53 protein-coding genes (1 of these 53 only partly in view) are annotated in these 57671 nt (G+C 59.6%); 21 read left to right on the forward strand and 32 right to left on the reverse strand.

Annotated features, from left to right (window positions below; all coding sequences use genetic code 11):
* Positions 1-67: 67 nt before the first annotated feature.
* The 3 genes from CKW18_RS10820 to CKW18_RS10830 form a co-directional block, all read right to left on the reverse strand.
* Positions 68-442, reverse strand: a complete 375-nt coding sequence (locus CKW18_RS10820; protein WP_095188788.1) for a DUF6124 family protein — start codon at positions 440-442, stop codon at positions 68-70.
* A gap of 725 nt (positions 443-1167) precedes the next feature.
* Positions 1168-1542: a DUF6124 family protein gene (locus tag CKW18_RS10825; protein ID WP_095188788.1), complete on the reverse strand. Its 375-nt coding sequence runs from the start codon at positions 1540-1542 to the stop codon at positions 1168-1170.
* A 412-nt stretch (positions 1543-1954) separates the two neighbouring features.
* Entirely contained in the window at positions 1955-2923 is a 969-nt protein-coding gene (locus CKW18_RS10830; RefSeq protein WP_095188789.1) for a LysR family transcriptional regulator, read from the reverse strand.
* 220 nt (positions 2924-3143) lie between these two features.
* Here CKW18_RS10830 and CKW18_RS10835 point away from each other — a divergent pair, with 220 nt between their 5' ends.
* The 4 genes from CKW18_RS10835 to CKW18_RS10855 all read left to right on the forward strand — a co-directional run bounded on the left by CKW18_RS10835 (position 3144) and on the right by CKW18_RS10855 (position 8048).
* The gene (locus tag CKW18_RS10835; protein WP_095188790.1) at positions 3144-4643 is read left to right on the forward strand and encodes an efflux transporter outer membrane subunit; all 1500 of its coding nucleotides are present in this window, start codon (positions 3144-3146) and stop codon (positions 4641-4643) included.
* A 140-nt stretch (positions 4644-4783) separates the two neighbouring features.
* Positions 4784-6976 carry an FUSC family protein gene (locus CKW18_RS10845; protein WP_095188792.1) on the forward strand — a complete coding sequence of 731 codons (2193 nt, stop codon included), beginning with the start codon at positions 4784-4786 and terminating at the stop codon, positions 6974-6976.
* A complete protein-coding gene (locus tag CKW18_RS10850) occupies positions 6966-7166 on the forward strand; it encodes a DUF1656 domain-containing protein (protein ID WP_095188793.1) in 201 nt (66 codons plus the stop codon). The genes CKW18_RS10845 and CKW18_RS10850 overlap by 11 nt, the downstream gene beginning before the upstream one ends.
* Positions 7167-7181: 15 nt before the next feature.
* Positions 7182-8048: an HlyD family secretion protein gene (locus CKW18_RS10855; protein ID WP_095188794.1), complete on the forward strand. Its 867-nt coding sequence runs from the start codon at positions 7182-7184 to the stop codon at positions 8046-8048.
* Positions 8049-8157: 109 nt separating this feature from the next.
* Here the strand turns inward: CKW18_RS10855 and CKW18_RS10860 are convergent, their stop codons facing one another.
* From CKW18_RS10860 to yaaA, 15 genes are all read right to left on the reverse strand, one after another.
* Complete coding sequence (locus tag CKW18_RS10860) at positions 8158-8982, reverse strand: SDR family oxidoreductase (protein WP_095188795.1); 825 nt, start codon at positions 8980-8982, stop codon at positions 8158-8160.
* 36 nt (positions 8983-9018) lie between these two features.
* Positions 9019-9483 (reverse strand): multidrug transporter, encoded by a 465-nt coding sequence (locus CKW18_RS10865; protein ID WP_095188796.1) that lies wholly within the window; start codon positions 9481-9483, stop codon positions 9019-9021.
* Positions 9484-9759: 276 nt separating this feature from the next.
* Positions 9760-11211 (reverse strand): mannose-1-phosphate guanylyltransferase/mannose-6-phosphate isomerase, encoded by a 1452-nt coding sequence (locus CKW18_RS10870; RefSeq protein ID WP_095188797.1) that lies wholly within the window; start codon positions 11209-11211, stop codon positions 9760-9762.
* 217 nt (positions 11212-11428) lie between these two features.
* Positions 11429-12085 carry an alginate O-acetyltransferase AlgF gene (locus CKW18_RS10875; protein ID WP_095188798.1) on the reverse strand — a complete coding sequence of 219 codons (657 nt, stop codon included), beginning with the start codon at positions 12083-12085 and terminating at the stop codon, positions 11429-11431.
* Positions 12086-12099: 14 nt separating this feature from the next.
* Complete coding sequence (locus CKW18_RS10880) at positions 12100-13275, reverse strand: alginate O-acetyltransferase (protein WP_095188799.1); 1176 nt, start codon at positions 13273-13275, stop codon at positions 12100-12102.
* 10 nt (positions 13276-13285) lie between these two features.
* Entirely contained in the window at positions 13286-14851 is a 1566-nt protein-coding gene (locus CKW18_RS10885; RefSeq protein WP_053117293.1) for an MBOAT family protein, read from the reverse strand.
* Between the two features lie 194 nt (positions 14852-15045).
* Positions 15046-16170 carry a mannuronate-specific alginate lyase gene (locus CKW18_RS10890; protein WP_095188800.1) on the reverse strand — a complete coding sequence of 375 codons (1125 nt, stop codon included), beginning with the start codon at positions 16168-16170 and terminating at the stop codon, positions 15046-15048.
* 8 nt (positions 16171-16178) lie between these two features.
* Complete coding sequence (locus tag CKW18_RS10895; protein ID WP_095188801.1) at positions 16179-17639, reverse strand: alginate O-acetyltransferase; 1461 nt, start codon at positions 17637-17639, stop codon at positions 16179-16181.
* 10 nt (positions 17640-17649) lie between these two features.
* The gene (gene algG, locus CKW18_RS10900; protein WP_095188856.1) at positions 17650-19221 is read right to left on the reverse strand and encodes a mannuronan 5-epimerase AlgG; all 1572 of its coding nucleotides are present in this window, start codon (positions 19219-19221) and stop codon (positions 17650-17652) included.
* Positions 19222-19247: 26 nt separating this feature from the next.
* Positions 19248-20735 carry an alginate export family protein gene (locus tag CKW18_RS10905; RefSeq protein ID WP_095188802.1) on the reverse strand — a complete coding sequence of 496 codons (1488 nt, stop codon included), beginning with the start codon at positions 20733-20735 and terminating at the stop codon, positions 19248-19250.
* Entirely contained in the window at positions 20732-22249 is a 1518-nt protein-coding gene (gene algK / locus CKW18_RS10910) for an alginate biosynthesis TPR repeat lipoprotein AlgK (RefSeq protein ID WP_371857623.1), read from the reverse strand. The genes CKW18_RS10905 and algK overlap by 4 nt, the downstream gene beginning before the upstream one ends.
* A 15-nt stretch (positions 22250-22264) precedes the next feature.
* Entirely contained in the window at positions 22265-23434 is a 1170-nt protein-coding gene (locus CKW18_RS10915) for an alginate biosynthesis protein Alg44 (RefSeq protein ID WP_095188804.1), read from the reverse strand.
* 36 nt (positions 23435-23470) lie between these two features.
* Complete coding sequence (gene alg8, locus CKW18_RS10920) at positions 23471-24952, reverse strand: mannuronan synthase (RefSeq protein ID WP_371857624.1); 1482 nt, start codon at positions 24950-24952, stop codon at positions 23471-23473.
* Positions 24953-25130: 178 nt separating this feature from the next.
* Entirely contained in the window at positions 25131-26447 is a 1317-nt protein-coding gene (locus CKW18_RS10925; protein ID WP_095188806.1) for a nucleotide sugar dehydrogenase, read from the reverse strand.
* Between the two features lie 811 nt (positions 26448-27258).
* Positions 27259-28038, reverse strand: coding sequence for a peroxide stress protein YaaA (yaaA, locus tag CKW18_RS10930; RefSeq protein ID WP_095188807.1), 780 nt, complete (start codon positions 28036-28038; stop codon positions 27259-27261).
* Between the two features lie 266 nt (positions 28039-28304).
* On the opposite strand from yaaA, the gene CKW18_RS10935 reads away from it, so the two are divergent.
* From CKW18_RS10935 to CKW18_RS10960, 6 genes are all read left to right on the forward strand, one after another.
* Entirely contained in the window at positions 28305-29429 is a 1125-nt protein-coding gene (locus CKW18_RS10935; RefSeq protein WP_095188808.1) for a polysaccharide deacetylase family protein, read from the forward strand.
* Positions 29430-29766: 337 nt separating this feature from the next.
* On the forward strand, positions 29767-31161 hold the full coding sequence (locus CKW18_RS10940; RefSeq protein WP_095188809.1) for a PhoH family protein: 1395 nt from the start codon (positions 29767-29769) through the stop codon (positions 31159-31161).
* A 238-nt stretch (positions 31162-31399) separates the two neighbouring features.
* The gene (moaC, locus tag CKW18_RS10945; RefSeq protein ID WP_064118405.1) at positions 31400-31873 is read left to right on the forward strand and encodes a cyclic pyranopterin monophosphate synthase MoaC; all 474 of its coding nucleotides are present in this window, start codon (positions 31400-31402) and stop codon (positions 31871-31873) included.
* On the forward strand, positions 31870-32112 hold the full coding sequence (gene moaD / locus CKW18_RS10950; RefSeq protein WP_095188810.1) for a molybdopterin converting factor subunit 1: 243 nt from the start codon (positions 31870-31872) through the stop codon (positions 32110-32112). The genes moaC and moaD overlap by 4 nt, the downstream gene beginning before the upstream one ends.
* A 3-nt stretch (positions 32113-32115) precedes the next feature.
* The gene (gene moaE, locus CKW18_RS10955) at positions 32116-32568 is read left to right on the forward strand and encodes a molybdopterin synthase catalytic subunit MoaE (RefSeq protein ID WP_016771590.1); all 453 of its coding nucleotides are present in this window, start codon (positions 32116-32118) and stop codon (positions 32566-32568) included.
* A 250-nt stretch (positions 32569-32818) separates the two neighbouring features.
* A complete protein-coding gene (locus tag CKW18_RS10960; protein ID WP_095188811.1) occupies positions 32819-33595 on the forward strand; it encodes an ABC transporter substrate-binding protein in 777 nt (258 codons plus the stop codon).
* A 124-nt stretch (positions 33596-33719) separates the two neighbouring features.
* On the opposite strand, the gene CKW18_RS10965 is transcribed toward CKW18_RS10960, so the two are convergent.
* The 5 genes from CKW18_RS10965 to CKW18_RS10985 form a co-directional block, all read right to left on the reverse strand.
* Positions 33720-34346 (reverse strand): transcriptional regulator, encoded by a 627-nt coding sequence (locus CKW18_RS10965; protein WP_095188812.1) that lies wholly within the window; start codon positions 34344-34346, stop codon positions 33720-33722.
* A 93-nt stretch (positions 34347-34439) separates the two neighbouring features.
* On the reverse strand, positions 34440-35567 hold the full coding sequence (locus CKW18_RS10970; RefSeq protein ID WP_095188813.1) for an FAD-binding oxidoreductase: 1128 nt from the start codon (positions 35565-35567) through the stop codon (positions 34440-34442).
* Between the two features lie 151 nt (positions 35568-35718).
* A complete protein-coding gene (locus CKW18_RS10975; RefSeq protein WP_095188814.1) occupies positions 35719-36663 on the reverse strand; it encodes an ornithine cyclodeaminase family protein in 945 nt (314 codons plus the stop codon).
* 136 nt (positions 36664-36799) lie between these two features.
* Positions 36800-38290, reverse strand: a complete 1491-nt coding sequence (gene rhlB / locus CKW18_RS10980) for an ATP-dependent RNA helicase RhlB (protein WP_095188815.1) — start codon at positions 38288-38290, stop codon at positions 36800-36802.
* Positions 38291-38387: 97 nt separating this feature from the next.
* Positions 38388-39044 carry an alpha/beta hydrolase gene (locus CKW18_RS10985; protein WP_095188816.1) on the reverse strand — a complete coding sequence of 219 codons (657 nt, stop codon included), beginning with the start codon at positions 39042-39044 and terminating at the stop codon, positions 38388-38390.
* Positions 39045-39511: 467 nt separating this feature from the next.
* Here CKW18_RS10985 and CKW18_RS10990 point away from each other — a divergent pair, with 467 nt between their 5' ends.
* From CKW18_RS10990 to CKW18_RS11005, 4 genes are all read left to right on the forward strand, one after another.
* The gene (locus CKW18_RS10990; RefSeq protein WP_042557768.1) at positions 39512-40543 is read left to right on the forward strand and encodes an amino acid ABC transporter substrate-binding protein; all 1032 of its coding nucleotides are present in this window, start codon (positions 39512-39514) and stop codon (positions 40541-40543) included.
* A gap of 66 nt (positions 40544-40609) precedes the next feature.
* On the forward strand, positions 40610-41791 hold the full coding sequence (locus CKW18_RS10995; RefSeq protein ID WP_095188817.1) for an amino acid ABC transporter permease: 1182 nt from the start codon (positions 40610-40612) through the stop codon (positions 41789-41791).
* 10 nt (positions 41792-41801) lie between these two features.
* Entirely contained in the window at positions 41802-42899 is a 1098-nt protein-coding gene (locus CKW18_RS11000; protein ID WP_047299835.1) for an amino acid ABC transporter permease, read from the forward strand.
* A gap of 13 nt (positions 42900-42912) precedes the next feature.
* Entirely contained in the window at positions 42913-43677 is a 765-nt protein-coding gene (locus CKW18_RS11005) for an amino acid ABC transporter ATP-binding protein (protein WP_008080191.1), read from the forward strand.
* Positions 43678-43729: 52 nt separating this feature from the next.
* On the opposite strand, the gene CKW18_RS11010 is transcribed toward CKW18_RS11005, so the two are convergent.
* Both CKW18_RS11010 and CKW18_RS11015 read right to left on the reverse strand, forming a co-directional pair.
* On the reverse strand, positions 43730-44218 hold the full coding sequence (locus CKW18_RS11010; RefSeq protein WP_095188818.1) for a type II TA system antitoxin MqsA family protein: 489 nt from the start codon (positions 44216-44218) through the stop codon (positions 43730-43732).
* Positions 44215-44526, reverse strand: a complete 312-nt coding sequence (locus tag CKW18_RS11015) for a type II toxin-antitoxin system MqsR family toxin (protein ID WP_095188819.1) — start codon at positions 44524-44526, stop codon at positions 44215-44217. Before CKW18_RS11015 ends, CKW18_RS11010 begins: the two co-directional genes overlap by 4 nt.
* 166 nt (positions 44527-44692) lie before the next feature.
* Between CKW18_RS11015 and CKW18_RS11020 the strand changes: the two genes are divergently transcribed.
* The 5 genes from CKW18_RS11020 (at position 44693) to CKW18_RS11040 (ending at position 48689) form a co-directional block, all read left to right on the forward strand.
* On the forward strand, positions 44693-45352 hold the full coding sequence (locus tag CKW18_RS11020; RefSeq protein WP_095188820.1) for a FadR/GntR family transcriptional regulator: 660 nt from the start codon (positions 44693-44695) through the stop codon (positions 45350-45352).
* A complete protein-coding gene (locus CKW18_RS11025) occupies positions 45342-46646 on the forward strand; it encodes a CynX/NimT family MFS transporter (protein ID WP_095188821.1) in 1305 nt (434 codons plus the stop codon). The genes CKW18_RS11020 and CKW18_RS11025 overlap by 11 nt, the downstream gene beginning before the upstream one ends.
* A gap of 210 nt (positions 46647-46856) precedes the next feature.
* Positions 46857-47327, forward strand: a complete 471-nt coding sequence (locus CKW18_RS11030; protein ID WP_095188822.1) for a nuclear transport factor 2 family protein — start codon at positions 46857-46859, stop codon at positions 47325-47327.
* A 39-nt stretch (positions 47328-47366) separates the two neighbouring features.
* Entirely contained in the window at positions 47367-47669 is a 303-nt protein-coding gene (locus CKW18_RS11035; RefSeq protein WP_095188823.1) for a GIY-YIG nuclease family protein, read from the forward strand.
* Between the two features lie 84 nt (positions 47670-47753).
* On the forward strand, positions 47754-48689 hold the full coding sequence (locus CKW18_RS11040; RefSeq protein ID WP_095188824.1) for a glutathione S-transferase family protein: 936 nt from the start codon (positions 47754-47756) through the stop codon (positions 48687-48689).
* 102 nt (positions 48690-48791) lie between these two features.
* Here CKW18_RS11040 and CKW18_RS11045 read toward each other — a convergent pair whose 3' ends face one another.
* Positions 48792-49142: a glutaredoxin family protein gene (locus CKW18_RS11045; protein WP_095188825.1), complete on the reverse strand. Its 351-nt coding sequence runs from the start codon at positions 49140-49142 to the stop codon at positions 48792-48794.
* Positions 49142-50146: a nucleoid-associated protein YejK gene (gene yejK, locus CKW18_RS11050; protein WP_095188826.1), complete on the reverse strand. Its 1005-nt coding sequence runs from the start codon at positions 50144-50146 to the stop codon at positions 49142-49144. Before yejK ends, CKW18_RS11045 begins: the two co-directional genes overlap by 1 nt.
* Before the next feature lie 395 nt (positions 50147-50541).
* Between yejK and CKW18_RS11055 the strand changes: the two genes are divergently transcribed.
* On the forward strand, positions 50542-50823 hold the full coding sequence (locus tag CKW18_RS11055; protein WP_003221909.1) for an HU family DNA-binding protein: 282 nt from the start codon (positions 50542-50544) through the stop codon (positions 50821-50823).
* 203 nt (positions 50824-51026) lie between these two features.
* Here the strand turns inward: CKW18_RS11055 and rlmF are convergent, their stop codons facing one another.
* Positions 51027-52046: a 23S rRNA (adenine(1618)-N(6))-methyltransferase RlmF gene (gene rlmF / locus CKW18_RS11060; RefSeq protein ID WP_095188827.1), complete on the reverse strand. Its 1020-nt coding sequence runs from the start codon at positions 52044-52046 to the stop codon at positions 51027-51029.
* A 217-nt stretch (positions 52047-52263) separates the two neighbouring features.
* On the opposite strand from rlmF, the gene CKW18_RS11065 reads away from it, so the two are divergent.
* Entirely contained in the window at positions 52264-52671 is a 408-nt protein-coding gene (locus CKW18_RS11065) for a hypothetical protein (RefSeq protein ID WP_095188828.1), read from the forward strand.
* Between the two features lie 59 nt (positions 52672-52730).
* Here CKW18_RS11065 and CKW18_RS11070 read toward each other — a convergent pair whose 3' ends face one another.
* The 4 genes from CKW18_RS11070 to CKW18_RS11085 form a co-directional block, all read right to left on the reverse strand.
* Complete coding sequence (locus CKW18_RS11070; RefSeq protein ID WP_095188829.1) at positions 52731-55577, reverse strand: valine--tRNA ligase; 2847 nt, start codon at positions 55575-55577, stop codon at positions 52731-52733.
* 202 nt (positions 55578-55779) lie between these two features.
* Positions 55780-56175, reverse strand: a complete 396-nt coding sequence (locus CKW18_RS11075) for a DNA polymerase III subunit chi (protein ID WP_095188830.1) — start codon at positions 56173-56175, stop codon at positions 55780-55782.
* A gap of 8 nt (positions 56176-56183) precedes the next feature.
* Positions 56184-56612 carry a DNA polymerase III subunit chi gene (locus CKW18_RS11080; RefSeq protein ID WP_095188831.1) on the reverse strand — a complete coding sequence of 143 codons (429 nt, stop codon included), beginning with the start codon at positions 56610-56612 and terminating at the stop codon, positions 56184-56186.
* Positions 56613-56672: 60 nt separating this feature from the next.
* On the reverse strand, positions 56673-57671 hold the 3' portion of the coding sequence (locus tag CKW18_RS11085; protein ID WP_095188832.1) for a leucyl aminopeptidase. It continues 492 nt past the right edge of the window; 999 of the gene's 1491 nt are visible here — the last part of the coding sequence; its start codon lies beyond the right edge, outside the window; its stop codon occupies positions 56673-56675.

A 57671-nucleotide genomic window follows, 5' to 3' on the forward strand; every position in this document is an offset into this window, starting at 1 on the left:
GTATATCGGGCACCAAAAATGTTGAATGGGCTGACGCCTTCGCGAGCACGCTCGCTGCCACAGGGGGTTAGTTGTGTGGCGCAGATTGGGGGATTTCGTGGTTATCCAGGACGCGGTTCACGGCCAGTTCCGCGAGCATGATGATCTGCTGGATCGCCAGAATCGTGCGCCGCTGCGGAAGGTCGACGTAGGCGGCGATGTCGCTGCTCATGATGTTGGCTTGTGCCAGTGATTCGCAGGCGTGGACGAGGAGGCTTTCGTTGTCTTGCCCCGGGGCGACCTGGAACATGGTGCTGGGTTTGTGGAACCTCAGGGTGGTGGCGTTGGGTTTGAGGTAGTGGTCGAGGGCGCGCTCGGCGGCTTCGTGGAATTTCTTCGAGCCGGCGGCTTCGTAAGGCGTGGTGTTATCCGCTTCGGGCGGATTGGGTGTTGGCTTTTTCATGATGAAACTCCATTCGGGATGTGGAGTTCGCCAGACGCTGCGACCAAGCAGAAGGGTGGCGAACTGTACGCGGGTTGGTCGACCAGGGAATGGAAACCCGGCAGGGCCGAAGCCCTCCCACGCACAGCTCGCCATTAAGCAAGCTTGAAAAGTGCGCCATTCTAAACCCGGACGACCAAGTCCGGTCGCTGATTCGTCAGCGACACCCAAAGCCTATCCACCGCACTTCCGACGGACAACCTTCAAAAGCTGTCGGAAACTTCCGCGAAAACCCCGAAATGTAGGAGCTGCCGTAGGCTGCGATCTTTTGATTTTTAAACATCAAGGTCAACAGATCGCAGCCTTCGGCAGCTCCTGCAGGTTTCGCAGTGTGTTGAAAATAAGTTGGCAGTGCGTGCGCGTGCGATGAAGGGATCTGTGGATCAAGCTTAAGAGCTGCAGCCGAGCTAACGCTCATCATGTTGAGCGGGGCGGCATTCGCCGCGTGCGGGTTGGACTTGTTACTTCTGTAGGAGCTGCCGAAGGCTGCGATCTTTTGATCTTGCTGTTGTTTTGCTGTGGAGGTTGGTCCGTCGCGATGGCGGCCCGTCAGCCGACCAATATCTTGCAGACTGCATACGATCCAATTGTGGGAGCGAGCCTGCTCGCGAAAGCGGTATTATATCGGGCACCAAAAATGTTGAATGGGCTGACGCCTTCGCGAGCACGCTCGCTGCCACAGGGGGTTAGTTGTGTGGCGCAGATTGGGGGATTTCGTGGTTATCCAGGACGCGGTTCACGGCCAGTTCCGCGAGCATGATGATCTGCTGGATCGCCAGAATCGTGCGCCGCTGCGGAAGGTCGACGTAGGCGGCGATGTCGCTGCTCATGATGTTGGCTTGTGCCAGTGATTCGCAGGCGTGGACGAGGAGGCTTTCGTTGTCTTGCCCCGGGGCGACCTGGAACATGGTGCTGGGTTTGTGGAACCTCAGGGTGGTGGCGTTGGGTTTGAGGTAGTGGTCGAGGGCGCGCTCGGCGGCTTCGTGGAATTTCTTCGAGCCGGCGGCTTCGTAAGGCGTGGTGTTATCCGCTTCGGGCGGATTGGGTGTTGGCTTTTTCATGGGGAACATACTCATGGCAAGTTGAGTTGAAGCTGCCACTTTTCGTTTTCCAGGCGATAGGGTGGCAGCTGTACGCGGACTGGAAAAACCGGCCCAACTCACCAAATCCGGCAGGCCCAAGGGCCTCCCGCGCACAGCTGCCATAACATTGCGAGCAGAAAAAGCGCCGCAGTATGCCATGAGCTTTGGTGGTTGAAATCGGGTTTTCCAGACCCGGTCGCTGATTCGTCAGCGACACCCAAAGCCTATCCACGGCACTTCCGACGGACAACCTTCAAAAGCTGTCGGAAACTTCCGCGAAAACCCCGAAATGTAGGAGCTGCCGTAGGCTGCGATCTTTTGATTTTTAAACATCAACATCAAAAGATCGCAGCCTTCGGCAGCTCCTACAGGTCCTGTGGGTTGTTTAAGGTCAGTTGGCGACGCGGGCGCCGGCGAGGCTGCCGCTGAGTTCGTAGGCGGTCAGTTCTGCTTGATGTGCGGCGAGGATTTCCGGCAGTGAGCCGCGCAGGTACTCGACCCAGGTTTTGATCTTTGCATCCAGGTATTGCCGCGACGGGTAGATCGCGTAGAGGTTCAGTTCCTGCGAGCGGTAGTTGGGCATCACCCGCACCAGTGTGCCGTTGCGCAAACCTTCGATGGCCGCGTACACCGGCAGGACGCCGACGCCCATGCCGCTGGTGATTGCGGTTTTCATCGCGTCGGCGGAGTTCACCAGAAACGGTGAGCTGTTGATGGTGACCATTTCCTGGCCTTCCGGGCCATCGAACGCCCATTTTTCCAGCGGGATCACCGGGCTCACCAGGCGCAGGCAGGCGTGGTTGAGCAGGTCGCTGGGCTTTTGCGCGCAGCCGTTGGCTTTCACGTAGGCCGGCGAGGCGCAGACGATGCTGTAGGTGATGCCCAGCCGTTGCGAGACGAAGCCCGAGTCTGGCAGTTCGCGAGCCAGCACGATAGACACGTCGTAGCCTTCGTCGAGCAGGTCCGGCACGCGGTTGGCCATGGTCAGGTCGAAGGTCACGTCCGGGTGGGTCTTGCGGTAGCGGGCGATGGCGTCGATCACGAAGTGCTGGCCGATGCCGGTCATGGTGTGGACTTTCAGCTGGCCGGCGGGGCGGGCGTGGGCTTCGCTGGCCTCGGCTTCGGCTTCTTCGACGTAGGCGAGGATCTGCTCGCAGCGCAGCAAATAGCGCTTGCCGGCTTCGGTCAGGGCGATGCGTCGAGTCGTGCGGTTAAGCAGTCGGGTTTGCAGGTGGGCTTCCAGGTTGGAGACCGCGCGCGAGACGTTGGCGGTGGTGGTGTCGAGCTGCACGGCGGCGGCGGTGAAGCTGCCGGCTTCGGCCACGCAACTGAAGGCGCGCATGTTTTGCAAAGTGTCCATGGGGTGCTCTCAAGGGAGATGGCAAATTGTGACACGAAGTTTCGGGGCCTGAGACCCCAGACTTAAGGATTATCTCGTTAACGGTAACAAAGATTCACAGGATTCCCAGCTTATCGCCGCTCAGGTCGCCCCCTAGAATTGCGCCGTTCCCTGTAGGAGCTGCCGCAGGCTCCTACATAAAACATGTCCCGCCTTATCCTCTTCTCAGGAATTCGCAGCTGTGCCGCGTCGCATCAACAGAGCGCTTTTGCCGCTCAGTGTTCTGGCTTTCACCCTGGGTCTCAGCGGCTGCATCTCAACTGATGGAATTGCCCCCCAGGGCAAGGCATTGCAGGCCAATGCGCTGGCCACCGACGACGCCATCGCCCACGCCGCCCGTGACGCCAATTGGCCCACCGCGCAATGGTGGCAAGCCTACGGCGACCTGCAATTGAACCGCTGGATTGACCTCGCCGTACAAGGCAGCCCAAGCATGGCCATGGCCGCCGCGCGGGTGCGTCAGGCCAAGGCCATGGCCGGTGTCGCTGAAGCGGCCGAGTCGTTGCAGATCAATGGCGAGTCGACCCTCAAACGCCACAACTGGCCGACCGATCAGTTCTACGGCCCGGGCGAACTGGCCAACACCACCACGTGGGACAACAACGCCGCGCTGGGTTTCAGCTACGCCCTTGACCTCTGGGGCCGCGAAAGCAATGCCAGTGAACGCGCGGTGGATCTGGCGCACATGAGTGCTGCCGAAGCACGGCTGGCGCAGTTGGAGTTGCAGAACAATATCGTGCGGGCCTACATCGAGCTGTCGCTGCATTACGCCCAGCGCGACATCGTTGCCGCGACGCTCAAACAGCAACAGCAGATTCTCGAGCTGGCGCAGAAGCGTCTGGACGGCGGGATCGGCACGCACTTTGAGGTCAGTCAGGCGCAAACGCCGTTGCCGGAAACCCATCGGCAACTGGATGCGCTGGACGAAGAGATCGCCCTGAGCCGCAATCAACTCGCCGCACTGGCGGGCAAAGGCCCGGGTGAGGGCGCGCAGTTGCAGCGCCCGACGCTCTCCCTCGGCGCCGCGTTGAAACTGCCTTCAGCGTTGCCCGCCGAACTGCTCGGCCAACGCCCGGACGTGGTCGCCAGTCGCTGGCAAGTGGCGGCGCAGGCGCGTGGGATCGATGTCGCGCATGCCGGTTTTTATCCCAACGTCGATCTGGTCGGCAGCCTCGGCTACATGGCCACCGGCGGCGGTGCGCTGGAGTTTTTGACCGGCAAGAAACTCACCTACAACGTGGGCCCGGCAATCTCGTTGCCGATCTTCGACGGCGGGCGATTGCGTGCCGAGTTGGGCGAAGCGTCGGCCGGTTTTGACATCGCCGTGGCGCATTACAACCAGACGCTGGTCAATGCGCTGAAGAACATTTCCGACCAGTTGATCCGCCGCGAGTCGATGGACAAGCAGCAGGGCTTCGCTGCCGAGTCCGTGGCCACCGCGCAGAAGACTTACGACATCGCGATGATCGCTTATCAGCGCGGCCTCACCGATTACCTCAACGTGCTTAACGCGCAAACACTGCTGTTCAAACAGCAGCAAGTGCAACAGCAGGTGCAGGCGGCGCGGTTGACTGCGCATGCCGAGTTGGTGACGGCGCTGGGTGGTGGCCTCGGTGCCGGTAACGACGTGCCGAGCTCTGAACAGACAGCGGCCCCGAAAACCCCGGTATTCCTACGTTGAACACAAAACCCGATGTGGGAGCGGGCTTGCTCGCGAACGCGGCGTATCAGTCGACATCGATGTTGAGTCTGAAGACGCCTTCGCGAGCAAGCCCGCTCCCACAGGATCCCGGCCCGCCCCGACTTTTCTGAGCACAATTGATGACTCCCTTGCCCGCACCTCTACGCTGGCTTTACTCCCTGGAATGGCGCCGGGGTTTCTTTGACTGGGCGCGCAGTGACGGCGTGACCTGGGTCTACATCTTCAAGGTGCTGCTCGCCGCGTTCCTCACCCTGTGGCTGGCCATGCGCCTGGAATTGCCGCAACCGCGCACGGCGATGATCACCGTGTTCATCGTCATGCAGCCGCAAAGTGGTCAGGTGTTCGCCAAGAGTTTCTATCGCTTTCTCGGCACGCTGGCCGGGTCGGCGATGATGGTCACGCTGATCGCGCTGTTCGCGCAAAATACCGAACTGTTCCTCGGCTCGCTGGCGATCTGGGTCGGCATTTGCTCGGCTGGTGCCGCGCGTTGCCGTAACTTCCGCGCTTACGGTTTTGTCTTGGCCGGGTACACCGCAGCGATGGTCGGTTTGCCGGCGCTGGCGCACCCGGACGGCGCGTTCATGGCGGCGGTGTGGCGGGTGCTGGAGATCTCGCTGGGGATTCTCTGCGCCACCGTGGTCAGCGCCGCGATCCTGCCACAGACCGCCAGCGCGGCGATGCGCAATGCCTTGTATCAGCGCTTCGGCGTATTCGCGCTGTTCGTCACCGATGGCTTGCGCGGGCGCAGCAAAACCGAATCTTTCGAGGCCAGCAACGTGCGTTTCATCGCCGAAGCCGTGGGCCTGGAAGGGCTGCGCAGCGTCACCGTGTTTGAAGACCCGCACATGCGTCGGCGCAACGGTCGCCTGAGCCGTTTGAACAGCGAGTTCATGGGTATCACCACGCGCTTCAACGCTCTGCATCAGTTGCTTGAGCGCTTGCGTGGCAATGGCGAAGAGCACGTTGTCGCGGCCATCAGGCCAGGCTTGCATGACTTGGCCGAAGTGCTCGACGGCTTCAGTGGTCGGGCGCTGACCAGCCCCGATGCCGCGCGACTGGCGACGGCGCTGGCGAGCTACAAGGAAGGTTTGCCGGCACGAGTGCGCAGCCTGCGCGCCATCTTTCAGGAGAGCGAGCCGAGCGACGCCGAGCAACTGGATTTCCACACCGCGTATGAATTGCTCTATCGCTTCGTCGATGATCTGCACGGTTACGCGCAAACCCACGCGTCCCTGGCCGATCACCGCCACGAACGTGAGCGCTGGGACGAGCCGTTCACCCCGCAAACCAACTGGTGGGCGGCAGCGGCCTCGGGGATTCGCGCCTCGTTCATTCTGATCGTGCTGGGCAGTTATTGGGTCGCCACCGCGTGGCCGAGCGGCGCGACCATGACCCTGATTGCTGCCGCGACCGTGGGCCTCTCCGCTGCCACGCCGAACCCGAAACGCATGGCATTTCAGATGGCTTGCGGCACTTTCCTTGGTGCGCTGATCGGCTTCGTCGAGATGTTTTTCATCTTCCCGTGGATCGACGGTTTTCCACTGTTGTGCGTGATGCTCGCGCCAGTGATCGTGCTCGGCTCATTCCTTACGTCGCGGCCGCAATACGCCGGTGTCGGCCTCGGTCTGCTGATCTTTTTCAGCACCGGTTCGGTGCCGGACAACCTGACGATCTACAACCCCTACACCTTTATCAACGACTACATCGCCATGGTCATGGGCATGCTGGTGTGTGCGGCGGCGGGGGCGATTATTTTGCCGCCGAACAGCCGCTGGTTGTGGCGACGGCTGGAGCAGGATCTGCGTGGGCAAGTGGTCTACGCGATCAGTGGCAAGCTCAAAGGCCTGGCGTCGAGTTTCGAGAGCCGCACCCGCGATTTGCTGCATCAGGCTTATGGTTTGGCGGCCGGTGAGCCGAAGGTGCAGAAGAATCTGCTGCGCTGGATGTTCGTGGTGCTGGAAGTCGGCCACGCGATCATCGAGTTGCGCAAGGAACAGGCGATTCTGCCGGTGCACCCGGCCTATGCCGAATCGCAACCGTGGCGGCAGGCGATCCGTGTGATGGGCCGGGCGCTGGTGCGGCTGTTCTTGCAACCGAACTCAAGCAATCTCGAACGGGCGCTGGTGGCGGTCGATCATGCGATCAGTCGCGTGGCGGCCACCGATGAGCCGTTCGCGCCGCACTTCGATACCTCAGCGTTGCGCCGGGTGAAGAGCTATCTGCACTTCATCCGCACCTCGTTGCTTGACCCGCAATCACCGCTGGCCGCTTTTGCTCCCGCCAAGCCCGAAGGATTTGCCCATGCCTCGTGAAATCGCCTTCCACGGCGTGTACATGCCGACCATGACCCTGATGTTTTTCATCGCTGCGGCGCTGGCCTGGGCGGTGGATCGGTTCTTGTCGGGGTTCGATCTGTACCGCTTCTTCTGGCACCCGGCGCTGCTGCGCCTGAGCCTGTTTTCCTGTCTGTTTGGCGCGATGGCGCTGACTGTTTACCGTTGAGTTGAGAACATCCAGATGAAAAAGTTTTTCAGCCTGCTCGCGACCCTGCTGGTGCTGGCCCTGGCGCTTTGGATCGGCCGGACCTTGTGGGTGCATTACATGAACACGCCGTGGACCCGCGATGGCCGCGTTCGCGCAGACATCATCAACGTCGCCGCCGACGTGACCGGTGAAGTCATCGATGTGCCGGTGCGCGACAACCAATTGGTGAAGAAGGGCGATTTGCTCATGCAGATCGACCCGGAGCACTACCGCATCGCGGTGAAACAGGCGCAGTCGCTGGTCGCCTCGCGCAAGTCGACGTGGGAGATGCGCAAGGTCAACGCCCACCGCCGCGCCGATCTGGACAACCTGGTGATCTCCAAGGAAAACCGCGACGACGCCAGCAACATCGCCGACGCCGCACTGGCCGATTATCAACATGCGCAGGCCCAACTGGAAGCCGCCGAACTCAACCTCAAACGCACCGAAGTACGCGCGGCGGTCGACGGTTACGTGACCAACCTCAACGTGCATCGCGGTGATTACGCGCGCATCGGCGAGGCAAAAATGGCCGTGGTCGACATGAATTCGTTCTGGGTTTACGGCTTCTTCGAAGAGACCAAATTGCCCCGCGTGAAAGTCGGTGATAAGGCCGACATGCAGTTGATGAGCGGCGAAGTGCTCAAGGGCCATGTGGAAAGCATTTCTCGCGGCATCTACGACCGCGACAACCCGGAAAGCCGCGAGCTGATCGCCGATGTGAACCCGACGTTCAACTGGGTGCGCTTGGCACAGCGAGTGCCGGTGCGCATTCACATTGATGAAGTGCCGGAGGGTGTTTTGTTGGCGGCGGGGATTACTTGTACGGTGGTGGTGAAGCAGGACACTGTGGATAACTGACAGACCGAGGTACTGCCATTCGCGAGCAGGCTCGCTCCCACACTGGATTCGCGTTGCACTGAAGATCCCTGTGGGAGCGAGCCTGCTCGCGAAGAACGGTAACGCGGTGTCAGAGCTGGCCGCGCAACCCGAAGCGCTTCATCAACGTCGATTCCAGCAAGCCCTTGGGCAGCAAAGCAGCCAACAACGGCAGCGCCCGACTGCCATTGCCAATCCTGATCAGCCGTGGCGGCTTGCTCTGCTGCACAGCCTTCAGCAGCACAGCAGCAAACTCAAGGGCCGGCGTTGGTTTGTCCTGCGACGCCTTGGCCCGCGCGCGGATCCCTTCTCGCAATGGAAACCACGGCGATTGTTCGTTGATCAACTGCTCGGCCTCATGCCCGGCGTTCTTGGCGAAGCTCGATTGAATCGCCCCTGGCTGGACCTCCATCACGCGAATGCCGAACGGCGCCAGCTCCATGCGCAAGGCATCGCTCAACGCATGCACTGCCGCTTTCGAGGCGCAATAGGCACCGGCGAACGGTGTGACCAATACGCCGGAAACACTGCCAATGTTCACCACCAATCCCTTGGCCCGGCGCAACACCGGGAACAGCGCGCGGGTGACGCCGACAATCGAGAACACGTTGGTTTCGAACTGGCGCTGCATGGCTGACACGCCACCGTCGAGCAGCGGGCCCATGGCGCCGTAACCGGCGTTGTTGATCAGCACGTCGAGGCTGCCGTGTTGCTGGTTGATGCGTTCGCCGAGTTGCTCCAGCGCTGCGCCGTCGTTGACATCCAGCTGGATCGCGGTGAACCCGGCAGCGGCCAGTGCGGCGACGTCTTCAGCCTTGCGCGCAGTGGCCCAGACTTCGAAACCGGCGGTTTTGAACGCATCGGCGAGGGCGCGGCCGATGCCGCTGGAGCAACCGGTAATCAACGCAACGGGCATGGCGCATTCCTTGTGCAAAAAGGGTGGGGAAGGGAATCAGTCGGAGAAACTACCCTGCAATCGCTCGGCGCGAAACTCCAGGGTTTGTGGGCGATAGCCGGGACGCAGTGGCGGCATCGGCAAGCAATCTTCCCAACTGCCGCCGGCCTGCAATTCACCGGGGCCGCGATAACGCGGGGCAGTGTATTGATTGTCGGCCAGATTGACCGTGTCGCCCGGCGCATAGGCTGCAATACGCCAGCGCAGTTCGGTCAGTGGCACACTGTTGCCGTTGTTCATCTTCAGTTGCAACGGCCGATCCGCCGGGCATTGTTCGGGCGCATAGCTGATGCGCAGTTCAAGCCGTGCCAGCTGTTTGATCTCGCGGTTGTCCAGCCACACCACCCACATGGCGACCAGACCGAGGCCAATCGCCGCCGCCACCGAAACCGGCAGGGCCTTGGCCGGATAGCGCAGCAACAGAATCAGCCAGGTGATGACCAGCAAAATGCCGATGAACATGTCGGACAACCTCGAAGGGATAGAGAGGCATCCTACCTAAGCGTAGGTGAGGTTGGCGATGGGCATCGGGACTTGCGGTGTCTGACCGGGCCTCTTCGCGAGCAGGCTCGCTCCCACAGGGGAATGCATTTCAAGTGTGGGAGCGAGCGCGCTCGCGAAGAGGCCATTGCCGGCGACACAGAATCCGGACAAAAAAAGCCCCCGTCCAACCCGCTGCGGATAGGGGACGCAGTGGGCTGGGCGAGGGCTTCTTGGTTTACTGAGCGTTGTCGATCGTTACTGCGCGATGGTTTTCACCGACACGCCGCGCTCGATCGGGGTGGAGCGGCCGTAGATATCTTCGAAACGCTCGATATCGTCCTCACCCAGATACGAACCCGATTGCACTTCGATGATTTCCAGCGGGATCTTGCCCGGGTTGCGCAGGCGATGCACCGAGGCAATCGGGATGTAGGTCGACTGGTTTTCGCAGAGCAGGAACACGTTGTCGTCACAGGTCACTTCAGCAGTGCCGCTGACCACGATCCAGTGTTCGGCGCGGTGGTGGTGCATCTGCAGCGACAGGCACGCGCCCGGCTTGACCGAGATGTGCTTGACCTGGAAACGCCCGCCCATGTCCACCGAATCGTAGGAGCCCCACGGACGGTAGACCTCGCAGTGGTTCTGGGTTTCGCTGCGACCCTGTTCGTTGAGGGTGTTGACCATCTGCTTGACGCCTTGGACCTTGTCCTTGTGGGCGATCATCATGGCGTCCTTGGTTTCGACCACCACAATGTTTTCCAGACCGATCACCGACACCAGTTTGCCGTTGCCGTGGATCATGCAGTTCTTGCTGTCCTGGATGACCACATCGCCTTTGGTGACGTTGCCGTTGGCGTCTTTCTCATTGACTTCCCACAGCGACGACCAGCAACCGACATCGCTCCAGCCGGCAGTCAGCGGCACGACGCAGGCGCGTTGGGTTTTTTCCATTACGGAATAGTCGATGGAGTTGTCCGGGCAGCAGGCGAAGGTGGCTTCGTCCAGCGTGACGGTATCGGCGTCTTGCTGGCTGCGCTCGAGGGTCAGCAGGCAGGTGTCGTAGATGTCCGGGTCGTGCTTTTTCAGCTCTTCGAGGAAGCGGCTGGCGCGGAACAGGAACATGCCGCTGTTCCAGTAGTAACCGCCCGACTCGACGTATTCGGTGGCGCGTTTCACGTCCGGTTTTTCGACAAAGTGCGAGACGCGGCTGACGCCTTCGGGCAGCAGCGAATCGGCGGTGGATTTGATGTAGCCGTAACCGGTTTCCGGTTTGGTCGCCGGCACGCCGAACAGCACCATTTCGCCGTTTTCGGCGGCAACGGTTGCAAGGGCGAGGGCGCGTTGCAGGGCTTTCTGGTCTTCGAGCACGTGGTCGGCCGGCAGCACCAGCATCAGTTCGTCACGACCTTCATTGACCAGCATCATCGCGGTCAGGGCCACGGCCGGCGCAGTGTTGCGGCCGAACGGTTCCATCAGGATGCGCTGGCATTCCAGCTTGCGGTTGGCCAACTGCTCGTTGACGATAAAACGGTGATCCTTGTTGCAGACCACGATCGGCGTGTCCATGCCTTCGAACACCAGGCGTTCCAGGGTTTGCTGGAACAAGGTGTGTTCGCCGGTCAGGGCGAGGAATTGCTTAGGAAACTGCTTACGCGAAAGCGGCCAAAGACGTGAGCCGCTACCACCTGACAAGATCACCGGAATCATATTGTTTACTCCATAAAATCGATTGGGTTAGAGGCACGAACGTTGTGTCGTTTCACTCTTGTTTTTGTTTCGTACCCGAACTGACAACCCGGTCAAAGGGTGGGAGGGGGCTTGCTCCCGAAGGCGGTGTATCAGTCGACATATCGGTTGAATGTCAGCCCGCTTTCGGGAGCAAGCCCCCTCCCACAGTGGGGAGGGGGTCAGTCAGGAAAATTGATTAGCGCGTCGACACCGGGCGTTTCACCCAGACTGGCGACAGGCTGCTGCCGGAACCGGTGACGTACAGCACCGCCGCTTCACCGCGCTCCAGAGCGACCGGCTTCACGTCGCCGACTTTCTTGTCGCCTTCGTACAGCGCCAGGCTGACTTTCACCGGGTTGATTTCGCGTTCGCCACGGCCCTTGGCCGCCACATTCGGTACCACGTCGGTCTTGCCGTCGGCAGTCTTCAGAGTCAGCGGTTTGTCGCTGAGGTTCTGCACGCGCACCAGGGATTTCTGCTTGTTCTTGAACGGCGGTTCTTCGATCAGTTGCGGCGCGCCGGAAGCGTTGTTGACCAGGGTGTAGTAGTGGTCACCGGCGAGTTTTACCGGCAGGGTCTGGCTGCCGACCTTGGCGCTGTAGTCGCCGCCCGGCATGAAACTGAAGTCGCTGCTGGCCAGTGGCGCAACGTCGCTCAAGTTGGTGCTGCCGACAGTGGCGCTGACTTCAGCGTTGCTGGCGTTGTAGATACGCACAAAGGTCGAGCCTTTCGGTGCGGTCGGGCCGTAGAGGGCAGCGTCGCCACCGGCGAAGGCGGGTACGGAAAGCACGCTGAGGCCAGCAACCAATGCGAAGCGTTTAGCGAGACGGCGAGGAGTAGTAGTGAAAGTCATGGTGTACCTCTCTTTCAGTTTTGCGCCCGGTCGGGCGTCTCGGATTTAGTGTTGATGGCTACGTTTTGTTGGCGAGCGCCGGCTTGTTTAAGCTCTGCGACCCACTGCGGGTCGGCGTCGCCGATTTCGTTGTTCACAGGCAGATATCGTTCAGGAAACTCCCAGATCAGCACCTGTGGCGGGCTGTTCTTGAAGTCATCGCTTTTCAGGTAGCTGAGCATCGGCAGGATCGGGCCGTGACCGTCTTCGGCGTAATTGACCACGTCGCTGTGCAGCGCTTGTTTCAGCGCACCGACGAAGTTCCAGTTCGGGTTGGCGCTGTAGCTGGTACCGATCAGCGCGACCGGCACTTCGCTGTTGGCGAACAGCGCGTCGTCACCGGCAGGTTGATCGCCAGCGGCTACGGTGTTGCGCTTTTGCAGTGGTTCTTGCGCCGGCATCAGGTTTTCGAACAGCGGGTCCAGCGGCAGGAACAGACGCAGGTCGCCCTTGTGCGTGACCTTCTCGGCAGGCGTGGTGACGAAGCGCTGTGGCTCGCCGCTGAGCGGGAACTTGTCGGCAATGGTTTTCGCCAGGGTGTTGGCCGCAACCTCGGCGCCCTCAGGCGTCCAGTGCGTATCGGTGCGCAGGAACACTTGCTGACCGTTCTGCTTGGCCTGTTGCAATGGCTTGAGCAGGTCCGGGGCGAGGATCTTGTCGGCCGCTACACGGTGGTGGAAATCCTCATAGAGGTTGGCGTGGATGCTCGACGGTTTCACTTCACCGAGGTGTTCCGGGTACAGGCGAACCTTGGCCGGCACGATCGCCATCACCAGTTTCACGCCTTTCTCTTTGAGGGTCTGGCGCACGCCTTCGACCAGCGCGTAGTTGCCTTGCAGGTTCAGCTCTTCGTTGACGATCGGGTTGAATTCCTCATCGCTGTACAACCACTGATCGCGGCCGAGCACCACGCCCGGACGACCTTCGTTGAACAGTTTGAAATCCAGCGCGGCCCAGAGGTTGGTGCCCAGACGCTTGATCGGAAACTCTTCGTCATAGTGGGTTTCCACGGCTTTGGTCCAGCGGCCGTTGAGCACCGTCGCGTCGGCGTTGGTGCTGAAGCCGAAGAAGCTGCGTACCGACCACAGACCCAAGACCAGCAGGGTCACCAGGAACAGGGCGATGTAGAAGATGCGTAATGAGCGGGTCATGTCAGATCCCTCAGAACTGGAAGTAAAGGAACGGCGAGAAGCTTTGCGCCGAGAGTTTGAGAATCGAGGCGATGAACAGCAGCAGGATCAGACCGCGCATCACGTAGCGCGACCAGTCCGCGCTCCAGTAAGCCGGTTGCACCTGGGCTTCGACGCCCACGGTGTAGCCTGGCTCGTGGATGCTTGCCGGGTTTTCGCCAGGCGCAGCCTTGATCATTCCCGGGGTCGCCGTCGCTGGGCCGTTGGCCTCGACGTTGACTTCAGGTTTGCTCTTGGCCGGCGGCTGGTTGGTGTACAGATCACGCAGGCCGAAGAACGCCAGCGTCACGTACGCCACAACCAAAGTTGCCACTTGCAGACCGGTGAGGCTGGCCTGATTGAGTTCCGACAGCGACCAGTCGCCGAAGCTGAACATTGCGCCGTACATGCGGCCGGCAACGTGCAGGTTCTCGGCGCGGAAGATCACCCAGCCCATGACCACGAGCAGGAAGGTCAGCGCCCAGCGGATCGGGTTGAGGCTGCGCGGCGAGGTGTTCAGGCCCAGCGCTTTTTCAATCGCCAGCCACATGCCGTGCCAGGCGCCCCAGACGATGTAGGTGATGTTCGCGCCGTGCCACAGACCACCGAGGAGCATGGTCAGGAACAGGTTGCGATAGGTCATCAGCGTGCCTTTACGGTTACCGCCGAGGGTGATGTACAGATAGTCACGCAGCCAGGTCGACAGGCTGATGTGCCAGCGGCGCCAGAACTCGGTGATCGACTGGCTGATGTACGGCTGTTTGAAGTTTTCCATGAAGCGGAAACCCATCATCAAGCCCAGACCGATGGCCATGTCGCTGTAACCGGAGAAGTCGAAATACAGCTGCGCGGTGTACGCCAGCGCGCCAAGCCAGGCATCACCCGTGGTCGGGTTTTGCAGGGCGAAACAATGGTCGGCGACCACCGCGAGGGTGTCGGCGATAAAGACCTTTTTGATGAAACCCTGCATGAACCGCGTGCAGCCCTCGGAAAACTTGTCGAGGGTGTGCGTGCGGTTGTTGAACTGGTCGGCGAGGTCGCGGAAACGCAGGACCGGGCCGGCAATCAAGTGCGGGAAGATCGCTACGAAGGCAGCGAAGTCGATCAGGTTGCGCGTGGCCGGGGTGTCGCCGCGATACACGTCGATGATGTAGCTGATCGACTCGAAGATGTAGAACGAGATACCGATCGGCAGCAGCACGTGGGTGAGGATGAATGGCGACAGACCGACCGACGTCATCATCGCGTTGATGCTGTCGACGCCGAAGTTGGCGTACTTGAAGTAGCCGAGGATGCACAGGTCGACTGCGACACCGAGCAGCAGCCAGCGCTGCGCCGGTTTGGTTCGCACGCCAGCGGCACCGACTTTGAGGCCGATCCAGTAGTTCCACAGCGTGACGGCGGCGAACAGCGCGAGGAAGTCCACACGCCACCAGGCGTAGAACACGTAGCTGGCAATCAGCAGCAGCAGGTTGCGATAGCGTTGCCCGCTCAAATAGTACAAGCCGAGAAAGATCGGCAAGAACAGAAACAGGAACACGTTGGATGAAAATACCATCCCGATCTCTCCATGTTTGAACCAACAGTCAAGGGCCAAAGCCCCCCCAAACCCCCCATGAAAATTCAGGGGGCGACATCACTTCACTGTGGGAGCGGGCTTGCTCGCGAAGGCGCTGTGTCAGTCGACATTATTTTTGAATGTCAGACCGCATTCGCGAGCAAGCCCGCTCCCACAGGGGATTGCATTCATTCTTACGAACCCTTGTTGCCCTTTTCATGGGTCGGGTCGTAGACCTTGGTCAAATCCCCGCCCAGGCGGAAGGTCTTGAACGGCTGCATGCCGCGCTTCTTCTCGATCACATCGGCCGGGCAGGTGTAGAGGGTGCAGAACGGTTCGAGCCAGCCGAATTTCATGTCCTCTTTCAAGTCGGTCATGTCCTGCTTCTTGCCGTTCTTCTCTTCGAATTCGTCCGGGTCTTTAACCCCCGACAAGACGCGATCACCCAGACGCTTCAGCGCGCCGTTGTTTTCCTGACGCAAATCGACACCGTTGACCTGAGCGAAACTGGCGATCATTGCCAGCGGCGGCAGTGCGTAGTTGTGATAGGCGAGGGCGCGTTGCTGGCGCTTGAGTTCGTTTGGCAGGAAACCATCGGCGTCGACCTGATTCACGCCGACCTTGTATTCCTTCACCGCCCAGTCAAACAGGTCGCGACGGTTGGTGGCGATGGACGTCGCCATTACCGACCAGGCAGCCCAGTACGAATGGTTGTTGGTTTTTTCCAGCGGCAGGTTGTCCCAATCGCTGACGACCTGGTCGGCCATTTTGCTGAACCATGCCTCGATCAACTGCGCTTGCTGCTGATGCTGCGCCAGCGGATGCGAGTCGGAGAATTTCAGGCGAATGTACGACGAGGCCATGCTGCCCAGCGCCCATTTGCGCATCGACTTGCCGGTGTGGTTGAAGTCTTTCGACATCAAGGCATCAGCCTTGGCCCAAGCGGTCAGCCAGTTGAGCGTGCATTCGAGCTGCTCCGGGCGACCGTCGCGCATGAACTGCATCACGCGTTTGGCGGTGCCGCGTTCCAGCGTGGTGATGTCTTTGGTGGTGTCGCGGAAGGCTTTTTCCGACTGCACGTTCAGGGTCGAACGGGCCTTGTCCGAGCCTTCGTATTTGCTGCGAAATTGCAGCGCGCCGGTGTACGGCGTCGGCATTGCATCGCAGCCTTCGCTTTTGTCGCCAGTCTTGAATTTATCCACAGGGGCGAAATAGCCCTGAGGTGGACGCAGTGGCGCGGCGGCCTGCGCGGTGCCGGCGAAGATCGCCAGCCCGAGCAGCGTCGGCGCTAAAAGAGTTTTCAGTTTCGAGTTTCGCATAGCAGACCTCATTGCCCGACCTGAGCGGTTTGTTGCCCAGCGCCCGGGAATACGTTGCGTTTGCAGATTTTCGCTTCGACTTTCTGTGGCGCGGCGCCGGCTTCTGGCCCTTGGACTTCGACCGCCAGCAGGTTTTGCGAGGCCCAGTCTTCGTCCGTGCGCAGCTCAAAGGCGAAACGACCGTCGGTGTCGGAGGTTTCCGGTTTCTCGATCTTGATGTCCTCGTGGCGACCGTTCATGTACCAGAGGGTGGCTTGCAGGGTTTTCACCGAGGTGTCGGCGAAGCGGATGTCGACCTGATGGCTGCTGTTCTGCAGGTTCAGGTTCTTGCTGTTGACCAGCAGTTCTTGTTTGCTGCCCGGCTTCAGCGTGGCGCTCCCGGTCATCTGTGCATCTTTGCCTTCGCAGCCGTTATCCAGCAGCGCCATCATCTGGCGGTAGATGGTTTCCTGATCGAGGCGATACAGCGGCGAGAATTCCCAGATGAGAATCTTCGGTGGAGTCTTCTGGAATTCGTCGCTGCCCAGGTACTGCAACATCGAACCTTCCAGACCGCCGCCGGGGAAGGCGACGTTGAGGATGTCGGCGCCGATGGCCTCTTCGAGGAAACCAGCGAAGTTGTAGTTCTTGCCGCTGTGCGATGTACCCACGAGGGTGATTTGCGGGTTGCCGGAATCACCGAACAGGTCGCCGTCGCCAGCCTCGCCCTTAGGCTCGGTGGTGAACTGGTCCATGTACTGGATCGCGTAACTGGTGCCGCACAGTTGCCCGGCCATGTTGTGCAGGGTGCCGGTCTTGCCCATGCGGCCGGACTTCTTGGTCTCGAACTCACGCTTGGGAATGTCGGCGAAGGCCGGGATCTGCTTGACCTTCTCGGCGACGATTTTTGCCGTGCGCTGTGCGCCGTATGGCGTCCAGTGCTGGTCGCCACGGAAGTAGAAGTCGTGGGCGGGCAGGGTGTCTGGCAGCGATTCGTTGGTCAGCGGCGACAGGTCAGGCACCACGTAACCCATCTTGGCGAAACGGCCGAGCATGGTCTTGTAGTTGCCCAGCGCTTTCTCGTAATCGAACGCGGCTTTTTCCTGCGGGTTGAGCTTGTTGCGGTTCACCAGGCCACGGGTTGGCTGATAAACGATCACCAGTTCCACGCCTTTGCTCTTGAACGCATCGTGCAACTGCTGCATGCGTTTGTAGCCGGCCGGGGTGGTGTTGAATTCGGTGCGCAGGTCTTCCTGGGTACGGAACAGCCAGTCGCCCTGAGCCTGCACCAACGTGGTGAAGTTCTGCTGATAACGCGTGGTGTAGTTCTTCGCGTCGTGTGCTTCAGGGCACAGGTTGCAGCACGGATCGGCGGTGAACTTCGGCGGGGTAGCGCCGGCAGCCTCGTCGGCGCGTGCGCCTTGGCTGGCCGCCAGAATGCCCACGGTCAGGGCCGACAGGCTGAGTAATTTGATCAAGTGTGGGTGCATAAAATTATCCTCAGTCCTGCATTTCGGTCTGGCGTTCGACAGGGTCGATCAGCACGGCTTTCTGCTGGCGCACCAGCAAGTCGAGAATTTCATCCTGGCGCTCACCGAGGATGCCGTTGAAGCTGATGCCGCTGGATTTGGTCGGCGCCAGCATCGATACGCGATACAGCTCAACACTCAAGGGCGAGTCGATCGACAACGGACCGCTGCCATTGGCCGCCAGTTCACCGCCGACCACGATCAGCGATACCTGCGCATCGAACGGATCGAGCTTGATGTCGCGGTCGGTGTCGGTCAGGTCTTTGATGTGGCCGTAGACGCCGGTCAGACCGTTGGCCATGGCGATGTTTTCGTAGAGGCGAATGTTCACGCTGTTACGAATGCGGATGCCGTGGCGCTTGTTGCTGATGACCTTGTTGCCCCACAGCAGATTGTCGGCAGACTCGTAGAGGGTGATGCCGTCGGTGTGGTTCTTGTAGATCTCGTTGTAGGCAATGATGTTGTTGACGCTGTTCCGGTCGATCACCAGGCCCGAGAGTTTGTTGTCGTAGCTTTTGTTGTTGAAGATGAAGCTGTCGTTCACTTCACGGGAAATGATGATCCCGTGCTTCTTCTTCGTACCGTAAACGGTGTTCTCGGCAATGATCAGGCCGTGCGAACGGTCGTGTGGGTCGATTCCGTAGACGATGTTGTCTTTGTAGGTGTTGCCCTTGACCACGAAGTCGCGGGTCTCGTAGCAGTAGAAGCCGTACCACATGTCCGAGAACTCGGAACCGACGATCCAGCCAGTCGGCTCTGAGCGCTTGAGCACCTTGGCCATGTTCGGCGTGTACTGGGAAATACTCACCCCGTACGACTTACTGTTGGCGTAGCCGAAGCTGGCCATCTTGCTGTTGACGATGTAAGTCTCGGTGCCACCCCAGGCGAGCAGGAACGGGCGGAATTCCTTCGGCGAACGGAACGTCGCCGGGCCGTTTTCCTTTTCGCGCCAGCCAGTGACTTTGGTGTCACGCACAAACAGCTGACCGTCGTTGACCAGGAACGAGCCGGCTTCTTGCGACAGGCGCAGTTCCTGAGTCTGGCCGTCGATTTCGAGGATGCCTTTACGGCCGACCACGATCGGCAACTTCGACAGATACACGCCCGGCGACGTTTCGCTGAAGTACTGCTTGGGCAGTTTCTGCGCCAGCTCTTTCAGGTTGATGTAACCATCGTCGACGAAGATCGCCTGCGGGATACCGTGCTGACGCACCACCCATTCGGCCATTTTGTTGTCGCCGCCGATGAAGTCCTTCAGGGCGTCTTCCTGCATCATCCGGCGCACGCTGATCTTGCCCGCTTTGCTGCGCACGATTTTCGCGGCGGCGGCTTCGGCGGTGTAGCCGGAGATGTCCGGCAGTTTTGGCGCGGCCAGGTTCAGCGCCTCGGTGGGTGCGCTGCTGACGGTGTAGGTCTTGGCTTGCTGCAACTCTTTGGCGGTGGTCACAGGCTTGGCCGGTTCGACCGTGGCGAAGGCGCCAGCCGAGGCCAGCAGCATTGCGCCGGCCAACAGGCTGAGCGAGCCTTTCCTTGCATGGTGCATGTCGGGCACTCCCTTGGCGGTTTGCATCAGAAGCGCCAGATCACGTCGATGAACGCGCGGTGCATGTACGAATCAACCTGGCTGCCATAGGCGTCGCCCGGCTTGAACACGCCGCCACGGAACCGCACCAGCGCCGAAGGCTCGTCGATCGACTGGCTCAACGCCGCCGGCAACAGGCCTTGCTTGAAGTACTTGGTGACGACCAGATCCATCTCCTGACCCAGATCCTTGTTGCCGTCCTGCAATGGCAAAGAAGTGCTGGAAAGGATCGCGCCCGTGACGTCGTCGGTGTTGTTCTCAACGGCGTTGATGCCGTTGCTGCCCACTGGTTTGCTGCCGTCGACACGCCAGAACTTGTGGTAGATCAGGCTGGCGTCGTACTCGTCGTTGAGCATCCACGAACCGAACAGGGTGGCGGTTTGCATGTTGTTCATTTCGCCGCGGAAGGCTTCGCCGAAACGGTGAACCCGCGAACGGGTGCCGGTGTAGTTCGAGCGGTTGCTCTCCAGACCGGTCTGTTCGTAATCGGCGCTGGCGCGGGCATACGCGGCGCCGACCTGCCATTGCGGATCGAGGCGCAGACGCACACCAATGTCGGTGGCCCAGCCATTCACATCATCGCTGCGCTTGGCTTGCGCCGGGCGCGAACCATCGGCGTTCAGCGCGTTGACCGTGTCGCGGTCGCCGCTCATGCCGGTGATGCTGCCCCAGTAGTTGACGGTGTTGGTGTTGCGCCAGTTGTAGGCGTCGCTGTCAGCGGTGAGGCCGAGCCAGCTGATGTCGCCGTTCTCTTTCTTGTCCAGCGAATCAGCGGCAACGCCCGGCTCTGGATAATCCAGTTTGCCGTCGTCGTGGGTATGGTGACCGCGAATGCCGACCCAGTTACCCGGTGTCCACTGGTAAGCGGCATCGGCGTACGCGTGCAGGCGATCCTTGTCTTTCGGTGCCAGCTCTTTCAAGTCGGTGCGGTATTCGCTGAAGCGTTCAGCAACACCGACGTTGGCGCGCAGCAGGGTGGTGTCGAAGGTCCAGTTCAGCGCTTCGATGTTGGTGTCGCGCCATTGGCCGTCGTCATTGCGCAGGCGTTGGCGACCGAACTTGAGCATCTCGCCCGGGTACGGGGTGAGGCCGCTGTAGCCGACCCAGAACTCACGCATCGCCAGGTAGTTTTTCTTGGTCTTGCGGTCACCGTTGTCGGTGGTCTGGGTGCCGTCGCTGTCGGACTGCTGCAGGGTGTCGGTCTCGATGATGTCGGTCGAGGTCACGGCCTGGCCCATGGCGTAGGCGCTCCACGCGCCGCTTTCGCCGTAGACCCACGGACGCAGGTCGAGGCCGACACCGTTGACGTCGCCGCCACTGGCGGTGCCGAGGTCGCGGTCGTCTTCGGACTGGCCGGTGATTTTCACTTCGAGGCCGAAGTTTTTGCTTTCAGTCATCGCGGCCAGTGTCGGGCAAGACCAGATCAGGGCGAAGGTGAGGCCAATACCGGCCTTCACGAATGGATTGAGCTTCATAGTTTTTCCTCGCCGTCTTCTTCTTGCAGGGCGTGCAGTTGCAGCGTGTTCTGATTCAGGGCGCCACGGCTGGCCTGTTCTTGTTGCAGCAGGCGCTGGGCTTCGGCCAGACGCTCGGGCGGCAACTGCGCGGCGAGGGTGGTCGCCAGTTCATCGGCTTGCGGGGTGTTTTGCGCCTTGGCCAATTGGCTGAACACATAAGCGTTCAGCGGGTCGGGCTTGGTGCCCTTGCCTTGGGAAAACAGCTGGGCGATGGCGAAGTCGGCGCTGTTCTGGCCGTTGCGCGCAGCGGTCAGCAGGTGGTCGAGGGCCTTCTGCGGATAGACCTTGCCCAGGTAACCACGGCGGTAGATCTGGCCGAGGTAGTAATCGGCGGCGACTTCGCGGCCAACGGCTTTCTGGAAATGTTCTTCAGCGACTTTGGCGTCGGCCGGGACCATTTTCCCTTCGTAGTAGAGCTTGCCCAGCAACAGCTCGGCGCGCGGCTGGTCGGCTGCACGGCCATTGTCGAGGTACTTCATCATCTGGTCGACGTCGCCCAGTTCCGGGTAGTCGTAAAGCAATTGCGCGAGGGTCACCCACGATGCCGGGTAGCCTGGAGCGATCGGCTCGAGCAACGACTGCGCGGTTTTTTCGTCGGTCTTGCCCAAGGTCGAATCGGCCAGCACACGGGCAACCGAATCGACGCGTTGAGCGGTGACGGTGCCACGGCTGTAACCGGTCTGCATCTGCTTGATCAGCTCGGCCTGTTGCTCCGGCTGGGCACGTTTCTGATAGACCGTGGCCAGTTCGACGTAGCAGATGTCGGTGGTGTTGAGCGCGGCTTTGCAGATCTTTTCCACGTCATCCAGGTGCTGGTCGTAAGTGCCTTGGGTGCGATACAGAAGCACTTGCGCCAGACCTGCTTCCGGGTAGCCGGATTTGCGCCACTGATCGATCTGCTGCTGCGCGTTGATGTTCGGGAAGCTGTGCGGGTATTGCAGGTACAGCATCGCCAGCGGGATCAACGTGTTGCCTTCGCCATGGGCGGCGGCTTTTTTCAGCAGGGTTTCGGCTTCGTGGTGCTCGGCTTCGGTCGAACCCGGTTTGGCCACCAGCAAGCGACCCAGACGTGCCTGAGCACGCGGTGAAACACTGGCCGCTGCGCGATAGGTCGCTTCAGCCTGTTTCATCTGCGCGGGGTCGCGGCTGTCGACCTGGATATCGGCGAGGCCGACTTGCGCTTCGCTGTAACCCAGGTCGGCCAGTTGCTGATAATTCTGCGCGGCGGTGGCAGTGTCGCCACGCTTGAGCGCTTCGTTGGCCAGACGCTGGTCGGGCAGGCCGGCGCAACCGGCGAGACTGACTGCCAATGCCAGCGAGCACACCACTAGTCCCATGTGGGAGCGACGGTGCGGCGATCCGACCTGCTCGCGAAGCAGTCGACTCGGTACATCAGACAGACCGTGCTGACCCTTTCGCGAGCAGGCTCGCTCCCACAGGGTCGGCGGTGTGTTGAAGATATGAGTAGTCACAGGCATGTCCTCGACTTAAAGACCGGCAGCCATGGCTTTGTCGATTAGCCAGTTCAGGTTCGGGCCACGGTCGCTGTTCACTTCCACCGGGCGGCCGGCGAGGCTGCTGTCGAGCGGCTCGTCAGGCTGGATCTGTACGCGGATATCGGAGGACAGGTCGGCGCTTTTCAGGCTGGTGCTGCTGACGATCTTGCCGGTGCGGATCTTGTCTTCGCCGGCGATCTGGAAGCTCACCGGGGTGCCCGGACGCACGTCGCCAAACTGGCGATAGGAGAAGCGCGCTTCCACATTGGCCTGGGTGTTGCGCGGTACCAGTTGGAAGATCACGTCACCCTTGCTGGCGTATTGACCGTCGGCCACCAGTTGCTGGGCCACGGTGCAATCGCACGGCGAGGTCAGGGTGCCGGTCATTTGCTTGCCGAACAGTTCTTCAACCTTGGCCGGGGACAGTTGGTCTTCTTCCAGATGCCCTTTGAGCACGTCGAGCATGCTGGTGCTGAAGGTCGCCAGCGGTGCGCCTTTGGCGGCGACGCCGTCGGACTTGACCAGACTCTGCACGGTGCCGTCACGCGGCATGGTGATGTTCATGCCCGGTACGCTGACCAGGCCAGCCTGCGCATGGCTGACGAAGTACATGCCGTACACCGATTTGAAAATGAAACCCGCTGCAACCAGGCCGATCGCAAAAATACCGGCACTGAAGGTCACTGCTTTCAAACGCCCGAACGGGGTCATGCCGCTGCCGCCGTCCTTGACCTTGCGCGCCTTGGTGAAGTTGTCACGCTGCAGGGTTGCCAGCACCTCACCCATGCTGACGATGTCGCCGGCCAGGTGCGAAGTGATCAAGTGGCGCAGGGTGGAAATATCCTGCGGCTCGAGGTTCTGGAACTGGCAGCCGGTACGGCCGGTCTGGCGGTCGAAGGAGCGCACTTGCAGTTCAACGTCCATGGCCAGGCCGAGGTTGTCGATGACGAATTGCAGGCGGGCCTTGTACACCTCGCCGATGGTCAGCGGCATTTGCCCGGCGTTGAACGCCAGACCACCGGCGGACAGGTCGAGGACCCGCGCTTCCATCGGCGTCCGGTCGGGACCGAAGAAGCGCAGTTTGGCCGGGATTTTCACGCGGGCGTGTTGGCGCTGGGCTTCGGATTCATGCACTACGTTGGCGTTGACGGCGGTATTCATAGGGGCGATTTCCTTGTTAATTCAATAAGGGGGCGGTCAGACCATCATCAGCAGCACGGCGACGAAAATGCTGCCGGCGGAGAAGGTCATGGTCCGAGACGACCAGGTGTTGAACCAACGTTGAAAGCTGGCGAGATCACGGGTCAGGGAAGTGGGCTGGCGAGTCCAGGATTGTTGGTCGAGGCGGAAGAACACGTAGATCTTCACCAACGCGCCGACGATCTGGTTGTAATAAAGAATCGCCGGGTAGGCCGGGCCGATCCGGTGACCTGAGCAGGACAACAGCAAGGTCAGGATCAGGCGGGTGATGCCGATCCACAGCAGGTACACCAGAATGAACGCGGTGCCGTACTTGAAGCTGGCGATGATCGCCACGGTCAGGCCGAGCAGCGACGTCCACATCGACACGCGCTGGTCGAACAGCACCACCGAGGTGAAGGCGCCGAGGCGTTTCACACCCAGGCCCAGTGCGCGGGAGTTCTGTCGCAGGTTGTTGCCGTACCAGCGGAACATCAGTTTGCGACTGGCCTTGATGAAGCTCTTTTCCGGCGGGTGTTCAACGGTGTTGATCGCCGCGTCAGGCACGTAAAAGGTGTCGTAACCCAGACGCATCAGGCTGAACCAGCTCGACTTGTCGTCGCCGGTCAAAAACTTGAAACGGCCCAGACGCCAGTGTTGCAGCGAGTCGCTTTCAACGTCGGCGATGAACTCCGGGTTGGTCACCACGGTGGCACGGAACACCGACATGCGCCCGGTCATGGTCAGCACACGCTTGGACAGGGCCATCGAGCACATGTTGATGTGACGCTGGGCGAAACGCAGCTTGTGCCATTCGCTCATGATGTAGCCGCCGCGTACTTCGCAGAACTCGTTGGTGGTCAGGCCGCCGACGTTGCCGAACAACTGGAACCACGGCACGGTCTTGCGTACGGTGCCTTCGCTGAGCACGGTGTCGCCATCGATCACGGCGACCACGGCGCGGTCATCCGGCAGGTGACGGGAGATCGCGCGGAAACCGTAGGCCAGGCCATCACGTTTGCCGGTGCCGGGAATGCGCACGAAGTCGAGCTTCACGCGGTCTGGCGGATTCATCCGCGACCACAACGCTTTCACCAGCAGCTCATCGGACATTTCGACGATCGAGCAGACCACGGTGGTCGGCAGTTCGCAGTCGATGGCTTCGCGGATCACCGAGCTGTAGACCTGCGCCGTGGTCAGCGCGTCGATACGGAAACTGGTGACCATCAGAAACACATGCGACGGGTCCGCCGCCTTACCCAGCTTGCGCACTTTACGGCGCAGATGCGGGTAGACGATGTAGAGAAAAATCATGCCGCGCACAAAGTGCGTTGCACCCATCGAGTAGCGCCAGATACCCACGGCGCCAATCAGGAAAATGAAGTCCTTCGACTCGGAGTCGAATGTGGACGTGGGCAGCATCAAGGCCAGGCCCATCAACAAACTTAGGTAAAACAGCCAACCGGCGGCCTGAAGTAGGCCGTGCTTTAGCCTGTGCATAATCTGCATCCGTCTCTATCTCGGGCCGGGCCCGATGGGGTTAAGGCAGGCTTACAAAAACTTGCAAGGACATGTAGGAGCTGCCGAAGGCTGCGATCTTTTGATCTTTCGCTTGGGATTTTGGTGTTCCCGAAAAGATCGCAGCCTCGTTTCACTCGACAGCTCCTACAGGGCTGCTTTACCAGCAGATGCCTTCGGTACGGGTGCCAGCGTCGGTGGCTTTGGCCATGAAGCCGACCAGGTCGATGACCTGTTTGCCGTGCGGTGCTTGCTGAGCCAGCGCGCGGAATTTCTCGTCGCGGTTGCCGAGGATGATCACGTCGCAGTTGTCGATCACCGAATCGAAGTCCGCGTTGAGCAGGGACGATACGTGCGGGATTTTCGACTCGATGTAGTCCTTGTTCGCGCCGTGAACACGGGCGTACTCGACGTTGCTGTCGTAGATGCTCAGGTCGTAACCCTTGCCGATCAGCATTTCGGCCAGCTCTACCAGCGGGCTCTCGCGCAGGTCGTCGGTGCCGGCCTTGAAACTCAGACCAAGCAGGGCGACTTTGCGTTTGTCGTGGCTTTCAACGATGTCGAAAGCGTTCTGCACTTGCGATTCGTTGCTGCGCATCAGCGAGTTGAGCAGCGGCGCTTCGACGTCCAGAGAACCTGCACGGTAGGTCAGCGCGCGCACGTCTTTTGGCAGGCACGAGCCGCCGAACGCGAAGCCCGGACGCATGTAGTACTGGGACAGGTTGAGGGTCTTGTCCTGGCAGACCACTTCCATCACTTCACGGCCATCGACGCCGACGGCTTTGGCGATGTTGCCGATCTCGTTGGCGAAGGTCACTTTGGTCGCGTGCCAGACGTTGCAGGTGTACTTGATCATCTCGGCGACAGCGATGTCCTTGCGGATGATCGGCGCATCGAGTTCTTCGTACAGCGATTGCAGAACGTCACCCGAAGCCTTGTCGAACTCGCCGATGACGGTCATCGGTGGCAGGTCGTAGTCGGCGATGGCGGTGGATTCACGCAGGAACTCTGGGTTGACCGCGACGCCGAAATCAACGCCAGCCTTCTTGCCGGAGCAATCTTCGAGGATCGGGATGACCACATTGGCGACGGTGCCCGGCAGCACGGTGCTGCGCACGACGATGGTGTGGCGGGTGGATTTTTCACGCAGGACAAAACCGATCTCGCGGCATACCGCTTCGATGTAGTTCAGTTCCAGGTCGCCGTTCTTCTTGCTCGGCGTGCCGACGCAGATCATCGACAGGTCGGTGTCACGAATCGCCTCGGCGAAGTTGGTCGTGCCACGTAGACGACCGGTCTGAATACCCTGTTGCAGAAGTTCGCCCAGACCCGGTTCAACAATGGGGGATTTGCCAGCGTTGATCATGTCGATCTTGTCTTTGGCAACATCGACGCCAACCACGTCATGGCCGCGTGCAGACAGGCAACCGGCACATACTGCGCCAACGTAACCCAAACCAAATATGCTGATGCGCATCGCAATTACCTCTGTATATATCAGGCCGTTAAAGGGCCGGAGTTAATGGTGTTCAGCGTTCACTAGTGCACTCGAAAGTGCGGCATGCAGGCGCCACAATGCCGTGTGCAGGCATACTAAGTTCCGAGTGTCTAAATAAGTGCACTCAAGATGTGCGCAACCAGGCCTTGTTGTTATGACTTGCCCTGTTTTGCAGCCAATCTTCATGTTTGAAGATCTTGGCGCAGTCGTTCTTACGCGCTTGATGTCAGGCTTTGGCCTTTTAGATCAAGCGGTTGGGTGCTCAGGCGAGCACGTTTGTGGGGGCGCGGCCATGGCCTTGCAGGGGATATAAATAGTGCCTATCTCCTGTCCATCTAGTTGTTTTCAGACTGGTTAGTCATCTAGGCAAGTTGCTGTGACAACTTGGTTACATGGCTATCTGCCTAACGTAAGTTATCTCGTACAAACTCGGCGAGAATCGTTACCGGTGGTATGAGCTATGCATTTGGACGAAGTTCCTGCCCGCTCATCGCGAAATCTGAAATTTCTTGAAATATTGTCGTAGATGGCACTGGTCTCAATTTGATAGCACTTTCGTTTTCGACCTTTAATAACAGGCGAATAATCACATTAGATAGTTTTGTGCCACTACGGTGAAAAAATTTAGGTGCCACTACTGAAAAAAATGATCAGTGTCGAGTGAAACTAATATTAGAAAAGATGGGGGTATTATTTTGGCGCCATAAAAATGGCGAAAACAGGCGGGGGATTTTTGACATCGTGCGAGCTGCACGACTCCTTATAGAAAGAGTCGTGCAATGGGCATGCTTTATTCGGGGGCGTGGTCGCGCAAAAATACCAGATTGTCCGGTTTCGATTGCTCGGCGCTGTAGCGATAACCCTGCACATCGAATTGCTTGAGCTGGGCTGGATCGTTGATTCTTTCCTGGATCACGAAGCGGCTCATCAGGCCACGGGCTTTCTTCGCGTAGAAGCTGATGATCTTGTACTGACCATTCTTCAGATCCTTGAAGTCGGCATTGATGATCCGCGCGTTCAGGGCAGTGCGTTTGACGGCGGAGAAGTACTCGTTGGACGCCAGGTTGAGCAGCACGTCGTCACCCTGATCGGCCAGGGCTTCGTTCAGCCACTCGCTGATGCGCGTGCCCCAGAAGGCATACAAGTCCTTGCCGCGAGCGTTGGCCAGTTTGGTGCCCATTTCCAGACGATACGGTTGCATCAGGTCCAGTGGGCGCAACAGGCCATAAAGACCGGAGAGCATGCGCAGGTGTTTTTGCGCGTAATCGAAATCGGCTTCGCTGAAGGACTGAGCATCGAGTCCGGTGTAGACGTCGCCCTTGAACGCGAGCAGGGCCTGCTTGGCGTTTTCCGGCGTGAACGCCGGGGTCCAGCTGCCGAAACGCGCGGCGTTGAGCCCGCCGATCTTGTCGGAGACGTGCATCAGCTCGCTGATCTGCGCAGGCGAAAGCTCACGCAATTGCTGGATCAGCTCCTGAGAATGGTCGAGGTACTGCGGCTGGGTGAAGCGCTGGGTCGCCGGCGGCGTGTCGTAATCGAGGGTCTTGGCGGGGGAAATCACCATCAGCATGAAGTCGTCTCCTTTAATCGTGGGGGCGATTCTAGGGGGTTGTCCTTGATGACTCCAGCTATGAGCGTGATAGGTGATCGACGGCCTGCCACAATCCCCTTGTGGGAGCGGGCTTGCTCCCGAAGGGGCCGTATCAGCCTGCCCATCTGTTGGATGACGCACCGCATTCGCGAGCAAGCCCGCTCCCACATCGGGATCGGTGTTGCTGAGGGAACCGAGTGGGATCAGCTATAGTGCCGCCCGGGTTTTGTTACGGAGACACCCCATTGCGCATTGTTCTTTTATTCACCGCGTGGCTGTTGAGCTTCGGTGCCGTCGCGGCGCCTGGCGATGTGGCGACGCTGGATCGCAGCACCTGGCCGGAGCAACTGACCAGCCCGACCCTGTTCGACGTTGCGTCCCGGGCGGAAATCCTCATGTTCGCCCGTGGCCTGCTCGGTACCGAGTCTATGGACGAGGCGGCACTGGCCCAGCGTCTGGGCCTGCGCACGGTCAATATCGATGCGGTGAACAGTCTGCGTCAGCGCCTCTGGCAGCGGCTGTTGGCCAACTACAACTTCGCCCAGCAAAGCTGCGATCAGGACGCCTCGTTCTGCTTCCTCGTTGAGGACTTGCCGACTCTGCGCGAGCAAGCCGCCAAGTTCGTGGTCAGCGATGACAGCTATTACACCAAGTGGGCCGAGCCGAGTCGGATCTTTCATTTGCAGTATCTGGACGAGTTGATGCGCAAGGCTGCGCTGTCGCCACAGACCAGCAACGAATTCGATCGTTTTGGCGACTACGAGCGCAACGGCGAGGAGATGCATGACCGGCTGTTCCTGCTGAGCTTCGACAGCGCCGCCAATGTGCAACCGGACAACACTGACTGGCTCACCGAGTACCTGCGCAAATCTAACCTGAGCGGTACGTTCTTCGTATTGGGCAAGGATATTCAGGCGCGTCTGGCCGATCGTTCGGTCAGTAGCCTGCAAGCCGGGTTCTCCAAACAGTGCGTCGGCGTGCAGGGCTGGGAGTTCCGTTCCCACAGCCACTGGCAGGACTGGCAGGATTCGGTGCGGCGTAGCGCTGATCTGGTGAGGAACAAACTGCCGGAAAACTATGTGCCGCTGTTCCGTCCGCCAGATGGGCAGCGCCGCAACGACGCGCAAGGCTTCTTCAACAGCCAGGGTCTGCAAGTGGCGCTGTGGGACATTGATGCCCAGGATGGCGCGGGTAAGCTCAAAGGCCCACAGAGCGCGCAGCGGGTGCTGACCCTGATGCTGTTGTGGCGCCACGGGGTGATCAATTTCAACCTGAAACAGGACGCGGTGAAGACTGCGATGCCGTGGCTGATCACGCAGACCGCGCAAAGCGGGATAGGCTGGGAAGACTGTCAGGATGCGTTTCGCTGAGAAACGAAGAAAGCCCGTAAACATTGGGCTTGGGGCAATTTTTTTGAGGGAATCGATGCAGGTGGACTTCCGACTCTAACGGTGTCGAAGGAGTCCGCCAAGGGCTTTTCGTCACTTTGCAAAATAAACTTAAAAAAACCGTCAAAGTGCTTTTTTATGTCATGGGTTTTGGAGTATTACGAAGACAGACCGCCGAAACCTGCAACACAGGTGGCGTCTTCCAAGACCCATTTTGTGTGCAGTTCACCTGAGCCCTCACAGGTGAATTCGGCAGTCACTTCGAGGCGCAGCACTGTCAAGGTATTGCGTCGAATGGCTCCCACAAAGGTGACCGAGTATGGATGATCACGGACGTAGCCCTTCTTCCAACCAGCCAATCCTTTATGTACTCGATACCAACGTATTGATTCACGATCCAAACGCCCTGCTTAACTTCGAAGAACACCACGTCGCGATCCCGATGACCGTGCTTGAGGAGCTGGACAAGCTCAAGAGCGGACATCACAGCGTTGCTGCCGAATGCCGTCAGGCGATCCGGCTGATCGACAAGACCCTGGGTGACGCCTCCCCCGAGGATGTCGAACTGGGTGTGCCGATCCAGCGCGGCAAGAGCGGGCCAAAGGGCTTGCTGTCAATTCTGATGAGCAAAAAGGCCGAGTCGAACCTGATTCTGCCCGAGCACCTGAACGACAACAAAATCATCAACCAGTTGATCGACCTGCACACTCGCGACCCACAAAAACCTGTGGTGCTGGTCACCAAAGACATCAACATGCGCCTCAAGGCGCGCGCCTGCGGGATCGCCGCCGAGGACTACAGCACCGACCAACTGGTCGACGACGTGTCCTTGCTGCCCAACGGCTATCACAACATGACCGGCTCTTTCTGGGACCGCGTGAGCAAGGTCGAAACCCGCCAGGATCACGGCCGCACCTGGCATCAGGTGCAGCTGATCGACAACCTGCCGGCGGTGCATATCAACGAGTTCATTATCGATGAGCAGGGCTTTGTCGGCTGGATCAAGGAAATCCAGGAAGACAAGCTGCTGATCCTCGACCTGCATCAGGAACCGCTGTTGCATCAGGAAGCGTGGGGCCTCAAGCCGCGCGACATCTATCAGAGCCTGGCGCTGTATGCGTTGCTGGATCCTGACATTCATCTGGTCAACCTGTCCGGCGCGGCCGGTTCCGGTAAAACCATTCTGGCGCTGGCCGCTGCGATCGAGCAGACCATGGTCAGCAAGCGTTATCGCCGCATTATCGCCACCCGCAGCGTGCAGGGTCTGGACCAGGAGATCGGCTTCCTGCCGGGCACCGAAGCGGAAAAAATGGAGCCTTGGCTAGGCGCCATCACCGACAACCTCGAAGCCTTGCACATGGATGACGAAAACACCCATGGCAGCGTTGACTACATCCTCAGCAAAGTGCCGTTGCAGTTCAAATCGCTCAACTACATTCGCGGTCGCAGCTTCCAGCAGAGCCTGATCCTGATCGACGAATGCCAGAACCTTACGCCGCACCAGATGAAAACCATCATCACCCGGGCCGGCGCCGGTTCCAAAGTGGTGTGCCTGGGCAACCTGGCGCAGATCGACACCCCTTACCTGTCCGCGACCAGCTCCGGGCTGACCTACCTGACCGAACGCTTCAAGGATTTCCCCAACGGTGTGCACATCACCCTGCAAGGGGTGCCTCGCTCGATTCTGGCCGAATACGCCGAATCGCATCTGTAATCCTTCCAACAGAACCGGGCGGCCCAACAGCCGCCCGGTTTTTATGCCTGAACACAATAGCCAATGTGGGAGCGAGCCTGCTCGCGAATGCGGTGTGTCAGTCAGCATTGATGTTGCCTGATGCATCGCATTCGCGAGCAGGCTCGCTCCCACAAGGTTCTTCAGTGTTCGGATATTCGTGCGTGCGGAAATTTGACCCACAGGTTTACAATCCACGCTCCTGATCAGGAGTAATCCCGTGCTGACTCATCTCGATTCCCAAGGTCGCGCCAACATGGTCGACGTCACCGAAAAAGCCGTGACGTTCCGTGAGGCGACGGCCCAAGCGCTGGTGCGCATGCTCCCCGAAACCCTGCAGATGATCGTCAGCGGCGGCCATCCGAAAGGCGACGTGTTTGCCGTGGCGCGCATTGCCGGCATTCAGGCCGCGAAGAAAACCAGCGATCTGATTCCCCTGTGCCATCCGCTGATGCTCACCGGCGTCAAAGTCGAACTCAGCGCTGAAGGCGAAGACGCCGTACGCATCGTCGCCCGTTGCAAGCTCTCCGGGCAGACCGGGGTCGAGATGGAAGCCCTGACCGCTGCCAGCGTCGCCGCGCTGACCATCTATGACATGTGCAAAGCCGTGGATCGCGGCATGACCATCGAAAGCGTGCGTCTGCTGGAGAAGGTCGGTGGCAAGAGCGGGCATTTTCAGGCGGAGCAGCCATGAACGTAACCGTGAAATTTTTCGCCCGTTACCGTGAAGCGCTGGGCGTGGATTCGGTAAAGGTTGAAGGTGATTTCGCCACCGTCGATGACGTGCGCGCGTTGCTCGCGCAACGTGACGGCGCCGAGGTGTTGAGCGAGCAGAACCTGATGTGCGCGCGCAACGAAGACTTGTGCCAGCTTGATGAGCCGTTGGTCGATGGCGACGAGGTGGCGTTTTTCCCCACCGTGACCGGAGGCTGAGCCATGGCGATTCGTGTGCAGGCCACGCCATTCGATCCGGGGGCTGAAGTCAACGCGATGCATGCGGCCAATGTTGGCGTGGGTGCGGTGGTGAGTTTTGTCGGCTACGTGCGTGACTTCAACGATGGGCTGGATGTGGCGGGGATGTTCCTTGAACACTATCCAGGCATGACCGAAAAAGCCCTTGGCAAAATTGCCGTGGAAGCCGAACAGCGCTGGCCGTTACTGAAGCTGGAAGTGCTGCACCGCATCGGCGCACTGGAACCGGGCGAGCCGATTGTCTTCGTCGGTGCCGCCAGCGCCCATCGCCAGGCTGCGTTCGATGCCTGCGCCTTTGTCATGGATTACCTGAAAACCCGTGCACCGTTCTGGAAGAAAGAGAACACCAGCGACGGCCCGCGTTGGGTTGAAGGGCGTGACAGTGATCATGCCGCCGCGGATCGCTGGAAAAAGTAAGCCCTGTAGCGCCCTTTAGTCAGCCTTCGCGAGCAAGCCCGCTCCTACATTGGATCTGTGTCGTTCACAAATCCCGTGTGGGAGCGGGCTTGCTCGCGAAGAGGCCATCTGCAACACCAAAAACCTATCTCTTTGCCCGATTGACTGGCTATACATATAAGTCCAATATGGATTTATAAGTACAAAAAAGCATTTCCCTCCGTTTCAGCTCTTTCTTGCCAAACCAACAACAACCCGCGAGAGAACGAACATGAAGAAACTCCCACTCATCACCGGTCTGGCCCTCAGCCTGTTGGCCTCCGCCAGCGTGTTCGCCGCTGAGAAAACCCTGCGCATCGGCATCGAAGCCGCTTACCCGCCCTTCGCCTCGAAGACCGACAAAGGCGAGATCGTCGGGTTCGACTACGACATCGGCAACGCCCTGTGCGCGCAGATGAAGGTCAAATGCGTGTGGGTCGAAGGCGAATTCGACGGTCTGATTCCATCGCTGAAGGTGAAGAAAATCGACATGGCCCTGTCGTCGATGACCATCAACGAAGATCGCAAGAAGTCGGTGGATTTCACCCACAAGTACTACTTCACTTCGTCGCGGCTGGTGATGAAGGAAGGCGCCACGGTCGATGATCAGTACGCCAGCCTCAAGGGCAAGAACGTCGGCGTGCAGCGCGCGACCACCACCGACCGCTATGCCACTGAGGTGTTCGAGCCCAAGGGCATCAACGTCAAGCGCTACAGCAACAACGAAGAAATCTACATGGACCTGGCAGCCGGGCGGCTTGATGCCATTTTTGCCGACACCATTCCGCTGAATGACTTCCTCACAATGCCGCGTGGCAAGGGCTATGCGTTTGTCGGGCCTGAGTTGAAGGATCCGAAGTACGTGGGTGAGGGCGCGGGGATTGCGGTGCGCAAGGGCAATACAGAATTGGTCAGCGAGTTGAACACCGCGATCGACGGGATTCGCGCGAGTGGCGAGTATCTGAAGATTTCCGAGAAGTACTTCAAGTCCGATATCTACGGCGACTGATAGTCCGTCTTCGGGAGCAAGCCCCCTCCCACAGTGATCGAGTCGTACACATATTTTGTGTACATCAAAATCCCTGTGGGAGCTGGCTTGCCAGCGATGGGGCCAGATCAATCACTGCAGATCTTCAGCCCTTCAATTCCTTCAAATGCTTGTACACCGTCGCCCGCCCCATGTTCAGCACGTTGGCCACATAGTTCGAGGCGCTCTTGCCCTTGAACGCGCCTTCGGCGTGCAGCGCCAGCACCAGTTCCCTTTTGTGATCGCGGGTCAGCAGATTCAGGCTCAGCTGTCGCTCGCGTAGCCAGGCATGGAGGAAGGTGTTGATTCGCTCTTGCCAGTCATCGCGAAACAGCGAGTCCGGCTGCGGAATCAGTTTGCTCGGTGAGAGGAAAAGATCCAGCGCTGCCTTGGCATTCTCGAACAGCGAAATATTCAGATTGATGCACAAAACGGCCAGCGGCAGGTCTTCGCGGTCGCGCAGCACGGTGCTCAGGCTGCGGATCTTCTGGCCGTCCCAGTTGAGCTTTTCATACGGGCCGATGTTTCGCTCACTCACGTCTTCGCTGAGCATGTCTTCCAGCGACGACTCGTCACCGATTTCGCGTTTGGACAGATTGTTGGCGATGTAATCGACCCTCTGTGTGCGCAAGTCATGCAGCACCACTTCGGCGTGGGGGAAAAACAGCGTGGCGATGGCATCGGCGATGGCACGGAAGTTATCCAGTGCCGGGTCGAGTTCGGGGGCGGTCATGACAGTGGAGCTCCAGGCAGCGTCAGCGCCCCCGTGAACAGGGGGCGCTGCGAGTGTGCCGCAATCGGTTGGACGCGTCATCCCGACGACGGATCAGATGAGGCGGGCAGGGGAGAGCATGTTGCTGTCCAGGCCGAACTCGCGCAGTGGTTCGGGCAGCGGCAGACCGCGCACCAGCGCCGCACTGGCCTGGCCCATCGCCGGTGAGGTCTGGATGCCGTAGCCGCCCTGCGCCGCGACCCAGAACAACCCAGACACCTGCGGATCGAACCCGCTGAGCAAGTCGCCATCAGCCACGAAACTGCGCAGGCCGGCCCAGGTGCGGGTCGGACGGCGGATGGTCAGGGTCGTGGCTTCCTCGATCTGGTAGATGCCCATGGCGATGTCCAGTTCTTCTGGTTGTACGTCGTGGGGTTCGACCGGGTCGGCATTGGCCGGTGAGCCGAGGAACATCCCGGCGTCGGGCTTCATGTAGAACGATTCGTCGAGGCTGACCAGCATTGGCCAGCGGTGAATGTCCACGCCTTCGGGGCCAGCGAAAATGAACGCGGCACGGCGTTTCGGTTGCAGGCCCAGCGATCGGGCGCCGGCCATTTCACCGACCTTGTCGGCCCAGGCGCCGGCGGCGTTGATGATCACCGGAGCGCTGAAGGTCTGGCCATTGGTCTGCACCTGCCAGATACCGTTGGCGTCGCGATCAAGGCTTACCACGTGGCAATCGGTATGCACTTCGCCTTTATTGCGGCGAATGCCGCGCAGGTAACCCTGATGCAGGGCGTCGGTGTCGATGTCGCAGGCGGTGGGATCGTAAATCGCGCCGTGGACCTTTTCCCGACGCAGGATCGGCAACCGCGCGCAGGCTTCATCGGCACTGAGCAGTTGCATCTGTGGCACTGTGGCTTTGGCGCTGAGGTACTGGTTATTCAGTTCGGCGGCGTCGCCAGTGAAGTCCACGGTCATTTCACCGCGCGGGGTCAGCAAAGGGTGTTCGCAGAAGTCGGGCGGTGGATTGTCGAAGAACTCCCGACTAGCCTGGGTCAGCGCGCGCACTTGCGGTGTGCCGTAAGCGGCGGTGAACAGTGCGGCGGAGCGTCCGGTGGAGTGATAGGCCGGGTGCGATTCACGTTCGAGCACAATCACTTTGGCGTGCGGCGACAGCCAGAAACCGGTGGAAGCGCCGGCGATCCCGCCGCCGATGATGATGAAATCTGCCTGGCTCATGAAGTTCTCCAGTGTGTATGCATTATCGAGGCGTCCGCTGATCTCCCTGTGGGAGCGGGCTTGCTCGCGAAGGCGGTGTATCAGTCGACATTTTCAGTGAGGGTCAGACCGCATTCGCGAGCAGGCTCGCTCCCACAGGGGATTTGTGGTGTCAGTTACTTAAGTGATAAACCGCATTGGCCAGGGCGATGTCTTCCAGACCCAGGCCGATTGAGCGGAAAAACACGTGACGGTCGTAGCCGGGCCGTTGCACTTTTTCGCTGAGCAGATCGGCGAGGTCACCCACAATCGAATCCTTGCTCCAGCCATGCTGTTCAACGGCAATCAGCATCTCGCCCGCCGACCCCGGCGTGGTCAGACGGTAGTCGCAGAACACCTGCATGTCGCCCAAGCTCTGCGGCGGTACTTCATGGGCGCGAGGGGCGTTGGTGCTGATCGAGGTGATCAGCGCGGGTTTACTCAATGTTGCCGGGTCGAGCACCGGGACTGCGGAGGAGGTGCAGAGCATGATCACGTCGGCCTCCACGAGGGCGGCTTCACGGCTTGTGGCAATCGTCAGTTCGGGAGCAAGGGCTTTGAGCCGCGCCTGAGTTTCAGGATCCTCCTGCAGGCTCGGCGAATACACTCTGATGCTTTGCCAATCGCGCAGCGACTTCACGTAATGCAGATGCGCCTGCGCAACTTTGCCGCTGCCGATAATCGCCAGCCGCCGCGTATCCAGCGGGGCGAGGGCGTCGACGGCCACCGCCGTGGTCGCTGCCGTGCGCGCCGTAGTCAGTTCGCTTGCATCGCAGAGCAGCAGCGGCTGGCCGGTCTGCATCGACATCAGCAACGTCCACGCGGTGACCAACGGGCCCTGCTCGCGAACGATGTACGGCGAAGTCTTCACCCCATACACGCCATCTTCGGCCAACACACCCAAGTAATTGATGAAGTCACCGGCGCTCTGCGGGAACTCCACCAGTTGCTGCGCCGGCTGCACGGCGTGACCGGCGGCGAGATCGCTAAACAGCTTGCGCAGAATCTGCGGCACGTCGATGCGTGCCAGCAGTTCATGGGCTTTGGCTTGGTCGATCACGTAGGGCGTACTGGACATGGCGGACTCCGGACTGTGCATATAAACTAATTTGTCCATTATGGACTTTTAGTTTTCTCTCGCAAGACCTGATGAAATGCCGGGCGAAAAAAAAGCGCAGTCCGTTGCCGGCTGCGCTTCTCTTTATTCGCGTCGCTTACTGCGCACGCTTACGCTCAACCGCCCGCAGCAGATGCGTTGGCGGCGTTTCACAGCTGATCTTGCGACCGAGCTTCTCTTCGATGGACGGCAACTGGTAGGAGTCGTCCTCGCCGGCGAAGCTGATCGACACACCGTCGGCGCCAGCGCGACCGGTACGGCCGATACGGTGCACGTAGTCGTCCGGGACTTCCGGCAAGGTGAAGTTGATCACGTGGCTGATGCCGTCGATGTGGATGCCGCGACCGGCGACATCGGTGGCGACCAATACGCGAATCTTGCCTTCGCGAAAGCCTTCCAGGGTTTTGATGCGTTTGTGCTGCGGCACGTCGCCGGACAGTTGCGCAGCGTTGATGCCGTCACGCACCAGGCGTTCTTCGATGCGGCGTACCTCGTCCTTGCGGTTGGCAAACACGATCACCCGTTCCCAGCCGTTATCGTTGACCAGGTTGAAGAGCAGTTTGTACTTGTCGGCACCGGCCACGGCATAGATGTGCTGCTCGACGTTTTCGTTGGCCACGTTTTGCGATTCGATCTCGACGATCGACGGGTCGGTGGTCCACTGCTTGGCGAGATTCATCACGTCTTCGGTGAAAGTCGCGGAGAACAGCAGCGTCTGACGTTCGCTTTTCGGCGGGGTCTGGCGAATGATCTGCCGAACCTGCGGGATGAAACCCATGTCGAGCATACGGTCGGCTTCGTCCAGCACCATCACTTCGACCATGTCCAGGTGCACGTCGCCGCGCTGGTTGAAGTCGAGCAGACGGCCCGGCGTTGCCACAAGAATGTCGCAATGGCGCGCTTCGAGGTGCTTGAGCTGCTTGTCGAAGTCCATGCCGCCGACAAACGTCATCACATTGAGGCCGGTGTACTTGGTCAGGTCAGCGGCGTCTTTTGCAATCTGCACCACCAGCTCACGGGTCGGCGCGATGATCAGTGCACGGGGTTCGCCCATGTAGCGTTCTTTCGGCGGCGGCGTTTGCAGCAGTTGGGTGATGATCGAGATCAGGAACGCGGCGGTCTTGCCGGTACCGGTCTGCGCGCGGCCGATGGCGTCTTTGCCGGCGAGGGTGAAGCCCAGCACCTGCGCCTGGATCGGCGTGCAATACGGGAAGCCCAGGTCCTGGATGGCGTGCATCAGTTCCGGGGACAGTTTGAAATCGTGAAAGCGGGTTTTGCCTTCCTGCGGCTCGACGACGAAGTCTTCGAGTTTCCACGGGATAACCGCAGCCTTGGGCTTCGGTTCGCGCCGCGGTCTGGCCGGTTTCGGCGCTTCGCTGCTGACGCTGTCTGCAACAGGCGCTGCTACTGAAGTGGCGACGGCGGCCGGTTGTGAGTCTTGTTTCGGTGCCGCTACGGTAGCGGGGCGGTCGGCCTGGCGGGCATCGCTGCGATGACCGGGGGCGTGCGACGGCGCACTGGGAACTGGCGCGAGCTGCTCAGCCTCGCTTTTACCGAACATCTTCTTGAGTGCTTTGAGCACGGTCATCTCATCAATTGGTTAAGGAATGTACGCCGGCCAGTGTAATGCAAGAATCGGGCGCGGCGTAGTGGGAGGGATCAAAGGGCGGTTTGTGACTGATGAATCAGCGCAATCGCTCGCTCAACCACACGCCGATGTCGCGAATTTCTTCGGGTAACACTTCGTGCTCCATTGGGTATTCCTGCCATGTCACGGTGACACCATGCTTCTTTAAGTACTCGTAGGCGCTGCGGCCCATCGAGTTCTGCACGACGTTATCGAACTGACCGTGCAGCGACAGCACCGGAATGCGCTGCTGGCTGGCGGATAACTCCAGTTCATCGCTGAACGTCGGCGCATACGTCGACAATGCCAGGACGCCACCCAACGGCCCCTGCCATTTCAGAAAAGCGGTGTGCAAGACCACGGCGCCACCCTGGGAAAAACCGGCGAGGAAAATCCGCGAGGCGTCTATTCCGCTGGCGCGCTGGTTCTCGATCAATTCGATGACGTGCCCGGCGGACACTTCCAGTTCATCCCGGTCGATCGCTCGCGCCGGGCTCATGGCTTTGATGTCGTACCAGCTCGGCATGGCATATCCGCCATTAATGGTGACCGGACGTGTCGGTGCCTGAGGCAGCACGAAGCGCGTCGACAGCAGGTTTTCCTGCAAGGCTTCGGCCACTGGCAGGAAGTCGTAGCGGTCGGCGCCGAGGCCGTGCAGCCAGATCACGCAAGCGTCTGCGGGCTTAACAGGCTGAAGAATCAAGGGCTCAGTCATGGCTGCTCCAATTATGTGCGGGCGCTCTCAATGAGTGCGTGATTTGCGTGCGCGCCCGGTTGATCCGTTAAGAAGATGTCGCAAGGCTACAAGTTTTGCTATTGACCTGTCGCTCAATCGCATCAGTGCCCTGTGTGGTACGGGCTTTGCTATGAGGTAGTCGTGCAATCGATCTCGCGCCTGGCGGTAACACTATCAGTGAACGCCTGACGATGGGATGCAAAGAATCCGGTAATGGATGTTCGCCAATGGCCGCCATGGGCTTAGCGAATATGAAAGGGCTACAGCCCGTTCGGCCAATTGGTGAGAAGTGAGTTGTCCATGATGTGGATTTTCTCCTGAAACACTCATAGCGAAGGTCTTTACGTCGGTTGACCCAATAAAAAGCCAACTAGGGTCAACACCGCCTCAAAAGGGTGCGACTGGACTCAAGCTCCGACACAACAAGAGCAAAACTGGAGGTTTGAATGAAGATGTTGAAATCCACTCTGGCGATCGTGACTGCAGCAGCAGTACTCGGCGTCAGCGGGTTCGCTCAGGCGGGTGCAACCCTGGATGCCGTGCAGAAGAAAGGTTTCGTGCAGTGTGGCGTGAGCGACGGTCTGCCGGGCTTCTCGGTTCCGGACGCTACCGGCAAGATCCTCGGCATCGACGCTGATTTCTGCCGCGCAGTAGCTGCTGCCGTATTCGGCGACGCAACCAAGGTCAAATTCAGTCAGTTGAACGCCAAGGAGCGCTTCACCGCGCTGCAGTCCGGCGAGATCGACATCCTGTCGCGCAACACCACCATGACCAGCTCCCGTGATGCGGGCATGGGCCTGAAATTCCCGGGCTTCATTACCTACTATGACGGCATCGGCTTCCTGGTAAACAACAAGCTGGGCGTGAAGAGTGCCAAAGAGCTGGACGGCGCAACCATCTGCATCCAGGCCGGTACTACCACCGAGCTCAACGTTTCCGACTACTTCCGCGGCAACGGTCTGAAATACACCCCAATCACTTTCGACACCTCCGATGAAAGCGCCAAGTCGCTGGAATCCGGTCGTTGCGACGTGCTGACTTCCGACAAATCCCAGCTGTTCGCCCAGCGCAGCAAACTGGCTTCGCCGAAAGACTACGTGGTTCTGCCGGAAACCATTTCCAAGGAACCACTGGGTCCGGTCGTGCGTAACGGCGACGACGAGTGGCTGGCTGTAGTGCGCTGGACTGGCTACGCCATGCTCAACGCTGAAGAGGCCGGCATCACTTCGAAGAATGTCGAAGCTGAAGCCAAGTCGACCAAGAATCCGGACGTCGCTCGTATGCTCGGTGCTGACGGTGAATACGGCAAAGACCTGAAACTGCCGAAGGACTGGGTCGTGCAGATCGTCAAGCAGGTCGGCAACTACGGTGAAGTGTTCGAGAAAAACCTCGGCAAGAACACTCCGCTGGAAATCGACCGTGGCCTGAACGCCCTGTGGAACAACGGCGGCATTCAGTACGCACCACCAGTGCGCTAATGGTTCTATCGCCCGGCGGGCCAACCGCCGGGTGATGTTCTTGTTCCATTTTTTCCGGGGCACTTCATGCAAAATTCAATCGGCGCACCAAAGCAGAGGTTTAGCCTCAGCGATCCACGAGTGCGCGCCTGGGTATTTCAGATCGTCACTATCGTGGCAGTCGTCTCCCTGGGCTGGTTCCTGTTCGATAACACACAAACCAACCTTGAACACCGGGGCATCACCTCCGGCTTCAGCTTTCTGGAGCGCAGTGCCGGGTTCGGCATCGCTCAAACCCTGATCGACTACACCGAAGCGGACAGCTATGCCCGCGTGTTTGTGATCGGTCTGCTTAATACATTGCTGGTGACCATCATCGGCGTGATCCTGGCGACTCTGCTGGGCTTCATCATTGGTGTCGCGCGTCTATCGCCGAACTGGATCATCAGCAAGCTGGCGACCGTGTATGTGGAAGTCTTCCGCAACATTCCGCCCCTGCTGCAAATCCTGTTCTGGTACTTCGCGGTGTTCCTGACCATGCCGGGACCGCGCAACAGCCACAACTTCGGCGACACTTTCTTTGTCAGCAGCCGTGGCCTGAACATGCCGGCCGCGCTGGCAGCTGATGGTTTCTGGGCGTTCGTGATCAGCGTAGTGGTGGCCATCGTCGGCATCGTGCTGATGTGCCGCTGGGCCAACAAACGCTTTGAAGCGACCGGTGAGCCGTTCCACAAGTTCTGGGTAGGTCTGGCGATTCTGCTGGTGATCCCGAGTTTGTGCGCGCTGATCTTCGGCGCTCCGCTGCACTGGGAAATGCCTGAACTCAAAGGCTTCAACTTCGTTGGCGGCTGGGTGCTCATTCCGGAACTGCTCGCCTTGACCCTGGCCTTGACCGTTTACACCGCGGCGTTCATCGCCGAGATCGTGCGTTCGGGGATCAAGTCGGTCAGCCACGGCCAGACCGAAGCGGCCCGTTCGCTCGGTTTGCGTGAAGGCCCGACCCTGCGCAAGGTGATCATTCCCCAGGCGCTGCGGGTGATCATCCCGCCGCTGACCAGCCAATACCTGAACCTGGCGAAGAACTCCTCGCTGGCCGCCGGTATCGGTTATCCGGAAATGGTTTCGCTGTTCGCCGGCACCGTGCTCAACCAGACCGGTCAGGCGATCGAAGTGATTGCGATCACCATGAGCGTGTACCTGGCGATCAGTATCAGCATTTCCCTGCTGATGAACTGGTACAACAAGCGCATTGCGCTGATCGAGCGGTAAGGAAAAGCGCATGAGTACTCATACTTTCAAACCCGACATGCCCCCACCGAGCAGTAGCATCGGCGTAGTGGCATGGATGCGCGCGAACATGTTCTCCAGCTGGCTCAACACCCTGCTGACGCTGTTCGCGTTCTACCTGATCTACCTGATCGTTCCGCCGATTCTGGGGTGGGCGATCCTCGACGCCAACTGGGTCGGCACCACCCAGGCCGATTGCACCAAGGAGGGCGCCTGCTGGGTGTTCATCCAGCAACGCTTCGGTCAGTTCATGTATGGCTACTACCCGACCGGCCTGCGCTGGCGCGTGGACCTGACCGTGTGGCTGGCAGTGATCGGCGTGGCGCCACTGTTCATCTCGCGCTTCCCGCGTAAAGCGGTGTACGGGTTGAGCTTTCTGGTGATCTATCCGATTGTCGCCTGGTGCCTGCTGCACGGCGGCGTATTCGGCCTGCAAACCGTCGCGACCAGCCAATGGGGCGGCTTGATGCTGACTCTGGTGATCGCCACCGTCGGTATCGCTGGCGCCTTGCCGCTTGGCATCGTGCTGGCGCTGGGTCGACGTTCGAACATGCCAGCGATTCGTGTGGTCTGCGTGACCTTCATCGAGTTCTGGCGTGGCGTGCCGTTGATCACGGTGCTGTTCATGTCCTCGGTGATGCTGCCGCTGTTCCTGCCCGAAGGCATGAACTTCGACAAGCTGCTGCGGGCGCTGATCGGCGTGATCCTGTTCCAGTCGGCCTACGTCGCCGAAGTGGTGCGTGGCGGTCTGCAAGCGATTCCCAAAGGACAGTACGAAGCCGCTGCCGCGATGGGCCTCGGTTATTGGCGTTCGATGGGCCTGGTGATTCTGCCGCAAGCCCTGAAGATGGTGATCCCCGGCATCGTCAACACCTTCATTGCGCTGTTCAAGGACACCAGTCTGGTGATCATCATCGGCCTCTTTGACCTGCTCAACAGCGTCAAGCAAGCCGCTGCCGATCCGAAATGGCTGGGCATGGCCACCGAAGGCTACGTGTTCGCCGCCCTGGTGTTCTGGATTTTCTGTTTTGGTATGTCGCGCTATTCCATGCATCTGGAACGCAAGCTCGACACTGGCCACAAGCGTTAGGAGTTCTCTGTAAATGAGCGAAGCAATCAAAAAGCCTGTGGGTCCTGAAGGCATCATTCAGATGCAGGGCGTCAACAAGTGGTACGGCCAGTTCCACGTGCTGAAAGACATCAACCTCAACGTAAAACAGGGCGAGCGTATCGTCCTGTGCGGCCCGTCGGGTTCCGGCAAGTCGACCACCATCCGTTGCCTCAATCGTCTGGAAGAACACCAGCAGGGCCGCATCGTTGTGGATGGCGTGGAACTGACCAATGACCTCAAACAGATCGAAGCGATCCGTCGTGAAGTAGGCATGGTGTTCCAGCACTTCAACCTGTTCCCGCACCTGACCATTTTGCAGAACTGCACCCTGGCGCCGATGTGGGTGCGCAAGATGCCCAAGCGCAAGGCCGAGGAAATCGCCATGCATTACCTGGAGCGCGTACGCATTCCGGAGCAGGCGCATAAATTCCCGGGGCAACTGTCCGGCGGCCAGCAGCAGCGTGTGGCGATCGCCCGCGCACTGTGCATGAAACCGAAAATCATGCTGTTCGACGAACCAACCTCGGCACTCGACCCTGAGATGGTGAAAGAGGTTCTGGACACCATGATCGGCCTGGCCGAAGACGGCATGACCATGCTCTGCGTGACCCACGAAATGGGCTTCGCCCGCACCGTGGCCAATCGCGTGATCTTCATGGACAAGGGGGAGATCGTTGAGCAGGCGGCGCCGAATGACTTCTTCGACAATCCGCAGAATGAGCGGACGAAGTTGTTCTTGAGTCAGATTTTGCATTGATGGTTTGTGAGTAAAACGAACCCGGCCTTGTGCCGGGTTTGTTTTTTTGGGGTCAGGATACGGTGAGGGTTTCGTGTTCTTTGTGGATGGTGTGCTTGAAGCCTCTCAAGTCTGCACCTTCACCGAGAATTTTCGCATCGGTCAGCAAGTACGGGTAACGATCCAATAGTCGCATCAGCAGCATCAACGCCTTGGGCGGTAGTATTTCGCCGCGTTCGTAGCGTGAGAACGCGTTATGCCCTCCACCGGACAGCAGTTGCACCGTCTCTTTTTGCGTAAGGTGCAATTTGCGCCGAATACGCTTCATCTCGGCGCCGATCATTTGCCTGGCAGCGAAAACCAGCTCATCCCCTGCATCACAATAACGTTCCGCGCTATCGGTATCGTGATCCCACTCAACCTCTCCGCACTGCTGGCATTCCCAACCAGAAAGATCATCTACACGGCGCTCCATGCCTTTGACACTCAGGGTTTCGCCGCGCCCTGCAAAATGTCTCATTCCCTCACGTGCACCGCAGCTGACACATTGCTGGGTTTTCATGGGTTTTTCTCCTTGAAGGAGATTACCGGTGGGCCGCCACCGGGGCGGTAGGTCACCTTGATGTAAATCTCCAGATCTTGTGAATGGGTGTGATACACGTCTTGCCAGACCCGATGATCGTCGTAGCTGGTCATCGATTTGTACAACATCCTGTTCTGCAATTCGAAAACGATCTCTTGCATCTCGCTGATGCTAAAGCCGAGATACTCGCCTGAATCTGCCGAGGTCTTGGTAAAGGCTTTTTTTCCAAGCCGCCGGACCTCAGCCTTGATCACCGCCAAGTCGTAATGGGGCGTGTTCTTCTCCATAAGAAACCAAAACCCTGTCCCTGAAATTACCCTTAAAGGGTAATTTTGACTAATCGAAAATTCCGCTCCATTTCCCTCCCATTCACCCTAGGTGGTTGCCGTCCTACACGGGTCTGACTACCATGTCGGAAAATTCATCCTATGATTGGATGAAAGGGCGAATCCTATGTCAGACATTTCTCCTCTTGTTAAGCGGTCCTTGGTCGATCAGGCCTTGGATCAATTGCGTCAGCGCATCAACAGCGGCACCTGGCAGGTCGGCGAGCGATTGCCGACCGAACCCGAGCTGGGCGCCGAGCTGGGCATCAGCCGTAACACCGTGCGCGAAGCCATGCGCGTATTGGCGTTTTCCGGGTTGATCGAGATCCGTCAGGGCGACGGCAGTTATCTGCGCGCGGTGGTTGATCCGCTGGACACGCTCAAGGCGTTGTCCCGTTGCTCGCTGGAACAGGCGCGCGAGACCCGGCATATCCTTGAAGTCGAGGCCATTGGCCTGGCGGCGTTGCGCCGCACGGATGAGGATCTGGTCGCCTTGCGTGAAGCACTCGGCACCAGCGGCAGCCACTACCACGGCGACCTCGACACCTACATCGCCTGCGATCTGGTGTTCCACCGCCGACTGGTCGACGCCGCGCATAACCCGACCCTCAGCGAGCTGTATCGCTATTTCTCCAGCATCGTCGGCGCGCAATTGCGTCAGACGCTGAACATCGTCCCGCGCCGCCAGGAAGTGTTCGACTTGCACATCGAGTTGCTTGATGCCGTCGAACAACGTGACCCGGAGCGGGCCAAAGCTTTATCGAGGCAGTTGATCAATGAACCTTGAAACCGAGAAGTCCATGTCCCGCAGTGAGTTATCCACAACCCCGAAACGCACGGCAGAGCTTGAAGAGCTGCTGATCGATGCCGAGGCGGATGACGAGCAAGTGCAGCAAAGTCACCCGCTGGTCCGGCGCCCGTGGCTGTTGCTGCTGGGATTGATTTTGGTGGCGCTGAACCTGCGTCCGGCACTGTCGAGCATGGCGCCGCTGCTCAGTGAAGTGTCGAAAAGCCTTGGCCTGTCTGCCGCGCAGGCCGGTCTGCTGACCACTCTGCCAGTGCTGTGCCTGGGTTTGTTCGCACCGCTGGCGCCGATTCTGGCGCGGCGCTTCGGCGCCGAACGGGTGGTGCTTGGCATCCTGCTGACACTGGCCGGCGGGATCATCCTGCGCAGCAACTTCGGTGAGATAGGTCTGTTCGCCGGCAGCGTGCTGGGCGGCGCGAGCATCGGCATTATCGGCGTGCTGCTGCCGGGCATCGTCAAGCGCGATTTCGCCAAACACGCCGGCACCATGACCGGCGTCTACACCATGGCCCTGTGCCTGGGCGCGGCAATGGCGGCGGGTTCGACCGTGCCGTTGAGCGAACACTTCGACAACAGCTGGGCGCTGGGCCTGGGCTTCTGGGTAATCCCGGCGCTGTTGGCCGCAGTGTTCTGGCTGCCGCAAGTCGGGCAAAAGCACGGTGCGCACAACGTTGCTTACCGCGTGCGCGGTCTGTTGCGTGATCCGCTGGCGTGGCAGGTGACCTTGTACATGGGTTTGCAGTCGTCGTTGGCCTATATCGTGTTCGGCTGGCTGCCATCGATCCTCATTGGCCGTGGCCTGACGCCGACACAGGCCGGTCTGGTGCTCTCCGGCTCAGTGATCATCCAGCTCGCCAGTTCGCTGGCCGCTCCGTGGCTGGCGACCCGCGGCAAGGATCAGCGTCTGGCAATCGTGGTCGTGATGGCGCTGACCCTCGGCGGTCTGTTCGGTTGCCTGTATGCGCCGATCGAAGGCCTGTGGGGCTGGGCGATTCTGCTGGGTCTGGGGCAGGGCGGTGCATTCAGTCTGGCGCTGACGTTGATCGTACTGCGCTCGCGTGACGCCCATGTCGCAGCAAACTTGTCGAGCATGGCTCAAGGCTTCGGTTACACGCTGGCTTCGATGGGGCCGTTCGCAGTCGGCGTGGTGCATGACTGGACGGGCGGCTGGAATGCGGTGGGCTGGATTTTCGGCATCATTGGCTGTGGCGCGATCCTCGCCGGCCTGGGTGCCGGGCGTGCACTGTTCGTGCAAGTGCAAAGCGAAAAAATCTGAATCCACTGATTTCAAAAGGTGGGAGCGGGCTTGCTCGCGAATGCGGTGTATCAGTCACCCTCAATGTTGGCTGACCCATTGCATTCGCGAGCAAGCCCGCTCCCACACTGGATTTGTGTACTGCGGGTATTCGGTTTGCGAATGCCGGTAGTGTTTGCGCGCTGTGCAGATTATCGTGCTGGCAATCTGTCCATTCCTTGGAGTTTGCCCATGAGTGAAGCCCACGCCGCGTTGATCACCCGCTTCTACGAAGCGTTCCAGAGCCTGGACGCCGAGGCCATGGCCACGTGCTACACCGACGACGTGGTGTTCAGCGACCCGGCCTTCGGCGAGCTGCGCGGGCGCGATGCCGGCGACATGTGGCGCATGCTCACCACCCGGGCCAGGGACTTCTCGCTGACCTTCGACAATGTCCGCGCCGACGAGCGCAGCGGCGGCGCGCATTGGGTAGCGACTTATCTGTTCAGCCAGACCGGCAAAATCGTGATCAACGATATCCAGGCGCGCTTCGTGTTTCGTGACGGCAAGATTTGCGAGCACCACGATCACTTCGATCTGTGGCGCTGGTCGCGTCATGCTCTGGGGTTCAAAGGCGTGTTACTCGGGTGGACGCCTTTGGTGCGCAACGCTGTTTGTGCTCAGGCGCTGAAGGGACTGAAGGCATTTCAGGCCGGTCGCTGATAAGATCGCGGCCTGTTTCCTACACACCTTGATCCCAAAGTGACCAGCCTTAGCGAAAAATCTGTCGAAGTTGTCGAGCCTGTGAGCAAGTCCTGGTTCGTCTACCTCGTGCGCGCGGCCAATGGTTCGTTGTATTGCGGGATCAGCGACGATCCCGTCCGCCGTTTCGCCAAGCATCAAAGCGGCAAGGGCGCACGGTTCTTCCTCTCCAGCCCGGCCATGGCGTTGGTCTACACCGAGCTTTGTCGCGACAAAAGCGATGCGTTGCGCCAGGAACGGTTGATCAAAAAACTGCGCAAGAGCGCCAAGGAATGCCTGGTGGCGTCTTATCAATCTGCCTGATGGGTTCCCATCAGGCAGATCTGTAGGCTGCTAAGCAAATGCGCGCTAAGCTGCCGGCTCACTATCTGAGCGGCGGAGCCGAGCATGTCCGAGTTGATTCTGCACCACTACCCGACGTCCCCATTCGCGGAAAAGGCCCGCCTGCTGATGGGTTTCAAAGGCTTGTCCTGGCGCTCGGTGCATATCTCGCCGGTGATGCCGAAACCGGATCTGACCGCTCTGACTGGCGGCTACCGCAAGACGCCGGTGCTGCAGATCGGCGCCGACATCTATTGCGACACGTCCTTGATCGCCCGCCGACTGGAGCAGGAAAAAGCCCAGCCGTCGTTCTTCCCTGAAGGACAGGAAATGATCGCCGCCAGTTTCGCCGCGTGGGCTGACTCGGTGGTGTTCCAACATGCCGTCAGTCTGGTGTTCCAGCCGGAATCGGTAGCGGTGCGTTTCGGCAAGTTGCCGCCGGAGGCGATCAAGGCGTTTCTGGCCGACCGTGCCGGGCTGTTCAGCGGTGGCAGCGCCACGCGTTTATCTGCCGAGCAGGCCAAGCACCAGTGGCCGACGATCATGGCGCGTCTGGAGCAGCAGCTCCAGCGCGAGCAGGGCGACTTCCTGTTCGGTGAGCCATCGATTGCCGACTTTGCGCTGGCGCACCCGCTGTGGTTCCTCAAGGCCACGCACGTCACCGCGCCGCTGGTGGATGAGTATCCGGCTGTCTCCGCGTGGTTGGGCCGAGTGCTGGGGTTCGGCCATGGCGCGGCAAGCGAAATGACCTCCGAGGAGGCGCTGGAGGTTGCGCGCAATGCAACACCGGCGGCATTGCCGGACGAGCAGTTCGTAGATCCGAATGGCTTCAAGGCTGGGCAACAAGTGGCGATTGCTGCGACGGATTACGGGGTTGATCCGGTGGTGGGTGAGTTGCTGTTTGCTGGCAGTGAAGAGTTGATCATACGTCGCGATGACGAGCGTGGCGGTGTGGTGCATGTGCACTTCCCGCGCTTCGGCTTCCGCATCGAAGCCCGCTAAAGATCCATTGTGGGAGCGAGCCTGCTCGCGAAAGCGCTGTGTCAGACAACAACAGTGTTGAATGATCAGCCGTCTTCTCGAGCAGGCTCACTCCTACATTGGTTATCTCAGGGCAGCGAGGATCTCGTCCGGGTCAAACCCGCGAATCAACGTACCGTTGACATCAATCAGCGGAATCCCGCGTCCGCCGAGCGCCTCGTAGGCCTTGCGCGCTTCGGCATCCTTCTCGATATCGAATTCCTTGAAAGGAATGCCCTTGCTGTCGAGAAAGCGCTTGGTCTGCTTGCAGTAGCCGCACCAGTCAGTGGCGTACAGCACGACACTGGCCTGAGCGCGGGTCTGCTCGGAAACCATCTGCGCCGGATTGAACACCCGCTCGATCTTGCCCCAGTTCTGATAGACCACCACCACCAGCAGAACCAGCGCGACCTTCTTCAGCACGTTGCCGAGCATCAGTTGCGGCGCTTCAGCTGGTCGGTAAGCGACGTCGGCAAGCCCTTGATCACCAAGGTGCCGGCCTCTTCGTCGTACTCGATCTTCGAGCCCAGCAGGTGCGCTTCAAAGCTGATCGACAGGCCTTCGGCGCGACCGGTGAAGCGGCGGAACTGATTGAGGGTGCGTTTATCCGCCGGAATCTCCGGCGACAGGCCGTAGTCCTTGTTGCGGATGTGATCGTAAAAGGCTTTCGGGCGTTCCTCGTCGATCAACTCCGACAGTTCTTCCAGGCCCATCGGTTCGCCAAGTTTGGCCTGGCTGCTGGCGTAATCCACCAGGGTTTTGGTTTTCTCGCGGGCCGACTCTTCCGGCAGGTCTTCGCTTTCAACGAAGTCACTGAAGGCCTTGAGCAGGGTGCGGGTCTCGCCCGGGCCGTCGACGCCTTCCTGGCAGCCGATGAAGTCGCGGAAGTATTCCGACACCTTTTTGCCGTTCTTGCCCTTGATGAACGAGATGTACTGCTTGGACTGCTTGTTGTTCTGCCACTCGGAAACGTTGATTCGCGCTGCCAGGTGCAATTGGCCGAGGTCCAGGTGGCGCGACGGCGTCACATCCAGCGAATCGGTTACCGCCACGCCTTCGCTGTGGTGCAGCAGGGCGATCGCCAGGTAATCGGTCATGCCTTGCTGGTAGTGGGCGAACAACACGTGGCCGCCTACCGACAGGTTCGACTCTTCCATCAGCTTCTGCAGGTGCTCGACCGCCACTTTGCTGAACGCGGTGAAGTCCTTGCCGCCTTCCATGTACTCCTTCAGCCAGCCGCTGAACGGGAACGCGCCGGATTCCGGATGGAACAGACCCCAGGCTTTGCCCTGTTTGGCGTTGTAGCTCTCGTTGAGGTCGGCAAGCATGTTCTCGATGGCCGCGGACTCCGCCAGTTCGGAATCACGAGCGTGCAGAACTGCGGGCGTGCCGTCGGGTTTTTTGTCGATCAGGTGGACGATGCAATGACGGATCGGCATGGGCTTCTCGGCTGTTGGAAGGGAGGAGGGCAGGCTCCCCCGAAAAAGCGCCCAGTGTACCGCAACCACTGGTTTTGGCGCGGGGTGGAGGGCAAATCCGGGGCAGGTACTCGTCCTTATGCGGTTTTTTACCGGTTTAGAGCAATAAAGCTGACCAAATGGGTAGCTAGAGGCGGATATTTCCCCGTCTCTGTGCTAGTTTTGCCCGGTCTTACGCGAAGTCACTGCGTTAAGCGTGCAATCAGCATTTGTCAGGTCGAACCAAACCCTGATTTCGGTATCTATAACCCGACTCGTCGTGGTTATCGCCGAGGGTGCCAGATCCAGAAGATCGGGCTCGATGGCTGACACTGCACTCTGCAATCCATATGAATTTGATAGGGAAGGAACACTACATGGCTCTTACTAAAGACCAACTGATCGCCGACATCGCTGAAGCTATCGACGCGCCGAAAACCACCGCGCGTAACGCTCTGGACCAACTGGGCCAAATCGTTGCCGATCAGCTGGAAAACGGCGGCGAAATCACCTTGCCAGGTATCGGCAAGCTGAAAGTGACCGAGCGTCCTGCCCGCACTGGCCGTAACCCTTCGACTGGCGCTGCCATCGAAATCCCTGCAAAGAAAGTGATCAAGCTGGTTGTGGCCAAAGGCCTGACCGACGCTGTGAACAAGTAAGACGCAGCGATAAAAAAAACCGTGCTCCGGAGCGATCCGGGCACGGTTTTTTTGTGTCTGCGATTTGGCGATGCCACGCCATCCAATGTGGGAGCGAGCCTGCTCGCGAAAGCGCTGTGTCAGTCGATATTTAAGTTAACTGACACTCCGCCTTCGCGAGCAGGCTCGCTCCCACAATTGACCTGCGTCGGTCTATGCGATGTTTAGCGCGTCCAGCGCTCGCGGCGCCAGATCTGCTGTTCAGACTTGGTCTGGAAGGTCCAGGCGACGAAGCGGCTCTGTTTCTGCCCTTGGGACATTTCCACCACTTGGCTTTCCAGCACGCCAGCCTTCTTCAGCGCGGTTTCGATGGCCGGCAGATTGGAAGCTTTCGACACCAGTGTGCTGAACCACAGCACTTTGTGTTGGAAGTTCGCGCTCTCGGCGATCAGTTGCGCCACGAAACGTGCTTCGCCACCTTCACACCACAACTCGGCCGACTGGCCACCGAAGTTCAGCACCGGCAGTTTGCGTTTCGGGTCGGCTTTACCCAGTGCCCGCCACTTGCGCTCACTGCCCTTGGTCGCTTCATCCATTGAAGCGTGGAACGGCGGATTGCACATGGTCAGGTCAAAGCGTTCGCCCGGTTCCAGCAAACCGATCAGGATGTGCTTGCGATTCTCCTGTTGGCGCAGCTGGATGACCTTGCTCAGGTCGTTCGACTGGACAATCGCCTTGGCCGCTGCAACGGCCGTCGGGTCGATTTCCGAGCCGAGGAAGTGCCAGCGGTATTCGCTGTTGCCGATCAGCGGATAAACGCAGTTGGCACCCATACCGATGTCCAGCACGTTGACGATCGCGCCACGCGGAACCTTGCCGTCGTTCATGCTGGCCAGCAGGTCAGCGAGGAAGTGCACGTAATCGGCACGGCCCGGCACTGGTGGGCAGAGGTAGTCCGCCGGGATGTCCCAATGCTGAATGCCATAGAACGACCTGAGCAGCGCCCGGTTGAACACGCGTACCGCGTCGGGGCTGGCGAAGTCGATGCTTTCCTTGCCGTACGGGTTGATGATCACGAACTTCGCCAGTTCCGGCGTGGTTTTGATCAGCGCCGGGAAGTCGTAACGACCCTGATGGCGATTGCGTGGGTGCAGGCTGGCCTTTTCACGCGGCTCGACGGTCTTGGCCGGGGTCGCGGAGTCAGGCTTCTTGCGCGCAGGTTTGGGTGTACGGGGGGCGTTCATGGGCGTGGTCGATTCGGGTATGGCTGAAAGTGGCGGGTATTGTCCCACATCTAAACCATGCGCGACCAAACGAGTGAATGGCGGGGGTAAAGCAAACTTTTTATTCCAAAATAGTCTCTGTGACCTGTCATAAGTAACAGTTGGCGGCGCTCGAAAATTTGGTTTTACTCGATCTGGGATTTTGTCGAATCCAGGACACTTTCAAGGAGTGATGTTAATGATTGCATTGAGTGATGCCACCTTTCCAAGCGCGAACCGGTTTGGATACATCTCATGTTTCAGTGAGCCCAGTCCTGTCACGGGTGTTCCTGTTCGTATTGAGATTCAAAAGTCCATTATGATTGGGGACGTCATCGAGTTGGTGACGCAGGGTTACTCGACCACCAACGGATTGCAGCCTGTCCCGGGGACCGATTTTAAGGTTGTCCACATGATCGATTCCATTGTGGGAGAGTTCGTGGATCTCAATGTCGAACCCTACGCAACGAAGATCAAACCCATTGGGAGCGGATCGTTAGATGCCCGGTATTCAGTGATACGTGGTGGAAATATTATTGGGGTGTCGCAAATAGCATTAGTAAAAGTCGACGTGATGAACCCAGAGGGTGGGACATGCCCTGAGTAAATAGCAGATACAAAAAAGGGAGGCCATTGCGGGCCTCCCTTTTTCATTGCGGTTTACCGTTACAGGCTGGAAATCCGCGCGTGCTGCTCGGCCAGTTTGCCCAAGGCTTGTTCAGCCTCGGCCAGTTTGGCGCGTTCTTTCTCGATGACTTCGGCTGGGGCCTTGTCAACGAAACCGGCGTTGGACAGTTTGCCGCCAACACGCTGGACTTCACCCTGCAGACGCAGGATTTCCTTGTCCAGGCGCGCCAGTTCGGCACCCTTATCAATCAGGCCGGCCATGGGCACCAACACTTCCATCTCGCCAACCAGAGCGGTAGCGGACAGCGGTGCTTCTTCGCCAGCGGCCAGAACGGTGATCGATTCCAGACGCGCGAGCTTCTTCAGCAGCGCTTCGTTCTCGGTCAGGCGACGCTGGTCTTCAACGCTGACGTTCTTCAGGTAGATCGGCAGTGGCTTGCCCGGGCCGATGTTCATTTCGCCACGGATGTTACGCGTGCCGAGCATCAGCGCTTTGAGCCATTCGATGTCGTCTTCGGCTGCCGGATCGATGCGCTCTTCATTGGCCACTGGCCAAGGTTGCAGCATGATCGTCTTGCCCTGAATGCCGGCCAGCGGCGCGATGCGCTGCCAGATTTCTTCAGTGATGAACGGCATGAAGGGATGTGCCAGACGCAACGCCACTTCCAGTACGCGCACCAGCGTACGGCGAGTGCCGCGCTGACGCTCGACCGGAGCGTTTTCGTCCCACAGCACAGGCTTGGACAGTTCCAGGTACCAGTCGCAGTACTGGTTCCAGATGAACTCGTACAGCGCTTGCGCGGCGAGGTCGAAACGGAACTGATCGAGTTGACGGGTCACTTCGGCTTCGGTGCGTTGCAGTTGCGAGATGATCCAGCGATCCGCCAGCGACAGCTCGTAGGCTTCGCCGTTCTGGCCGCAGTCTTCGCCCTTGTCCAGAACATAACGCGCAGCGTTCCAGATCTTGTTGCAGAAGTTGCGATAGCCTTCGACGCGGCCCATGTCGAACTTGATGTCGCGACCGGTGGACGCCAGCGAGCAGAAGGTGAAGCGCAGGGCGTCGGTGCCGTAGCTGGCGATGCCGTCGGCGAACTCGTCGCGGGTCTGCTTCTCGATCTTCTTCGCCAGTTTTGGCTGCATCATGCCGGAGGTGCGCTTTTGCACCAGTTCTTCCAGCTCGATGCCATCGATGATGTCCAGCGGGTCAAGGACGTTGCCCTTGGACTTGGACATCTTCTGGCCCTGGCCATCACGCACCAGACCGTGCACATACACAGTCTTGAACGGAACCTGTGGGGTACCGTCCTCGTTCTTGATCAAGTGCATCGTCAGCATGATCATCCGGGCGACCCAGAAGAAAATGATGTCGAAACCGGTGACCAGCACGTCGGTGGAGTGGAATTTTTTCAGGAACTCGGTTTTTTCCGGCCAGCCGAGGGTGGAGAACGTCCACAGACCCGAACTGAACCAAGTGTCGAGTACGTCGTTATCCTGTTGCAGTGCAACGTCCGGGCCGAGGTTGTGCTTGGCGCGTACTTCGGCTTCGTCGCGACCGACGTAGACCTTGCCAGACTCGTCGTACCAGGCCGGAATCCGGTGGCCCCACCACAACTGACGGCTGATGCACCAGTCCTGGATGTCGCGCATCCACGAGAAGTACATGTTTTCGTATTGTTTCGGCACGAACTGGATGCGGCCGTCTTCGACAGCAGCAATCGCAGGCTCGGCCAAAGGCTTGGTCGACACGTACCACTGGTCGGTCAGCCACGGCTCGATAATGGTGCCGGAGCGGTCGCCTTTCGGCACTTTCAGGCCGTGGTCGTCGACGCTGACCAGCAGGCCGGCGGCGTCGAACGCAGCGACGATTTGCTTGCGCGCTTCGAAACGCTCAAGGCCGGCGTATTCAGCCGGGATCTTGCCGTCAATGCTGTCATTCAGCGTACCGTCGAGGTTGAACACCTGCGCTGCCGGCAGCACGTTGGCGTTCTTGTCGAAGATGTTCAGCAGCGGCAGGTTGTGGCGCTTGCCGACTTCGTAGTCGTTGAAATCGTGGGCCGGGGTGATTTTCACGCAACCGGTGCCGAATTCTGGATCGCAGTAATCGTCGGCGATGATCGGGATGCGGCGGCCAACCAGTGGCAGCTCGACAAACTTGCCGATCAAGGCTTTGTAGCGCTCATCGTTCGGGTTAACCGCGACGGCGGAGTCGCCGAGCATGGTTTCCGGACGGGTGGTCGCGACGATCAGGAAATCGTTGCCTTCAGCGGTTTTTGCGCCGTCAGCCAGCGGGTACTTGAGGTTCCACAGGAAACCCTTCTCGTCGTGGTTTTCCACTTCGAGGTCGGAAATCGCCGTGTGCAGCTTGGTGTCCCAGTTGACCAGACGCTTGCCGCGGTAGATCAGGCCGTCTTCGTGCAGGCGCACGAAGGCTTCTTTAACGGCTTCCGAGAGGCCGTCGTCCATGGTGAAGCGCTCGCGGCTCCAGTCCACGGACGAGCCGAGGCGGCGGATCTGACGGCTGATGTTGCCGCCGGACTGATCCTTCCACTCCCAGACTTTCTCGAGGAATTTCTCGCGGCCCAGATCGTGGCGGTTCTGGCCTTGGGCTTCGAGTTGGCGCTCCACCAGCATCTGTGTGGCGATACCGGCGTGGTCGGTGCCCGGCTGCCACAGGGTATTGCGACCCTGCATGCGGCGGAAACGGATCAGGGCGTCCATGATCGCGTTGTTGAAACCGTGACCCATGTGCAGGCTGCCGGTGACGTTCGGCGGCGGGATCATGATGGTGTAGGAATCGCCCGCGCCTTGCGGTGCGAAATAGTTCTCGGACTCCCAGGTGTTGTACCAGGAAGTTTCAATGGCGTGCGGCTGGTAGGTCTTATCCATGCGCGGCGGGACCCTATTGGCATTTATTCAGGAAAAGCCGGGAAGTATAGCGGGGCATGGGGCCGAGGGCGAGCGGGGGAGGGGCGGGTGGACGCAAGCTTTCTGTAGGAGCTGCCGAAGGCTGCGATCTTTTGATTCTGTTTTTTTAAAACCAAAGTCAAAAGATCGCAGCCTGCGGCAGCTCCTACAGGGATCGGGGGGGTTATTCGTACTGGCTGAGCAACCGTTCCATCCGCGCATCGAGGCGGCGTTTGATTTCGGTCTCGATGTGCGGCGCGAAGTCGTCGATCACGTCTTGCATGATCAATTGCGCGGCGGCGCGCAGTTCGCTGTCCAGGTGCAGCAGGGCATCCGGGCCTTTGTCGACGGTCGCTGCAGGTTGCGCTGCAGGTGCCGGGGCGGGAGCCGGTGGTGGTTCGACGGCGGCTGGCTCGGAGCCGATTGCCTCGAACAACATCGGAATCTGTTCCTGTTCACCGTCATCGACCGTGTCGGTCAGCAGGGGCGGTTGCAGGTTGTCATCGCCGAGCAACTGGCGGATCGATTCGAGATCGTCCAACAGGTGTGCGGACTTTTGCTGCGGTTTCGGAGTGTCCATTGGAATGCTCAGAGTCGCTGTAAACGGTGATCTTGCAGAGGATAGCCCTGTTCGCGGTAGAAACGGAAACTCTCCCGCGCAGCCGCGCGAATCGTCGGATCTTCGACCACCACTTCCGCCACACGGGTGAATTTGTTGGCGAAGGCCGGGACTTTCAGGTCGAGATTGACCAGCAAATCCTGATGCTCGCCGCAGTCATCGCCCAACCCCAACACAATCAAACCTTCCGGTTCGCTGTCGGCCGGGCCGTGGGGCACGAAGCTTTCGCCCTTGAACGCCCACAGCCGCGCATCGAGATCTTCGCGCTGGGCGGCATCGCTGCAATGCAGGTAGATGCGGTGGCCCATGCGCCAGGCTTTCTCGGTGAGCTTGCAGGCAAAGTCCAGGCGTGCCGAGGGATCGGCGCTGGGCAGGATATAAAAGTCGACTTTGGTCATTGCGGTTCCTGAGCTGAAAGCGGCGCTGCAAAAAAGAAGCGCCGCCCGCAGTCATCGGTTTCAGGCTTTGGCGCGATCCAGCAGGTATTGGGTCAGCAGTGGCACCGGACGGCCGGTGGCGCCCTTGTCCTTGCCGCCGCTGGTCCATGCGGTGCCCGCGATGTCCAGGTGCGCCCAGTTGAGGTTCTTGGTAAAGCGCGACAGGAAGCATGCGGCGGTGATAGTGCCGGCCTTCGGCCCGCCGATGTTGGCGATGTCAGCGAACGGGCTGTCCAGTTGCTCCTGGTACTCATCGAACAACGGCAGTTGCCATGCGCGGTCGTCGGCAACCTTGCCGGCGCTGAGCAGTTGATTGATCAACTCGTCGTTGTTGCCCAGCAGGCCCGAGGTGTGGGCGCCCAAGGCAACGACGCAAGCGCCGGTCAGGGTGGCGATGTCGATCACCGCTTGCGGCTTGAAGCGCTCGGAGTACGTCAGGGCGTCGCACAGCACCAGACGGCCTTCGGCGTCGGTGTTGAGGATTTCCACGGTCTGGCCGCTCATGGTGGTGACGATGTCGCCCGGACGGGTCGCATTGCCGCTCGGCATGTTTTCCGCACAAGCAAGGATGCACACCAGGTTGATCGGCAGTTTCAGCTCAAGCACGGCACGCAGGGTGCCGAACACGCTGGCAGCGCCGCCCATGTCGTACTTCATTTCGTCCATGCCGGCGCCCGGTTTCAGGCTGATACCACCAGTGTCGAAGGTGATGCCTTTACCAACCAGCGCGTACGGCTTCTCGGATTTCTTGCCACCGTTGTACTGCATGACGATCAGGCGGGGCGGCTGTTCGCTGCCCTGGCCGACGGCATAGAACGAGCCCATGCCCAGCGATTTGATCTTCTTCTCGTCGAGCACTTCGACTTTCAGATCCTTGAACTCTTTGCCCAGATTCTTGGCTTGCTCGCCAAGGAAGGTCGGGTGGCAGATGTTCGGCGGCAGGTTGCCCAGATCACGGGTGAACGCCATGCCATTGGCAATCGCGGTAGCGTGATTCACGGCGCGCTGCACTTCGGCTTG

Origin of the sequence: Pseudomonas sp. Irchel 3E19 (assembly GCF_900187585.1) — a bacterium.
GTDB classification, from domain to species: domain Bacteria; phylum Pseudomonadota; class Gammaproteobacteria; order Pseudomonadales; family Pseudomonadaceae; genus Aquipseudomonas; species Aquipseudomonas baetica.

Coding starts and splice junctions, on each gene's coding strand:
- rlmF (WP_095188827.1), bottom strand. CDS start 52,046: ATGAACGCCCCCCGTACACCCAAACCTGCGCGCAAGAAGCCTGACTCC.
- CKW18_RS10915 (WP_095188804.1), bottom strand. CDS start 23,434: ATGAATACCGCCGTCAACGCCAACGTAGTGCATGAATCCGAAGCCCAG.
- CKW18_RS10885 (WP_053117293.1), bottom strand. CDS start 14,851: ATGGTATTTTCATCCAACGTGTTCCTGTTTCTGTTCTTGCCGATCTTT.
- CKW18_RS11070 (WP_095188829.1), bottom strand. CDS start 55,577: ATGGATAAGACCTACCAGCCGCACGCCATTGAAACTTCCTGGTACAAC.
- yaaA (WP_095188807.1), bottom strand. CDS start 28,038: ATGCTGATGGTGATTTCCCCCGCCAAGACCCTCGATTACGACACGCCG.
- CKW18_RS10960 (WP_095188811.1), top strand. CDS start 32,819: ATGAAGAAACTCCCACTCATCACCGGTCTGGCCCTCAGCCTGTTGGCC.
- CKW18_RS10860 (WP_095188795.1), bottom strand. CDS start 8,982: ATGCCCGTTGCGTTGATTACCGGTTGCTCCAGCGGCATCGGCCGCGCC.
- CKW18_RS10975 (WP_095188814.1), bottom strand. CDS start 36,663: ATGTCCAGTACGCCCTACGTGATCGACCAAGCCAAAGCCCATGAACTG.
- CKW18_RS11025 (WP_095188821.1), top strand. CDS start 45,342: ATGAACCTTGAAACCGAGAAGTCCATGTCCCGCAGTGAGTTATCCACA.
- CKW18_RS10830 (WP_095188789.1), bottom strand. CDS start 2,923: ATGGACACTTTGCAAAACATGCGCGCCTTCAGTTGCGTGGCCGAAGCC.
- CKW18_RS10890 (WP_095188800.1), bottom strand. CDS start 16,170: ATGCGAAACTCGAAACTGAAAACTCTTTTAGCGCCGACGCTGCTCGGG.
- CKW18_RS10845 (WP_095188792.1), top strand. CDS start 4,784: ATGACTCCCTTGCCCGCACCTCTACGCTGGCTTTACTCCCTGGAATGG.
- CKW18_RS10905 (WP_095188802.1), bottom strand. CDS start 20,735: ATGAAGCTCAATCCATTCGTGAAGGCCGGTATTGGCCTCACCTTCGCC.
- CKW18_RS10965 (WP_095188812.1), bottom strand. CDS start 34,346: ATGACCGCCCCCGAACTCGACCCGGCACTGGATAACTTCCGTGCCATC.
- CKW18_RS10940 (WP_095188809.1), top strand. CDS start 29,767: ATGGATGATCACGGACGTAGCCCTTCTTCCAACCAGCCAATCCTTTAT.
- CKW18_RS10855 (WP_095188794.1), top strand. CDS start 7,182: ATGAAAAAGTTTTTCAGCCTGCTCGCGACCCTGCTGGTGCTGGCCCTG.
- CKW18_RS11010 (WP_095188818.1), bottom strand. CDS start 44,218: ATGAAAACCCAGCAATGTGTCAGCTGCGGTGCACGTGAGGGAATGAGA.
- CKW18_RS10875 (WP_095188798.1), bottom strand. CDS start 12,085: ATGACTTTCACTACTACTCCTCGCCGTCTCGCTAAACGCTTCGCATTG.
- CKW18_RS11020 (WP_095188820.1), top strand. CDS start 44,693: ATGTCAGACATTTCTCCTCTTGTTAAGCGGTCCTTGGTCGATCAGGCC.
- CKW18_RS11015 (WP_095188819.1), bottom strand. CDS start 44,526: ATGGAGAAGAACACGCCCCATTACGACTTGGCGGTGATCAAGGCTGAG.
- CKW18_RS11000 (WP_047299835.1), top strand. CDS start 41,802: ATGAGTACTCATACTTTCAAACCCGACATGCCCCCACCGAGCAGTAGC.
- rhlB (WP_095188815.1), bottom strand. CDS start 38,290: ATGACCGTGCTCAAAGCACTCAAGAAGATGTTCGGTAAAAGCGAGGCT.
- alg8 (WP_371857624.1), bottom strand. CDS start 24,952: ATGCACAGGCTAAAGCACGGCCTACTTCAGGCCGCCGGTTGGCTGTTT.
- CKW18_RS11055 (WP_003221909.1), top strand. CDS start 50,542: ATGGCTCTTACTAAAGACCAACTGATCGCCGACATCGCTGAAGCTATC.
- CKW18_RS10925 (WP_095188806.1), bottom strand. CDS start 26,447: ATGCGCATCAGCATATTTGGTTTGGGTTACGTTGGCGCAGTATGTGCC.
- CKW18_RS10995 (WP_095188817.1), top strand. CDS start 40,610: ATGCAAAATTCAATCGGCGCACCAAAGCAGAGGTTTAGCCTCAGCGAT.
- CKW18_RS11030 (WP_095188822.1), top strand. CDS start 46,857: ATGAGTGAAGCCCACGCCGCGTTGATCACCCGCTTCTACGAAGCGTTC.
- CKW18_RS10880 (WP_095188799.1), bottom strand. CDS start 13,275: ATGACCCGCTCATTACGCATCTTCTACATCGCCCTGTTCCTGGTGACC.
- yejK (WP_095188826.1), bottom strand. CDS start 50,146: ATGCCGATCCGTCATTGCATCGTCCACCTGATCGACAAAAAACCCGAC.
- CKW18_RS10870 (WP_095188797.1), bottom strand. CDS start 11,211: ATGATTCCGGTGATCTTGTCAGGTGGTAGCGGCTCACGTCTTTGGCCG.
- CKW18_RS10825 (WP_095188788.1), bottom strand. CDS start 1,542: ATGAAAAAGCCAACACCCAATCCGCCCGAAGCGGATAACACCACGCCT.
- moaD (WP_095188810.1), top strand. CDS start 31,870: ATGAACGTAACCGTGAAATTTTTCGCCCGTTACCGTGAAGCGCTGGGC.
- CKW18_RS10990 (WP_042557768.1), top strand. CDS start 39,512: ATGAAGATGTTGAAATCCACTCTGGCGATCGTGACTGCAGCAGCAGTA.
- CKW18_RS10985 (WP_095188816.1), bottom strand. CDS start 39,044: ATGACTGAGCCCTTGATTCTTCAGCCTGTTAAGCCCGCAGACGCTTGC.
- CKW18_RS10865 (WP_095188796.1), bottom strand. CDS start 9,483: ATGTTCATCGGCATTTTGCTGGTCATCACCTGGCTGATTCTGTTGCTG.
- CKW18_RS11080 (WP_095188831.1), bottom strand. CDS start 56,612: ATGACCAAAGTCGACTTTTATATCCTGCCCAGCGCCGATCCCTCGGCA.
- moaE (WP_016771590.1), top strand. CDS start 32,116: ATGGCGATTCGTGTGCAGGCCACGCCATTCGATCCGGGGGCTGAAGTC.
- CKW18_RS11005 (WP_008080191.1), top strand. CDS start 42,913: ATGAGCGAAGCAATCAAAAAGCCTGTGGGTCCTGAAGGCATCATTCAG.
- CKW18_RS10970 (WP_095188813.1), bottom strand. CDS start 35,567: ATGAGCCAGGCAGATTTCATCATCATCGGCGGCGGGATCGCCGGCGCT.
- CKW18_RS10820 (WP_095188788.1), bottom strand. CDS start 442: ATGAAAAAGCCAACACCCAATCCGCCCGAAGCGGATAACACCACGCCT.
- CKW18_RS11065 (WP_095188828.1), top strand. CDS start 52,264: ATGATTGCATTGAGTGATGCCACCTTTCCAAGCGCGAACCGGTTTGGA.
- algG (WP_095188856.1), bottom strand. CDS start 19,221: ATGCACCATGCAAGGAAAGGCTCGCTCAGCCTGTTGGCCGGCGCAATG.
- CKW18_RS10850 (WP_095188793.1), top strand. CDS start 6,966: ATGCCTCGTGAAATCGCCTTCCACGGCGTGTACATGCCGACCATGACC.
- CKW18_RS11045 (WP_095188825.1), bottom strand. CDS start 49,142: ATGCTCGGCAACGTGCTGAAGAAGGTCGCGCTGGTTCTGCTGGTGGTG.
- CKW18_RS10895 (WP_095188801.1), bottom strand. CDS start 17,639: ATGCACCCACACTTGATCAAATTACTCAGCCTGTCGGCCCTGACCGTG.
- CKW18_RS11075 (WP_095188830.1), bottom strand. CDS start 56,175: ATGGACACTCCGAAACCGCAGCAAAAGTCCGCACACCTGTTGGACGAT.
- CKW18_RS11040 (WP_095188824.1), top strand. CDS start 47,754: ATGTCCGAGTTGATTCTGCACCACTACCCGACGTCCCCATTCGCGGAA.